The organism is Achromobacter mucicolens (assembly GCF_029866465.1).
GTDB classification, from domain to species: domain Bacteria; phylum Pseudomonadota; class Gammaproteobacteria; order Burkholderiales; family Burkholderiaceae_B; genus Achromobacter; species Achromobacter mucicolens.
In genome coordinates this window covers 3565171-3620712 of the sequence record NZ_CP123364.1, presented here as the reverse complement: position 1 = coordinate 3620712, position 55542 = coordinate 3565171, and the positions used below count along the sequence as shown (strand labels likewise).

General features: G+C 65.8%; 56 protein-coding genes and 1 pseudogene (2 of these 57 cut by a window edge). 45 read left to right on the top strand and 12 right to left on the bottom strand.

Annotated features, from left to right (window positions below):
• Positions 1 to 215, bottom strand: partial view of a type II toxin-antitoxin system RelE/ParE family toxin gene (locus QEP15_RS16575; RefSeq protein ID WP_152384931.1) — the 5' portion only. It extends 112 nt beyond the left edge of the window; only the first 215 of its 327 coding nucleotides appear in the window; the start codon lies at positions 213 to 215; its stop codon lies off the left edge, out of view.
• Positions 212 to 493 carry a type II toxin-antitoxin system Phd/YefM family antitoxin gene (locus QEP15_RS16570; RefSeq protein ID WP_063956328.1) on the bottom strand — a complete coding sequence of 94 codons (282 nt, stop codon included), beginning with the start codon at positions 491 to 493 and terminating at the stop codon, positions 212 to 214. Before QEP15_RS16570 ends, QEP15_RS16575 begins: the two co-directional genes overlap by 4 nt.
• 228 nt (positions 494 to 721) lie before the next feature.
• On the opposite strand from QEP15_RS16570, the gene QEP15_RS16565 reads away from it, so the two are divergent.
• The 5 genes from QEP15_RS16565 (at position 722) to QEP15_RS16545 (ending at position 6298) form a co-directional block, all read left to right on the top strand.
• Positions 722 to 1474, top strand: a complete 753-nt coding sequence (locus tag QEP15_RS16565; RefSeq protein ID WP_062839112.1) for a GntR family transcriptional regulator — start codon at positions 722 to 724, stop codon at positions 1472 to 1474.
• Complete coding sequence (locus QEP15_RS16560) at positions 1425 to 2741, top strand: malonyl-CoA decarboxylase domain-containing protein (protein ID WP_175155877.1); 1317 nt, start codon at positions 1425 to 1427, stop codon at positions 2739 to 2741. The genes QEP15_RS16565 and QEP15_RS16560 overlap by 50 nt, the downstream gene beginning before the upstream one ends.
• 54 nt (positions 2742 to 2795) lie before the next feature.
• Positions 2796 to 3605: an enoyl-CoA hydratase/isomerase family protein gene (locus tag QEP15_RS16555; RefSeq protein WP_226846328.1), complete on the top strand. Its 810-nt coding sequence runs from the start codon at positions 2796 to 2798 to the stop codon at positions 3603 to 3605.
• 4 nt (positions 3606 to 3609) lie between these two features.
• Positions 3610 to 5151 carry a malonate--CoA ligase gene (locus QEP15_RS16550; RefSeq protein WP_280147741.1) on the top strand — a complete coding sequence of 514 codons (1542 nt, stop codon included), beginning with the start codon at positions 3610 to 3612 and terminating at the stop codon, positions 5149 to 5151.
• A gap of 175 nt (positions 5152 to 5326) precedes the next feature.
• Complete coding sequence (locus tag QEP15_RS16545; protein ID WP_279990625.1) at positions 5327 to 6298, top strand: Bug family tripartite tricarboxylate transporter substrate binding protein; 972 nt, start codon at positions 5327 to 5329, stop codon at positions 6296 to 6298.
• Between the two features lie 4 nt (positions 6299 to 6302).
• On the opposite strand, the gene QEP15_RS16540 is transcribed toward QEP15_RS16545, so the two are convergent.
• Positions 6303 to 7259 carry an aldo/keto reductase gene (locus QEP15_RS16540; RefSeq protein WP_152384928.1) on the bottom strand — a complete coding sequence of 319 codons (957 nt, stop codon included), beginning with the start codon at positions 7257 to 7259 and terminating at the stop codon, positions 6303 to 6305.
• A gap of 280 nt (positions 7260 to 7539) precedes the next feature.
• On the opposite strand from QEP15_RS16540, the gene QEP15_RS16535 reads away from it, so the two are divergent.
• From QEP15_RS16535 to QEP15_RS16520, 4 genes are all read left to right on the top strand, one after another.
• On the top strand, positions 7540 to 8511 hold the full coding sequence (locus QEP15_RS16535; RefSeq protein ID WP_280147740.1) for an ABC transporter substrate-binding protein: 972 nt from the start codon (positions 7540 to 7542) through the stop codon (positions 8509 to 8511).
• A gap of 323 nt (positions 8512 to 8834) precedes the next feature.
• Positions 8835 to 9725, top strand: a complete 891-nt coding sequence (locus tag QEP15_RS16530; protein WP_056323849.1) for an ABC transporter permease — start codon at positions 8835 to 8837, stop codon at positions 9723 to 9725.
• Position 9726: 1 nt separating this feature from the next.
• On the top strand, positions 9727 to 10521 hold the full coding sequence (locus tag QEP15_RS16525) for an ABC transporter ATP-binding protein (protein ID WP_056323852.1): 795 nt from the start codon (positions 9727 to 9729) through the stop codon (positions 10519 to 10521).
• A 146-nt stretch (positions 10522 to 10667) separates the two neighbouring features.
• The gene (locus QEP15_RS16520; RefSeq protein WP_152384927.1) at positions 10668 to 10997 is read left to right on the top strand and encodes a ribonuclease E inhibitor RraB; all 330 of its coding nucleotides are present in this window, start codon (positions 10668 to 10670) and stop codon (positions 10995 to 10997) included.
• 3 nt (positions 10998 to 11000) lie between these two features.
• Here the strand turns inward: QEP15_RS16520 and QEP15_RS16515 are convergent, their stop codons facing one another.
• Genes QEP15_RS16515 through QEP15_RS16505 form a run of 3 tightly spaced genes read right to left on the bottom strand, consistent with a single transcriptional unit; the run spans position 11001 to position 15411 of the window.
• Positions 11001 to 12248 (bottom strand): NAD(P)/FAD-dependent oxidoreductase, encoded by a 1248-nt coding sequence (locus QEP15_RS16515; protein ID WP_152385546.1) that lies wholly within the window; start codon positions 12246 to 12248, stop codon positions 11001 to 11003.
• An 8-nt stretch (positions 12249 to 12256) separates the two neighbouring features.
• Complete coding sequence (locus tag QEP15_RS16510; protein ID WP_217618963.1) at positions 12257 to 13900, bottom strand: NAD(P)-binding protein; 1644 nt, start codon at positions 13898 to 13900, stop codon at positions 12257 to 12259.
• Positions 13900 to 15411, bottom strand: coding sequence for a polyamine aminopropyltransferase (locus tag QEP15_RS16505; RefSeq protein WP_056323860.1), 1512 nt, complete (start codon positions 15409 to 15411; stop codon positions 13900 to 13902). Before QEP15_RS16505 ends, QEP15_RS16510 begins: the two co-directional genes overlap by 1 nt.
• Positions 15412 to 15500: 89 nt before the next feature.
• Between QEP15_RS16505 and QEP15_RS16500 the strand changes: the two genes are divergently transcribed.
• The 8 genes from QEP15_RS16500 (at position 15501) to QEP15_RS16465 (ending at position 21250) form a co-directional block, all read left to right on the top strand.
• Positions 15501 to 15887, top strand: coding sequence for a DUF350 domain-containing protein (locus tag QEP15_RS16500; protein WP_152385545.1), 387 nt, complete (start codon positions 15501 to 15503; stop codon positions 15885 to 15887).
• Between the two features lie 39 nt (positions 15888 to 15926).
• Positions 15927 to 16970, top strand: a complete 1044-nt coding sequence (locus QEP15_RS16495; RefSeq protein ID WP_056323867.1) for an SPFH domain-containing protein — start codon at positions 15927 to 15929, stop codon at positions 16968 to 16970.
• Positions 16971 to 16976: 6 nt separating this feature from the next.
• Complete coding sequence (locus QEP15_RS16490; RefSeq protein ID WP_152384924.1) at positions 16977 to 18452, top strand: DUF4178 domain-containing protein; 1476 nt, start codon at positions 16977 to 16979, stop codon at positions 18450 to 18452.
• On the top strand, positions 18453 to 18617 hold the full coding sequence (locus QEP15_RS16485; RefSeq protein WP_172802197.1) for a hypothetical protein: 165 nt from the start codon (positions 18453 to 18455) through the stop codon (positions 18615 to 18617).
• Positions 18614 to 18964 carry an adenosylmethionine decarboxylase gene (speD, locus tag QEP15_RS16480; protein WP_152384923.1) on the top strand — a complete coding sequence of 117 codons (351 nt, stop codon included), beginning with the start codon at positions 18614 to 18616 and terminating at the stop codon, positions 18962 to 18964. The genes QEP15_RS16485 and speD overlap by 4 nt, the downstream gene beginning before the upstream one ends.
• Before the next feature lie 130 nt (positions 18965 to 19094).
• Positions 19095 to 19853 (top strand): molybdate ABC transporter substrate-binding protein, encoded by a 759-nt coding sequence (modA, locus tag QEP15_RS16475; RefSeq protein ID WP_152384922.1) that lies wholly within the window; start codon positions 19095 to 19097, stop codon positions 19851 to 19853.
• Positions 19854 to 19880: 27 nt separating this feature from the next.
• Positions 19881 to 20567, top strand: coding sequence for a molybdate ABC transporter permease subunit (gene modB / locus QEP15_RS16470; protein WP_056323878.1), 687 nt, complete (start codon positions 19881 to 19883; stop codon positions 20565 to 20567).
• Positions 20564 to 21250: a sulfate/molybdate ABC transporter ATP-binding protein gene (locus QEP15_RS16465; protein WP_279990622.1), complete on the top strand. Its 687-nt coding sequence runs from the start codon at positions 20564 to 20566 to the stop codon at positions 21248 to 21250. Before modB ends, QEP15_RS16465 begins: the two co-directional genes overlap by 4 nt.
• Positions 21251 to 21289: 39 nt before the next feature.
• Here QEP15_RS16465 and QEP15_RS16460 read toward each other — a convergent pair whose 3' ends face one another.
• Positions 21290 to 22084 carry a TOBE domain-containing protein gene (locus QEP15_RS16460; protein ID WP_152384921.1) on the bottom strand — a complete coding sequence of 265 codons (795 nt, stop codon included), beginning with the start codon at positions 22082 to 22084 and terminating at the stop codon, positions 21290 to 21292.
• A gap of 175 nt (positions 22085 to 22259) precedes the next feature.
• Between QEP15_RS16460 and QEP15_RS16455 the strand changes: the two genes are divergently transcribed.
• From QEP15_RS16455 to QEP15_RS16395, 13 genes are all read left to right on the top strand, one after another.
• On the top strand, positions 22260 to 22856 hold the full coding sequence (locus tag QEP15_RS16455) for a DUF4136 domain-containing protein (RefSeq protein WP_180098340.1): 597 nt from the start codon (positions 22260 to 22262) through the stop codon (positions 22854 to 22856).
• Positions 22857 to 22866: 10 nt separating this feature from the next.
• Positions 22867 to 24063: a DUF3734 domain-containing protein gene (locus QEP15_RS16450; RefSeq protein ID WP_175155871.1), complete on the top strand. Its 1197-nt coding sequence runs from the start codon at positions 22867 to 22869 to the stop codon at positions 24061 to 24063.
• A gap of 173 nt (positions 24064 to 24236) precedes the next feature.
• Positions 24237 to 24695: a winged helix-turn-helix domain-containing protein gene (locus tag QEP15_RS16445; RefSeq protein WP_376751082.1), complete on the top strand. Its 459-nt coding sequence runs from the start codon at positions 24237 to 24239 to the stop codon at positions 24693 to 24695.
• A 204-nt stretch (positions 24696 to 24899) separates the two neighbouring features.
• Positions 24900 to 26198, top strand: a complete 1299-nt coding sequence (locus QEP15_RS16440) for an efflux RND transporter periplasmic adaptor subunit (RefSeq protein ID WP_152384918.1) — start codon at positions 24900 to 24902, stop codon at positions 26196 to 26198.
• A gap of 65 nt (positions 26199 to 26263) precedes the next feature.
• Entirely contained in the window at positions 26264 to 29494 is a 3231-nt protein-coding gene (locus tag QEP15_RS16435; protein WP_152384917.1) for a multidrug efflux RND transporter permease subunit, read from the top strand.
• On the top strand, positions 29491 to 30984 hold the full coding sequence (locus QEP15_RS16430; RefSeq protein ID WP_152384916.1) for an efflux transporter outer membrane subunit: 1494 nt from the start codon (positions 29491 to 29493) through the stop codon (positions 30982 to 30984). The genes QEP15_RS16435 and QEP15_RS16430 overlap by 4 nt, the downstream gene beginning before the upstream one ends.
• Entirely contained in the window at positions 30981 to 31721 is a 741-nt protein-coding gene (pdxJ, locus tag QEP15_RS16425; RefSeq protein WP_062839094.1) for a pyridoxine 5'-phosphate synthase, read from the top strand. The genes QEP15_RS16430 and pdxJ overlap by 4 nt, the downstream gene beginning before the upstream one ends.
• A 38-nt stretch (positions 31722 to 31759) precedes the next feature.
• Positions 31760 to 32194: a holo-ACP synthase gene (acpS, locus tag QEP15_RS16420; protein ID WP_152385544.1), complete on the top strand. Its 435-nt coding sequence runs from the start codon at positions 31760 to 31762 to the stop codon at positions 32192 to 32194.
• 49 nt (positions 32195 to 32243) lie between these two features.
• Positions 32244 to 33302, top strand: a complete 1059-nt coding sequence (gene nagZ / locus QEP15_RS16415) for a beta-N-acetylhexosaminidase (RefSeq protein WP_152384914.1) — start codon at positions 32244 to 32246, stop codon at positions 33300 to 33302.
• Positions 33265 to 35091, top strand: coding sequence for an excinuclease ABC subunit UvrC (gene uvrC, locus QEP15_RS16410; RefSeq protein ID WP_226846315.1), 1827 nt, complete (start codon positions 33265 to 33267; stop codon positions 35089 to 35091). Before nagZ ends, uvrC begins: the two co-directional genes overlap by 38 nt.
• A gap of 206 nt (positions 35092 to 35297) precedes the next feature.
• The gene (gene pgsA, locus QEP15_RS16405) at positions 35298 to 35870 is read left to right on the top strand and encodes a CDP-diacylglycerol--glycerol-3-phosphate 3-phosphatidyltransferase (protein WP_056323904.1); all 573 of its coding nucleotides are present in this window, start codon (positions 35298 to 35300) and stop codon (positions 35868 to 35870) included.
• A 159-nt stretch (positions 35871 to 36029) separates the two neighbouring features.
• The gene (locus tag QEP15_RS16400; RefSeq protein WP_152384912.1) at positions 36030 to 37337 is read left to right on the top strand and encodes an MFS transporter; all 1308 of its coding nucleotides are present in this window, start codon (positions 36030 to 36032) and stop codon (positions 37335 to 37337) included.
• A gap of 206 nt (positions 37338 to 37543) precedes the next feature.
• Positions 37544 to 38545, top strand: coding sequence for a cytochrome-c peroxidase (locus QEP15_RS16395; RefSeq protein ID WP_152384911.1), 1002 nt, complete (start codon positions 37544 to 37546; stop codon positions 38543 to 38545).
• A 73-nt stretch (positions 38546 to 38618) separates the two neighbouring features.
• Here the strand turns inward: QEP15_RS16395 and queF are convergent, their stop codons facing one another.
• Positions 38619 to 39443 (bottom strand): NADPH-dependent 7-cyano-7-deazaguanine reductase QueF, encoded by an 825-nt coding sequence (gene queF, locus QEP15_RS16390; protein ID WP_217618962.1) that lies wholly within the window; start codon positions 39441 to 39443, stop codon positions 38619 to 38621.
• Positions 39444 to 39760: 317 nt separating this feature from the next.
• Between queF and aceA the strand changes: the two genes are divergently transcribed.
• Together aceA and QEP15_RS16380 are read left to right on the top strand one after the other, a co-directional pair.
• On the top strand, positions 39761 to 41080 hold the full coding sequence (gene aceA / locus QEP15_RS16385) for an isocitrate lyase (protein WP_056323915.1): 1320 nt from the start codon (positions 39761 to 39763) through the stop codon (positions 41078 to 41080).
• A 205-nt stretch (positions 41081 to 41285) separates the two neighbouring features.
• Complete coding sequence (locus QEP15_RS16380) at positions 41286 to 41432, top strand: DUF1398 domain-containing protein (protein WP_280147739.1); 147 nt, start codon at positions 41286 to 41288, stop codon at positions 41430 to 41432.
• Between the two features lie 21 nt (positions 41433 to 41453).
• On the opposite strand, the gene QEP15_RS16375 is transcribed toward QEP15_RS16380, so the two are convergent.
• Positions 41454 to 42518: an NAD(P)-dependent alcohol dehydrogenase gene (locus tag QEP15_RS16375; protein WP_152384908.1), complete on the bottom strand. Its 1065-nt coding sequence runs from the start codon at positions 42516 to 42518 to the stop codon at positions 41454 to 41456.
• 106 nt (positions 42519 to 42624) lie between these two features.
• On the opposite strand from QEP15_RS16375, the gene QEP15_RS16370 reads away from it, so the two are divergent.
• Positions 42625 to 43509, top strand: a complete 885-nt coding sequence (locus tag QEP15_RS16370) for a LysR family transcriptional regulator (protein ID WP_280147738.1) — start codon at positions 42625 to 42627, stop codon at positions 43507 to 43509.
• Positions 43510 to 43537: 28 nt separating this feature from the next.
• On the opposite strand, the pseudogene bioD reads toward QEP15_RS16370, so the two are convergent.
• Positions 43538 to 44455 (bottom strand): annotated as a pseudogene (gene bioD, locus QEP15_RS16365) (dethiobiotin synthase); the annotation flags it as partial.
• 219 nt (positions 44456 to 44674) lie between these two features.
• Here bioD and QEP15_RS16360 point away from each other — a divergent pair.
• From QEP15_RS16360 to QEP15_RS16310, 11 genes are all read left to right on the top strand, one after another.
• Complete coding sequence (locus QEP15_RS16360) at positions 44675 to 45652, top strand: P-type ATPase actuator domain-containing protein (protein ID WP_152384906.1); 978 nt, start codon at positions 44675 to 44677, stop codon at positions 45650 to 45652.
• Positions 45649 to 45810, top strand: a complete 162-nt coding sequence (gene ccoS / locus QEP15_RS16355; protein ID WP_062839088.1) for a cbb3-type cytochrome oxidase assembly protein CcoS — start codon at positions 45649 to 45651, stop codon at positions 45808 to 45810. The genes QEP15_RS16360 and ccoS overlap by 4 nt, the downstream gene beginning before the upstream one ends.
• Positions 45811 to 45994: 184 nt before the next feature.
• Positions 45995 to 47482 carry a cytochrome-c oxidase, cbb3-type subunit I gene (gene ccoN, locus QEP15_RS16350; RefSeq protein WP_152384905.1) on the top strand — a complete coding sequence of 496 codons (1488 nt, stop codon included), beginning with the start codon at positions 45995 to 45997 and terminating at the stop codon, positions 47480 to 47482.
• Between the two features lie 10 nt (positions 47483 to 47492).
• Complete coding sequence (ccoO, locus tag QEP15_RS16345) at positions 47493 to 48221, top strand: cytochrome-c oxidase, cbb3-type subunit II (RefSeq protein WP_056323935.1); 729 nt, start codon at positions 47493 to 47495, stop codon at positions 48219 to 48221.
• A 2-nt stretch (positions 48222 to 48223) separates the two neighbouring features.
• On the top strand, positions 48224 to 48400 hold the full coding sequence (locus QEP15_RS16340; protein ID WP_056323938.1) for a cbb3-type cytochrome oxidase subunit 3: 177 nt from the start codon (positions 48224 to 48226) through the stop codon (positions 48398 to 48400).
• Positions 48397 to 49362 (top strand): cytochrome-c oxidase, cbb3-type subunit III, encoded by a 966-nt coding sequence (gene ccoP, locus QEP15_RS16335; protein WP_062839086.1) that lies wholly within the window; start codon positions 48397 to 48399, stop codon positions 49360 to 49362. The genes QEP15_RS16340 and ccoP overlap by 4 nt, the downstream gene beginning before the upstream one ends.
• 74 nt (positions 49363 to 49436) lie before the next feature.
• Entirely contained in the window at positions 49437 to 50927 is a 1491-nt protein-coding gene (gene ccoG, locus QEP15_RS16330; RefSeq protein WP_128828608.1) for a cytochrome c oxidase accessory protein CcoG, read from the top strand.
• 36 nt (positions 50928 to 50963) lie between these two features.
• A complete protein-coding gene (locus QEP15_RS16325) occupies positions 50964 to 51236 on the top strand; it encodes a FixH family protein (RefSeq protein WP_062839085.1) in 273 nt (90 codons plus the stop codon).
• Positions 51237 to 51252: 16 nt separating this feature from the next.
• On the top strand, positions 51253 to 51489 hold the full coding sequence (locus QEP15_RS16320; protein ID WP_056323947.1) for a hypothetical protein: 237 nt from the start codon (positions 51253 to 51255) through the stop codon (positions 51487 to 51489).
• A 103-nt stretch (positions 51490 to 51592) separates the two neighbouring features.
• Positions 51593 to 52516 carry an ABC transporter ATP-binding protein gene (locus QEP15_RS16315; RefSeq protein ID WP_056324626.1) on the top strand — a complete coding sequence of 308 codons (924 nt, stop codon included), beginning with the start codon at positions 51593 to 51595 and terminating at the stop codon, positions 52514 to 52516.
• Positions 52513 to 53274 carry an ABC transporter permease gene (locus QEP15_RS16310; protein WP_056323950.1) on the top strand — a complete coding sequence of 254 codons (762 nt, stop codon included), beginning with the start codon at positions 52513 to 52515 and terminating at the stop codon, positions 53272 to 53274. Before QEP15_RS16315 ends, QEP15_RS16310 begins: the two co-directional genes overlap by 4 nt.
• Before the next feature lie 119 nt (positions 53275 to 53393).
• Here the strand turns inward: QEP15_RS16310 and QEP15_RS16305 are convergent, their stop codons facing one another.
• Together QEP15_RS16305 and QEP15_RS16300 are read right to left on the bottom strand one after the other, a co-directional pair.
• On the bottom strand, positions 53394 to 53795 hold the full coding sequence (locus QEP15_RS16305; RefSeq protein WP_152384903.1) for a DUF4168 domain-containing protein: 402 nt from the start codon (positions 53793 to 53795) through the stop codon (positions 53394 to 53396).
• A gap of 210 nt (positions 53796 to 54005) precedes the next feature.
• The gene (locus QEP15_RS16300) at positions 54006 to 54821 is read right to left on the bottom strand and encodes a sulfite exporter TauE/SafE family protein (protein ID WP_175155864.1); all 816 of its coding nucleotides are present in this window, start codon (positions 54819 to 54821) and stop codon (positions 54006 to 54008) included.
• Between the two features lie 149 nt (positions 54822 to 54970).
• On the opposite strand from QEP15_RS16300, the gene QEP15_RS16295 reads away from it, so the two are divergent.
• On the top strand, positions 54971 to 55542 hold the 5' portion of the coding sequence (locus QEP15_RS16295; protein WP_280147736.1) for an AraC family transcriptional regulator. 226 nt of this gene lie beyond the right edge of the window; only the first 572 of its 798 coding nucleotides appear in the window; it begins with the start codon at positions 54971 to 54973; its stop codon lies off the right edge, out of view.

Below are 55542 nucleotides of genomic sequence, written 5' to 3'. Positions count from 1 at the left end.
CGGTTCTTGACCGCGATAATTTGCAGGAAATGTGTTGCGGGCAGCTCCGGGAGGGAGTGTCCGGCGTGCGGGAATTGTTCGAGATTCAGAATGGCATTTTTGATCCGGGCGTATGAGTCGAGCCAGACCTGCTGAGAAAAGTTTTTTCTGATATAGCGGCGGATCTCGTAAAGATCTTCTGCGGCCGTCTTCAGAAAAACCACCGTTCGGTTCATTCCGAATCATCCCGATCCATCGCTTCAATCTGCGCAAATACGTCCGTGGCCGGAATGACGCGTCCTTCTTCGATGTCTTTTCGGCCGCCCGCCAGCAGTTGCAGGAGGGCCATGGCTTGCTCCTGCTCCTCGAAGCTGCGTACATCCATGACGACGAGTTTGGCCTCTCCGTTCTGCGTGATGAGCATGGGCTCACGAGTTTCGGTCAGCGTGGTCACGATCTCCGCAGTGTGACTTTTGAGGTACGAGATAGGCTTCACTTGAGTGGAGTATTTCATGAGTTGCACTCCGAAATCGTAGACGCGATCGGACTGATTGTAGGCTTAATTCAGTCCTATTTCGGTTCGGTTGCGGTGTTCCGTGGTGGCGTGGCAGCTTTTACCTTCCGAGTCGCGCTTTGTTAGGGAAGGTCCCGAGTCTCCCGGGGGTTTACCTTTCTCCGATCCCGGGTCTATCATCGGCTTATTCATAATTATGAATTACGGCGTTTCCCGCGCCGCCTGCCCATGAACCATCCCATCGTCCGGCAAGCCTTGTATCTGGAAGTCGCGGACCGCCTGCGCGGCATGATCCACGCGCGGTCACTGCGCAACGGAGAGTGGATCGACGAATTGCGGCTGGCCGGCGAAATGGGCATTTCGCGCACGCCGCTGCGCGAGGCGCTGAAAGTGCTGGCAACGGAAGGGCTGGTTCGGCTGGAGCCGCGCCGCGGCTGCTTCGTGAACGAGCTGTCGGCGCAAGATCTGGAAGACATCTTCCCGCTGATGGCGATGCTGGAAGGGCGCTGCGCCTTCGAGGCCGCGCGCAAGGCCACCGATGCCCAACTGGCCGAGCTGGAACCGCTGCACGCCGCGCTGGCCGGTCATGCCAAGGCCGGCCGCATCGACGCCTACTACAAGACCAATTACCTCATTCACGAAGCCGTCCAGGCACTGGCCGGCAACCAATGGCTGTCCGACATGGTCGGCAACCTGCGCAAGGTCCTGAGCCTGTCGCGCCATCGCAGCCTGTCCCGGCCCGGCCGCATCGACCAGTCCTGCGCCGAACACCTTGCCATTTTCGAGGCCCTGAAGGCCCACGATTCCGACGCCGCGCAGGCGCTGGCGCACACCCATTTGATGCGTCAGCTTGAAGCGCTGCGCGTTCTCAGCAACGAAGACGCCGCCGATGCGGCGCCGTCCGATCCCATCGTCATCGAGGAGCCCGCCCATGTCCGCACCCGCCAATCTCGCGCCCGCGCGCGGCGCACGCACGCCTGAGCCCGAGGCCGATGTCGTCGACGCCGCCGCCGCGGCCGAAAGCGCCAGCCTGATCACCCGGCTGGGCCGGCTGTGGGATCGCGGCCGCCTGCCCAGCGAGTCGGAAGTCCGCCGCCTGTTCGAGGCGCGTCTGACCGACGTCGCCGCCAACAAGCTGGCGCGCCGCTGGTGCGAGCAGTACTCGGCGGCCGACGGCAAGGACCGCCGCCTGATGCTGGCCGCGCTGGCGCAGATCCGCGCCACTTACGCGGGTGAGGGCGGCGAAGGCGTGCGGCTCTTCAAACGATTCAACGCCCAGCCGCAGGGCCTGCGCTTCCTGGTTGAATTGCGCGCCGACATGCTGCGCTGGCGCAAGCAGGTGGCGGGCATCCAGTCGCTGGACAAGGAACTGGAGGGCCTCTTGTCGGCCTGGTTCGACGTGGGTCTGCTGGAACTGCGCCCGCTGACCTGGGACTCTCCCGCATCGCTGCTGGAAAAGCTGATCCTTTACGAGGCCGTCCACGAGATCAAGTCCTGGGACGACCTGCGCCACCGCGTCGCGCCCGATCGCCGTTGTTACGCCTATTTCCATCCGCAGATGCCGGGCGTGCCGCTGATCTTCGTGGAAGTGGCCTTTGCCAGCCAGATGGCCGACAACGTGCAGGTGTTGCTGGACAGCACGCTGCCGCCGCAAGACCTGGACAAGGCGCGCTGGGCGATCTTCTATTCGATCTCGAACACGCAGCCCGGCCTGAAGGGCATCAGTTTCGGCAACTTCCTGCTCAAGCGGGTGGTCGAGCAGCTGCTGGAAGAGCTGCCCAAGCTGAAGGCCTTTGCCACGCTGTCGCCCATCCCGGGCTTCACCGACTGGCTGGGCAAGCAGGACGCACAGGCGGTCGAGGCCATCGTGCGCGAAGACAAGACCCGCGCCAAGGACCGCAACCGCGAGGGCGTGCCGGACGGTCAGCGGTGGGTCGCGCGGCTGGCCAAGGCCGCGCAGGGCAAGGCGCCCGACGTCGTCAAGCGCGCCGGATTCCGGCTGGCGGCCTGCTATCTGCAATCCATGAAGAACGGCCTGCCGGTGGACCCGGTGGCGCGGTTTCACCTGGGCAACGGCGCGCGCATCGAGCGGTTGAATTGGGCGGCGGATACGTCTCCCAAGGGCCTGAAGCAATCGTGCGCCATGATGGTCAATTATTTGTATGACCTGGACGAACTGGACACCAACCTTCAGCGCCTGAACGACGGCAAGCCGCAGATCAGCCGCGGCGTGGGGCGCGTGGCCTGACCGCCGGAAACACGGCGGCGGATTCCATCAACAACAACAACGAGGGCAGGGGACATGACTGAGAACGTGGCTGGCCATGGCCAAGGCCAAGACCGTGTGCGGCTTGAGCGCGAAGGGCATCTGGCCTGGGTGACGCTGTCGCATCCGGGACGCCTGAACGCGATCACGGTCGGCATGTGGCGCGAACTGCGCGAGGTCTTCACGCGCATCGCGCAGGACGATGCCGTGCGCTGCGTGATCCTGCGCGGCGAGGGCGGCAATTTCGCGGCCGGCGCCGACATCCGCGAGTTTCCCGCCGAGCGCGCCGATCTGGCCGGTGTGCAGCGCTATCACCGCGAGATCCTGGCCCCCGCCCTGCAGGCCGTTGCCCAATGCCCGCAACCCGTGATCGCCCAGATCGAGGGCGTGTGCGTGGGCGGCGGGCTGGAAATCGCCTGCCAATGCGACCTGCGCATCGCCGGCGCATCGGCCCGCTTCGGCGTGCCGATCAACCGCTTGGGCTTTCCGATGGCCCCGGACGAAATGCGCGGCCTGCTGGCATTGGCCGGCCGGGCGGCGACGCTGGCCATCCTGCTGGAAGGCCGTGTGTTCGGCGCCGACGAGGCGCGCGGCCTGGGCCTGTTGACCCGCATCGTCGACGATGGCGAGGTCGCGGCAGCGGCCCGTCGCAGCGCCGACCGCATCGCCCAGGGCGCGCCGCTGGCCGCCCGCATTAATAAGCGCTTGTCCGCCAGGCTCGCCACGGGCGCGGCCTTGACCGAGGACGAGTACCAGGATTATTTCTCCTATGCCGAAAGCCGGGACCACAGAGAAGGCGTGCGTGCCTTCCTGGCCGGCGAAGACCCTTCCTTTTCCGGAGACTAGACAGGTGAGCAACGCCAACCTATACGCTGTCCTGCAAGGCGGCTTTCCCAAAGACCGCAGCAAAGTCGCGCTGGAAACGCCCGACCTCCAATACACCTGGGACGACATCGAACGCGCGACCGCGTGCCTGGCGAACCTGCTGCAATCGCTGGACCTGCCCGACGGCGCGCGTGTGGCCGTGCAGGTCGAGAAGTCGCCCGAGGCGCTGCTGTTGTACCTGGCCACGCTGCGCGCGGGCCTGGTGTACCTGCCGCTGAACACCGCCTACCGCGAATCCGAGATCGAATACTTCCTGGGCAACGCCGAGCCGTCCGTCGTCGTGTGCGCCAGCAAGAACCTGGACTGGGTCAAGCGCGCCGCCGACAAGGCCGGCTGCCCGCACGTCTTCACGCTGGACGAGGACCGCACCGGCACGCTGCTGGACGCCGCCGGCAGCCTGCCGCAAACCTTCAAGACGGTTCAACGCAAGCCGGACGACCTGGCCGCGATCCTGTACACCTCGGGCACCACGGGCCGCAGCAAGGGCGCGATGCTCTCGCACGGCAACCTGGCGGCCAATGCGCGCACCCTGCATGAATACTGGGGCTGGCGCGAGGACGACGTGCTGCTGCACATGCTGCCGATCTTCCATGTGCACGGCTTGTTCGTGGCCTCGCATGGCGCGCTGCTGGCGGGCGCCCGGATGATCTGGCTGCCCAAGCTGGACGCCGACCAGGCGCTGCATTACCTGCCGCAGAGCACCGTGATGATGGGCGTGCCGACGTACTACGTGCGCCTGTTGGCCGATCCGCGGTTCAACCGCGACGTGTGCGCCAACATGCGCCTCTTTATCTCGGGCTCGGCGCCGCTGCTGGCCGAGACGTTCTCGGACTTCAAGGAACGCAGCGGCCACCCCATTCTTGAGCGCTACGGCATGAGCGAGACCGTCATGCTGACGTCCAATCCCTACGACCCCGCGCTGGGCGAGCGTCTGGCCGGCACCGTCGGGCGCGCCTTGCCCGGCGTGCAGGTCCGCGTGGTCGACGATGCCGGCAAGCCGCTTGCGGCGGGCGAGATCGGCAACGTGCAGGTGCGCGGCCCCAATGTGTTCTCGGGCTACTGGCGCATGCCCGAAAAGACCCGCGAGGAATTCACGGGAGACGGCTGGTTCAAGACGGGCGACGTGGGCCGTTGGGGCGGCGAGTCCGCCGGCCGCGCCGCGCCCGACGACTACCTGTCGATCGTCGGCCGCAGCAAGGACCTCATCATCTCGGGCGGCTACAACGTGTACCCCAAGGAGATCGAGACGCTGATCGACGACATGCCGGGCGTGTCGGAATCCGCCGTGATCGGCGTGCCGCATCCCGACTTCGGCGAGGCTGTGGTGGCGGTGGTGGTGCCCAAGGACGGCGCGTCGCTGGACGCCTCGGCGATGCAGGCGGAATTGAAATCGCGCATTGCCAACTTCAAGGTGCCCAAGCGCGTGCATATCATCGACCAGCTGCCTCGCAACACCATGGGCAAGGTGCAGAAGAACGTGCTGCGCGACACCTACAAGGCGCTATAACCCCACCTCGTGCCGGTCCCCCGCGGGACCGGCATTTTTTTACCGCATCCAAGGAGACGCATCCCCATCCAATGCCCCGAGAAGACCTGCCCTCAGCATTCAGAAGAAAAAGATATTCCAGCGACGAGACGCCAAAAAACAGGCGCCGTCCCCCGATGCAGCAAGAGGAGACAAAATGAACTATCGCACCACCGCCGCGGCCGTGTTTGCCGTGGCAGCCCTGGGTTTTGGCGGCGTTGCCGCCGCGCAATGGCCCGAACGCCCCATCACGCTGATCGTTCCGTTCCCCGCCGGTGGCGGCACGGACACGTTCGCCCGTCCGCTGGCCGCGCAGCTCACGACGCAGCTCGGCCAGACGGTGGTCATCGACAACAAGGGCGGCGCGGGTGGCACCGTGGGCGCCGGCGTTGCCGCCAAGGCCAAGCCCGACGGCTACACGTTCTTCATGGGCGGGGCGCACCATGCGTTGGCGCCGTCCCTGTACAAGAGCCTGAGCTACAACATCCAGAAGGACTTCGTGCCGGTCGCCCTGGTGGCGCAGCCGCCGCAGGTCGTCGTCATCAATGCCGGCAAGTTGCCGGTCAAGACCTTGCAGGAGTTCATCGACTACGCCAAGAAGCGTCCGGGCGAAATCAACTTCGGCACCGCGGGCAAGGGCAGCACGCACCACCTGGCCGGCGAGCTGTTCGCCATGCAGACCGGGGTCAAGCTGGTGGACGTGCCGTACCAGGGGGCGGGCCCGATGCTGTCGGCGCTGATCGGCGGGCAGGTGGATCTGGCCTTTGACGGACTGGGCTCGTCGGCCGGGCACATCCGCGCCGGGGCGATCAAGCCGCTGGCCGTGGCCGCCACGGAGCGTTCGCTGTCGCTGCCCGACGTGCCGACTGCCGCCGAGGCCGGCGTGCCGAACTACGTCGTGTCGACGTGGTACGCGATCTGGGCGCCCGCCGGCACGCCCAAGGAGGCCACGGAAAGGATGGCCGCCGAGATCACCAAGGCGCTGAACACGCCCAAGCTGAAGGAAACCTGGGCGGGCAATGGCACCGGCGTGCCCACGCTGACCGGCGCCGAGTTCGGCAAGTTCGTCGACAGCGAAGTCCAGCGCTGGGCCAAGGTCGTCAAGGACTCCGGCGTCACGCTGGACTAGCGCCTTACCGCCAATCGCTGGCCTGGCTGAGCCGGGCCAGCTGGTCGTGCGTCAGCGTCAGGCTGGCGGCCTTGACCAGTTCGTCCAGCTGGGCGAGCGAGGTGGCGCTGACAATGGGCGCGGTGATACCGGGCTGCGCGATCTGCCAGGCCAGCGCGGCCTGCGCGGGCGTGCAGCCGGCGTCCTCGGACACCTCGTCCAGCGCCTTCAGGATGCGGTAGCCGCGGTCGTTCAGGTAGGTCTCGACGATCTTCTTGCCGCGCGCGCTCTTGCCCGCATCGCCGGGGCTGCGGTATTTGCCGCTAAGAAAGCCGCTGGCCAGCGCGAAATAGTTGATCGTGCCCATCTGCTGCGTCTTCACCAGGCTTTGCAGCCCGGATTCGAAGGGTTCGCGCGTGTACAGGTTGTACTCGGGCTGGATGCTTTCATAGCGCGGCAGGCTGTGCCGCTCGCTGGCGATCAGCGCTTCGGACAGCCGCACCGCCGTGTAGTTGGACGCGCCGATCGAACGCACCTTGCCGGCCTCGATCTGCTTGGCGTATTCGCCCAGGGTGTCGGTCAGCGGCGTGTCCGGGTCATCCTGGTGGGATTGGTACAGGTCCACGTAGTCGGTCTGCAGGCGCGCCAGCGACGCCTCCAGCGAGCGCCGGATGTAGGCGGGCGACAGCCCCTTCTGGCCAGGCCCCATTTCCATCCCAACCTTGGTGGCGATCAGGACCTGATCGCGCTTGCCCGTTCGCTTGAGCCACTTGCCGATCAGGGTTTCGGACTCGCCGCCCTGGTTGCCCGGCACCCAGCGCGAATACATATCCGCCGTGTCGATGAAGTTCAGGCCGGCGTCCAGCAACGCGTCCAGCAGCGAAAAGGTGCCGGCCTCGTCGACGGTCCAGCCGAAGACGTTGCCGCCGAATGTGAGCGGGGGAACCTGCAGGCCGGATCGGCCCAATGCGCGTTTGATCATGGCTGGCCTCGGGATGCCGTCGCCGGGCGCGCGGAACGGGATGAACGGCGTTCGCCCGGCGGTGGTCAGTATATTCACGCCGCTGCCCCGTGGCGGGACATGCCGTTATGGATGCACCATTACAGGGATTCCCCCCAACTCCATTTGGTGGGCGGCACGTTAGACTATACGGCTTTATGGCTGGCCGAACGGGTGGCAAACCCGGGTGGCAAATCCCGCGGCGGCCATGAAGACACCGGCAACTTCAACAAGCAATACCACGGGTTCAAGGAGCAAACATATGCTGATCGGAAAACACCATTTTCTGACGGTTGGCGCGATGGCGCTGGCAATGGCTATCGCCGCGCCGGCCGCCGCGCAGCAAAAGTCTGTCGCGGTGACCGCCATCGTCGAGCATCCGGCGCTGGACGCCGTGCGTGACGGGGTGCAGGACGCCCTCAAGCAAGCCGGCTACGAGCCGGGCAAGAACCTGAAGTGGCAGTATCAAAGCGCGCAGGGCAACAACGGCACCGCCGCCCAGATCGCCCGCAAGTTCGTCGGCGACCGCCCGGACGCCATCGTCGCGATCGCCACGCCGTCGGCGCAGGCTGTCGTGGCCGCCACCAAGGACGTGCCGGTGATGTATTCCGCCGTGACCGATCCGGTCGCCGCGCAACTCGTGTCCAGCATGGACGCCTCGGGCACCAACGTGACCGGCGTGTCGGATCTGCTGGCCCTGGACAAGCAAGTCGAACTCATCAAGAAGATCCTGCCCAACGCCAAGCGCGTGGGCATCGTCTACAACCCGGGCGAGGCCAACTCGGTCGTGGTCGTCAAGAAGCTCCAGGAAATCCTGCCCAAGTCCGGCATGAGCCTGGTCGAAGCCGCCGCCCCGCGCTCGGTGGACGTGGCTTCGGCGGCTCGCAGCCTGATCGGCAAGGTCGACGTCATCTACACCAACACCGACAACAACGTCGTGTCGGCGTATGAATCGCTGGTCAAGGTGGGCAACGACGCCAAGATCCCGCTGATCGCGTCGGACACCGACAGCGTCAAGCGCGGCGGCATTGCCGCCCTGGGCATCAACTACCGCGATCTGGGCGTCCAGACCGGCAAGATCGTCGTGCGCATCCTGAAGGGCGAGAAGCCCGGCGCGATTCCGTCTGAAACCAGCTCCAAGCTTGAGCTCTACGTGAATCCGGGCGCGGCCGCCAAGCAGGGCGTGACCCTGTCCGACGCGCTGATCAAGTCGGCCGCGGTGGTCGTGAAATAATACGGCGCGATATCGGCCCCGCCATGCCTATCCGGCGTGCGCGGGGTTTTTCTTGCGTTTTTCGTGGTGTCTGGCTTACCCGATGTTCCATAGGGCGGCAGCGTTCACAAGACGTTCGCGGCCCGGCGTTGTTGCTTCCTTGACAGGTCTCGCACGTCCGCTGGCTCCGCCGGCGGGGAAGACACGTGGGCGGGAAACGAGAGAAAATCCATGCCGGGAAACGTTTATTGCGAAAGCTCGGGTAAAACTGACCCGTGAACGCAAGAAATCGCGCGTTTCACTTCTTTAATATGCTCGTTTCTTATCTTGATTGGATCTGACCCATGTCATTGTTCTCGTTGTTAGGCGCACTGGAGATCGGGCTGATCTTCAGCCTGGTGGCCTTGGGCGTGTTCATCTCCTTTCGCCTGCTGCGCTTCCCCGACCTGACCGTGGACGGCAGCTTTCCGCTGGGCGGCGCAGTCTGTGCGACGCTGATCGCATCGGGCACCGATCCGTTTTCCGCCACCATCATCGCCACCATCGCGGGCGCGGCGGCCGGGCTGGTCACGGGCTGGCTGAACGTCAAGCTCAAGATCATGGATCTCTTGGCCAGCATCCTGATGATGATCGCCCTGTATTCGATCAACCTGCGCATCATGGGCAAGCCCAACGTGCCGCTGATCACCGAACCCACCGTCTTCACGATCCTGCAGCCGGCGTGGATTTCCGACTACGTCGCGCGCCCGCTGATCCTGATCGTGATCGTCATCCTGTGCAAGCTGGCGCTGGACTGGTTCTTCGCCACGCAGACCGGCCTGGCGGTGCGCGCCACCGGCTCGAACGGCCGCATGGCCCGCGCGCAAGGCGTGAACACCGGCCGCATGATCCTGGGCGGCATGGCGCTGTCCAACGCGCTGGTCGCGCTGGCCGGCGCGCTGTTTGCGCAGACGCAGGGCGGATCGGACATCTCGATGGGCATCGGCACCATCGTGATCGGCCTGGCCGCCGTCATCGTCGGCGAAAGCATCCTGCCGTCGCGCAAGCTGGTGCTGGCCACGCTGGCCGTCATCATCGGCGCCATCGTCTACCGCTTCTTCATCGCCCTGGCGCTCAATAGCGATTTCATCGGCCTGAAGGCGCAGGACCTGAACCTCGTTACCGCGGTGCTCGTCACGATCGCCCTGGTCATCCCCATGCTCAAGCGCCGCCTGGTCGGCAAGAAGGGGCGCTGATATGTTGTCCGCAAAAGACCTGAAAATCACCTTCAACGCGGGGACGCCCATCGAGACCCGCGCGCTGCGCGGCCTGACGCTGGAAATCCCGTCGGGCCAGTTCGTGACCGTGATCGGTTCCAACGGCGCGGGCAAGTCCACGTTCCTGAACGCCGTGTCGGGCGACCTGCCAGTCGATTCCGGCCGCATCGACATCAATGGCGTGGACGTGACGCGCCAGCCCGTGTGGGCGCGCGCCGGCAGCGTGGCCCGCGTGTTCCAGGACCCCATGGCGGGCACCTGCGAAGACCTGACCATCGAGGAAAACATGGCGCTGGCGCAGATGCGCGGCGCATCGCGTGGCTACAGCCGCGCCGTGAAGGCCTCGATGAAAGCCGGCTTTCGCGAGCGTCTGGCCACACTGGGGCTGGGCCTGGAAAACCGCCTGACCGACCGCATCGGCCTGTTGTCCGGCGGCCAGCGTCAGGCGGTCAGCCTGTTGATGGCGGCGCTGCAACCGTCGCGCATCCTGCTGCTGGACGAGCACACCGCCGCGCTCGACCCGCGCACCGCGGACTTCGTGCTGCAACTGACGGCGCGCATCGTGGCCGAAAACAAGCTCACCACCATGATGGTCACGCACAGCATGCGCCAGGCGCTGGATGTCGGCGACCGCACGGTCATGCTGCACCAGGGCCAGGTGGTGCTGGACGTGTCCGGCGACGAACGCCGCGGCATGGACGTGCCGGACCTGCTTGCCATGTTCGAGCGGGTGCGGGGCGAGAAGCTGTCGGATGACGCCCTGTTGCTGGGCTGATGGCGAAGAAAGCGCGGTCTGCAAGGACCGCGTTTTTGTTCGCCCCGAATTTCTGCCCGGGATTTTTCCCGGACTGTTGCCCAGCACAGGGCCAGACCTCTGCTACCATCGCCGCCTCTTGAAAAACGATAAGCAGAGCAGCAGCGATGGAAGTCAGCCAGGCGTCGATTGACGGCATGTACAGCAAGATGGCGCAGAACGGTTGGGATACGTTCGGCCGCTTGAAATGGAGCTATTGCTTCATGGCCTCGCAGGAACACGCGCTGGAACTGATCTTCCGCAAGATCGCCGACAGCAAGTACCTGTTGGAAAGCCTCGAACAGGCCGATGACGAAGACGGCGGCTGGACGATGTGCGTGAGCAAGATCGAGATCCTGCCCGCGGACAAGCTTTTCCGGCGCTGCGACGCCTTCAATGACCTGGCCGACGAGTACGGCGCGCTGTTTGACGGCTGGGACGTGGCACAGGTGGCGTAAACGCTAGATGAAGCGGCCGGGCCGGAAGGCCGGATGGCGCGCCGCGGCGCTGCCATCCACCATCTGATCGGCCAGAATCTTCGCGGTGCCCGGCGCGGTGCTGAATCCGATGTGCTGGTGTCCCAGCGCCAGCCACAGGCCCGGATGACGCGGCGCCTCGCCGATCATCGGGCGGCTGTCGGGCAGGGTGGGGCGGCGGCCCAGCCAGGCGGCCGCATCCAGCCGGTCGCCTAACGGAAAGGCCTCGCGCGCGCGCTGTTCGGCCAGCGCAAGCTGATCCGGCCGCGCGGGCGCGTCGCAGGCGTCCAGCTCCACGCCCGTGGACAGGCGCAGCCCGCGCGCCATCGGCGACAGCACGTAGCCGCCGCCCGTGTCGTACACGGGTCGCGTCACGCGCGCGCCGTCGCGGCCGCTGTAGTGCATGTGATAGCCGCGTTCAAACGCCATCGGCAGGTCGATGCCGGTGGTCTTCAAGAGCGCCTTGGACCACGGACCCAGCGCCACCACGAGCCGGCCGGCCGACAGGGATTCGGACGCCGTCGCCCCGTTCACGATCCACGACGCGCCATCGCGGCGGATGCCGCGGGCGTCCAGCCGCCGGAATTGGCCGCCTTCGCGCCGGTAGAGATCTGCGTAGGCGGCCACGACCTCGTGCGGATCGTCGACCGAATACGATCCCTGGATCCACAACGCGCGGTGAAAGATCGGCGACAGCGCGGGCTCGGCTTCGGCCAGTGCCGCGGGGTCCAGTTCCTGCGTGGGCACGTCATACTGCGCGAACGTGCGGCGCGCCAGCGCGCCGGCCTGCCACGCCTGCGCCGAGCGGTACAGGAAGATCCATCCGGTGTCGCGCAGCCGATGGCGCGCGCCGCTTTGGTCCAGCAGCTTCAGGTGCTCGGGCGCGGATAGCCGGATCAGGCCGTCCAGCGCCCGCGCGGTTTCCTGGAAGACGGCCGGCCGCGCGCTCATCAGAAAGCGCGCCGCCCAGCCCAGGTTCGCCGCCAGATACGGCCAGCGGTAGCGGAACTGGACCGTGTCGTTCTTCAAGAGGCGCGGCAGTTGCTTCCACAGCCCCGGATGATTGAAGGGCATCAAGGAGCTGCGGGCCAGCACGCCGGCGTTGCCCAGCGACGTTTCCATGCCCGGTTCCTGGCGGTCGACGAGCAGGACCGTCATGCCGCGCCGGCGCAGTTCCAGCGCGCAGCAGACGCCGACGATGCCCGCGCCCAGCACGATGACGTGATTGCCCATGTCGATTTTCATCCTTGTTCGTGGTGGCCCAGGATACGCCCTGCCGCCTTGACGCCCCACCATGAGGCCTCTTCGAAGACCGAATACCCTGACAGGTCGGCGTGCGCGAACAGCACCGGTCCGTCCACCGCACGCAGGGCAGCCAGGCCCGGATTGGACAGGTAGCCGCAGACCGGCGAGGCCATCGCGTGGCCGCGCACCGTGATCTCAAGCTGGCGGGCGTTGCGCCAGAATTCCTTGCCGTACGCCGCAACCAGATCCGCCGCCGCGATGTCGCGCAGGTCCTGCGGGCTGGCGCGCGTCAGCCAGTCGCGCGCCGCTTGCGGCGTCTGGCCGCTTAGCGCGTGATACGCCGTGAACACGCTGCGCGGCGTGCGCGCCACGCGCAGCAGCTGGTGCGTGGACACGACGTAACCCAGCGCTTGGCCTTCGTAGACGACGTTGTCCCACGACAGGGGCTCGCCGGGGGCTTCGAGCGGGTAGCCGTCCATGACGAAGTTCGACACCATCCAGGCCGCATGCGGCGCGGTGTGCACGGCCGGGTCGTAGCCATACGCCCGCAGGTCGGGCAGCAGGCGCTGCGCGACGAAAAGCGGCATGGCGCACACCGTGCGGCGCGTCTGCACGGCATAGGCGCTGGCGGCGCCGTCCGGCGAGTCCTTCACGCACAGGACGCGCGGGCCGGCGGGCAGTTCGTCGATGCGCATCGCCGTGCCTTGCAGCAGCCAGCCGGTGTGGCCGAGCTGCTTGGTGATGGCGTCGCGCATGCGGTCGGCCAGCACGGCCAGCCCGCCCGGCCACGTCAGCACGGCGCCTTCGCCGGCGTTGGCGGCATGGCCGTCGCGGCTGGCAAAGTAGTGCAGGCCTGCCCACGCCGACACTTCGTCGTGCCGCGCGCCGTAGTCGTCGCGGCAGCAGTAGTTCAGATACCAGTGCAGCGCGGGCGAGGTATAGCCCTCTTGCGTCAGCCACGCCTTGAACGTCAGGCCATCCAGCGCGCGCCAGGCCGGATCGCGCGAGGACAGTTCCAGCGGGATGCAGAACACCTTGCGGCCGTCGTTGCCAACCTGCGTGCGCAGTTGATCGATCAGCGCCAGAAAGCGCCGGTGCTGCGCGGCGTCGGCGTCCGGCACGCCCGTCATGGGCAACAGGCCTTCTTCCCAGCGCCCGTTGCGCAGCAGTCTTTCCTGCGGCGAATGCACGAGAACCGCTTCGTCGTAGTAGGGGCGGGCGTCGCCCGCGCCGTGTTCGAGGATGCCAAAGTCGGCCAGCATCTCGCGCACGTGGGTCGAAGCCAGCGACGGCAGGGGCAGGTAATGCGCGCCAGTTGGGTAGTCCAGGCTGTCGCGCTGGCTTGCCGCGGCATTGCCCGCGAATTCGGGGCCCTGCACCACGACGAAATCGGTGAAGCCCTCGCGCGCCAGCTTCCAGGCGCAGGACAGGCCGGCGACGCCAGCGCCCAGGATGGCGACCTGGTGCTGCCGGGTGCCCGACGGATGCGGCAGGGCCGCCTTGTCGCGCAACGCGTGGCCGGCCTGCATGCCCGGGTAGAGCACGTCCGGCGTCGTCTCAACGACGCGCGATCGCCAGTACCCGACCGAACCTGCGGCGGCGGCCGTGGCAGCGCCCAGAAGGAAGCTGCGCCGGCGCATCAGCGGATGACCTTGCGCCAGTCCTCGTCGAAATAGCGCACGAGCGATTGTTCGTTCAGGCGGTTCGGCGGCATGGCCAGCGCCGGCATGTCGGCGGGAAAATGAAAGAGCTCGCGCACGGTGACGGGGTCCAGGTAGCGCGTGGCCACCGTGATCTTCTCGGGCGGCGCGTAGTCGCGCCGCTTGCTGGCCAGGATGAAGCCCCAGTCGCCGAACGACGGCACGTAGGTGTGATACGGCCAGGTGTTCAGGCCGGCTTCCTTGAGCGTCGCGTCCACGCTCCAGAACGAGCGCGGGGCAAAGTAGGGCGAGGTGGACTGCACGACCATGTAGCCGTTTTCGGCCAGGTGCCGCGCCATCAGGTGGTAGACCGGCACGGAATACAGCCGGCCCAGGCCGAAGTTGGACGGGTCGGGAAAGTCCACCACGATGAAGTCGTACACCTGCGCGTGGGATTCCAGCCAGCGGCCGGCGTCGTCATTGATGACGGTGACGCGCGGGTCCTTGAGCGAACCTTCGTTCAGCTTGACCAGCGGCTCGGAACGCGAAAACAGGTTCGTCATGGCCGGGTCCAGGTCCACCAGCGTGACGTGCTCGACGTGTTTGTACTTGAGGATCTCGCGCACGGCCAGGCCGTCGCCGCCGCCCAGCACCAGCACGTTTCGCGCCCACGGCAGCGCCTGCAGCCCCGGATGCACCAGCGATTCGTGATAGCGGTGTTCGTCGCGCGACGAGAACTGCAGGTTGCCGTTGATGTACAGGCGCAGGTCGTCGTGCCAGCGCGTCACTGCCAGGCGCTGGTACTGCGTGGTCTCCGCATGGATCACGTCGTCGCCGTACAGGCCTTTTTCGGCCCAGGCGGTCATGCTGCCGGAGTAGACGAACCCCAGCCCCAGGATGCCGATCACCACGCCCGCGCGCACGGCCTTTTCGCCGGGCCGGCTGACTTCGGCACGGAACAGCCACGTGGTCCAGAGCGCCACGCTGGCGTTCAGGATGCCAAAGAGAAAGCTGGTGCGCAGCAACCCCAGCTTGGGCGCGAGCAGCAACGGAAACACCAGCGACACCGCCAGCGCGCCCAGATAGTCAAAGGTCAAGACGCGGCTGACAATTTCACGGAATTCCGCCTTGCGCTGGTTGAACACGCGCATCACGAGCGGGATTTCCATGCCCACCATCAACCCGATGATGAAGACGCCCACATACAGGGCCGCGCGAAAGGGCGCGGACAGCCACGCGAACACCAGGAACAGCACCGCGGCCGAGACGCCGCCCAGCAGCGCCACCAGCAGCTCGACGTCGATGAAGCGATTCAGAACGTCTTCGTCTCTTACATATTTTGACAACCACGAACCGATGCCCATGGCGAAGAGATAGCAGCCGATCACCGACGAGAACTGGAGGATCGAATCCCCAAGCAAATAGCTGGCGAGCGCGCTGCTGATGAGCTCGTAGCCCAAGCCGCAGGACGCGACGATCAGTACCGAAAGAATGAGAACGCGGTCGCGCATAGGGTGTCCGAGCCAAAAAATGCGTTCGCAGTATATCGAACGCGACGTATATACTGCGCGCAATTGGGAGGCTGGCAATGGGAGAAGCAATGCATCCGGCGGTGACCTATCTGATCTACATCGTTTCAGCGCTCATCATGCTGGGCGTTTTCACGGCGGTCTACACCGCCGTCACGCACTACAAGGAATTCGACCTCATCCGCGAGGGCAACATTGCCGCCGCCCTGTCCTATGGCGGCGCGCTGGTCGGTTTCAGCCTCACCCTGTGTTCCAGCATCGCGGTCCACGCCAGCTTCTTCATGTTCGTGGTGTGGGGCGTGGCGGCGATGATCGTGCAGATCGTCGTGTACGCCGTCGTGTCCAAGGCCATAAAGGGCATGACCGACGCCATCGCGGAAAACAACATCGCCATGGGCGGCCTGATCGGCGCGATCTCGCTGGCGGCCGGCATCGTCAACGCCGCCTGCCTGACCTGAGCGCGGCGCGCAATCCCCGATCTGACAGGAGGACTTTCCATGAGTCTCGGTTCATTCATTCGCAAGCAGTTCATCGACATCCTGCAATGGAACGAGGATCGCGACGGCGTGCTCGCCTGGCGCCATCCGATGCAGGATTTCGAAATCCAGTACGGCGCCAGCCTGACCGTGCGGGAATCGCAGATGGCGGTGTTCGTCAACGAAGGCAAGGTGGCCGACGTGTTCGGCCCCGGCATGTACAAGCTGACGACGCAGACGCTGCCGATCCTGACCTACCTGAAGAACTGGGACAAGCTGTTCGAGTCGCCCTTCAAGTCGGACGTCATCTTCTTCAGCACGCGCCTGCAACTGGGCCGGCGCTGGGGCACGGCCCAGCCGGTCACGCTGCGCGACAGCGAGTTCGGCATGGTGCGCCTGCGCGCGTTCGGCGTGTATTCGTACCAGATCTCCGATCCCGGCAAGTTCTATCGCGAAATCAGCGGCACGCGCGACGTGTACACGGTGGACGACCTGGAGGCGCAGCTGCGCAACATGGTCGTGGCCGCCATGACGACCGCCCTGGGCAGTTCGAAGGTGCCGTTCCTGGATATCGCCGGCAACCAGGGGCTGATGTCGCAGAGCATTGCCGAGCAGCTGGCGCCCGTGTTCGACCGCTATGGCGTCAAGCTGGACAACTTCACGGTCGAGAACGTGTCGCTGCCCGAAGAACTGCAAAAGGCGCTGGACACCCGGATCTCGATGGGCATGGCTGGCGACCTGGGCAAATTCACGCAGTACCAGACCGCGACGTCGATCCCGCTGGCGGCCCAGAACGAGGGCGGCATCGCGGGCATCGGCGCGGGCCTGGCCGCGGGCGCGGCGCTTGGCCAGACGATGGCGCAGGGCCTGGGCGCGGCGCAAGGCCAGCCGCAGCAACCCCCGCAGCAACCCGCCACGCAGCAGGCGCAGCAGCCGGCCCAACCCGCGCAGGCCGATCCGGTCCAGCGCCTGCAGCAATTGAAAGACCTGCTGGACAAGGGCCTCATCACGGCGGCGGATTACGATTCGGCCAAGGCCGAAGTGCTGAAGAAACTCACCAGTTAAGGCGCCATGCAGCAGGTTCTGTGTCCGCAGTGCGGCGCCCCAGTCAAGTTCACGTCCGCAGCCTCCGTCATGGCGGTCTGCGGCGCCTGCCGCAGCACCTTGCTCAAGGATGCCGAGTCGGTCAAGCGCATCGGCGAGGCGGCGGAGGTCCTGGAGGACTATTCTCCGCTGTGCCTGGGCGCGGCGGGCGCGCACGACGGCAAGCGCTTTGACGTCATCGGCCGCATCCAGATGCGCTTTGACGAGGGCTTCTGGAACGAGTGGTACCTGTGGTTCGAGGACGGCACGGACGGCTGGCTGTCGGACGCATCCGGCCAGTACGCCGTCACGCGGCGGCGCAAGGCCAAGACCGCACAGGAAATGCCGGCGTTCGACAGCATTTCTCCCGGCGACGAATTCAAGCTGGACGGCCAGCGCTTCGTGGCGGCGGACGTGCGCGTGAGCCAGGCCGGCGGCGCCCAGGGCGAGTTGCCTTTCGTGCCGGGTGACGGCTGGCAGGCCAAGGTGGCCGACTACCGGAGCCTGGACGCCTTTCTCACGCTCGACTATTCCGACGGCCCGCAGCCCGAGCTCTACATCGGCAAGGCATTCGACCTGTCCGCCATGCAGGCGGGGTCGCTGCGCACCGCAGAGCAGGTCGAGGAAACGGCGGGGCGCTTTCGCGGCCAGATCAAGGCGTTGGACTGCCCCAACTGCGGCGCGCCGATCTCGTTTGTGGCTGCCATGGCCACGAATGTGGTTTGCCCGTCATGCGCGGCGGCCGTCGATTGTTCCGGTCCCACCGCCGAGGTCATCGAAAAGGCGCGGCGCGTCGAGAAGATCCGCGCCACGCTCCCGCTGGGATCGGTCGCCAAGATGGAAGGCGTGGACTACACGCTGATCGGCCTTATGAAATGCGCCGATCCCGACCCCGAAGAACCGTCCAGCTGGACCGAGTACCTGCTGTTCAACGCCGCCAAGGGGTTTGTGTGGCTGGTGGAGTCGGACGAAGGCTGGGAACGCGTGCAGGTCTGCGACACCTGGCCCAGCCATAACAACGCCTCCAGCGTGCGCTGGCGCAACCGCGAATACAAAAAGCTGTACGACTACACCTCGCGCGTGGAAATGGCGCTGGGCGCCTTCAACTGGCGCGTGAAGGTGGGCGACAGCACGCAGATCACCGATTACAAGGTCGGCACGCTGAAGCTGACCCGAGAACTGGGCGACAAGGAATTGGGCTGGTCGGCGTCGGCGCCGGTGTCGCCGGCGCAGCTGGCGCAGTGGTTCGACCGGCCGGAACTCAACCGCCAGAAGGCCATGCGCATGTCGTCCGGCAAGGCCGCCGGGGGCTACCGCAAGTGGGCCAAGGGCGCGCTGATCGCGATGCTGTTCCTGAACTTCGGCAACATCTTTGACGGCCGCTTCATTCCGGTGCTGATCGGGATGGTGTTTCTCTGGCTTCCGGCCCTCCTGGCCGACACGCTGATGGGCGAGGACGAATAGATGAAAGGCAAGTTGTTGTATGCCATCTACGCGGTGGTGGTCGTGCTGGCCACCACCAGCGCCAGTGCGCCGGGCACGCGCCTGGCCGGCGGCAGCAGTAGCAGCAGCTGGGGCAGCAGCTATTCGGGCGGATCGGGTTGGTCATCGGGCGGATCCCACAAGTGACCGTCCACGCAACACCCGGCCGCCACGTGCTGGCCGACTTTCGCGGCGTGGCGCCCGGTCTGCTGACCGACGCGCAGGCGCTGGAACGCCAGATGACCGCCGCAGCCCACGCGGCCGGCGCGCAAGTGCTGAGCGCGCATTTCCATCATTTCGGGGCAGGGGCGGGGGTCACCGGCGTCATCCTGCTCAGCGAATCCCACATCAGCATCCATTCCTGGCCCGAGCATCGCTTCGCGGCCCTGGACATTTTCATGTGCGGGGCCGCCCGGCCCGAAGACGCGCTCGATTTCCTGCGCGCCGCCCTGGCGCCCGAATCCGTCGACGTCACGACGGTTGCCCGCGGCTAGAAGGCAGCCCGTCAGGCTGGCCTGGATTATTCCTTGATATTTCATAAATGCGGCCTGGGCCAAAATTGACGAGCGTTATATACCTGGATATATTTCGATGCCGAATCGTTGGTTTCCACAGGAGAAGGACATGCTTCACAAACGCCCGCTCATCGCGCTGACCCTGGCGCTCGCCGCCGCGTGGGGCGCCAATGCCAGCGCGGGGGAACTGGTGGTGTCGGCCGCCGCCAGCCTGACCAACGCATTCAAGGACGTCGCGCAAGGCTTTGAAAAGGAACACCCCGGCACCAAGGTGATCCTGAATTTCGGCGCCTCCGATGTGCTGCTTCAGCAGATCGTGAAGGGCGCGCCCGCCGACGTGTTTGCGTCGGCCGACCAAAAGGCCATGGACAAGGCGGTCGAGGAAAAGGCCGTCAAGCCCGCGTCGCGGGTCGATTTCGCGGCCAATGAGATCGTGCTGATCGTCCCGACCGACAGCAAGGCCGGCATCAAGACGCTCAAGGACCTGGAGCGTCCCGAGATCAAGCGCATTGCCTACGGCAATCCGTCCTCGGTGCCGGTGGGCCGCTACACGCAGGCTGCACTCCAGGCCCAGGGCCTGTGGGATGCCGTGCAGGCCAAGAGCGTGCTGGCGCAGAACGTGCGCCAGAGCCTGGACTACGTGGCGCGCGGCGAGGTCGATGCGGGCTTTGTGTTCGCCACCGACGCGGCCGTCATGCCGGGCAAGGTCAACGTGGCCGTGCGCGTGCCGTCGCAGACGCCCGTGACCTATCCGATTGCGCTGACCACGCGCGAGGCCGCCGCCAACGAAGCCGAAAGCTTCGTCAAGTATGTGCTGTCGCCGGCCGGGCAGGCGATACTGTCGCGCTATGGATTCCAAAAGCCCTGAGTGTCCGTTCAATCGTAGTGAATACCGATGAGTGATCCGGTCTGGGTCCCGCTGCTGCTTTCGTTGAAAGTGGCAGGCTGGGCGACGCTATTGGCGACCGTGGCCGGCACGGCCGCGGCGTATTGCCTATCCCGCTGGCGCTGGCCAGGCCGCGACCTGCTGGACGCCATCCTGACCTTGCCGCTGGTGCTGCCGCCGACCGTGCTGGGCTACTACCTGCTGGTGCTGCTGGGCCGGCGCGGCATCATCGGCGAAACGCTGGCGGGCTGGGGCATCGAACTCGTCTTCACCTGGCAGGGCGCCGTGGTCGCGGCGTCCGTGGTGGCTTTTCCGCTGGTGTTCAAGTCGGCCCGCGCCGCCTTCGAAAGCGTGGATGGCCAGCTTGAAAACGCGGCGCGCGTGCTGGGCGTGGGCGAGGCGGGCGTGTTCTTTCGCGTCACCTTGCCGCTGGCCGCGCGCGGGATCGCCGCGGGCGTGCTGCTGGCCTTTGCGCGGGCGCTGGGCGAGTTCGGCGCCACGCTGATGATCGCGGGCAACCTGCCGGGCCGCACGCAGACGTTGTCGGTCGCCATCTACGAAGCCGTGCAGGCCGGCGACGACGCCACCGCCAACATGCTGGTGCTGGTCACGTCCGTGACCTGCATCGTCGTGCTGCTGGCCGCCGGCAAGCTGGTGCCTATTGGCGCCGGCCAGCGCAACGGAGGCGGGCGATGAGCATCGACCTTTCCGTGCGCAAGCACATGGTGTCGGGCGATCGGAAGTTCGAACTCGACGTGCAATTCAAGTCGGCCGCCAAGCGCATCGCGCTGTTTGGCCCGTCCGGCGCGGGGAAAAGCCTGACCCTGCGCGCGGTGGCCGGACTGCTGCGCCCGGATGCCGGCCGCATCGAGGTCAACGGACGGGTGCTGTTCGACAGCCAGGCAAGCATCTGCCTGCCCGCGCGGACCCGCCGCGTGGCCTACCTGTTCCAGGACTATGCGCTGTTTCCCCACCTGACCGTGGCGCAGAACATCGCCTTCGGCCTGCGCCGCGGGTGGTTCAATCCGCCCCGGCGCGAGGTGACGCGTGAGGCCCGGCGCTGGGTCGACGCGTTCGAGCTGGGCGCCATCGTCGGCAGCTACCCCCACGAAATTTCAGGCGGGCAAAAGCAGCGCGTCGCCCTGGCGCGGGCCCTGATGCTGCAGCCCGACATCCTGCTGCTGGACGAACCGTTTTCCGCGCTGGACTCGCAGCTGCGCGGCAAGATGCGGCAAGAGCTGGATACGCTGCAACGCCAGCTGGATGTGCCGATGCTGCTGATCACGCACGATCCCGCGGACGTCGAGGCGCTAGCCGACGAGGTCTTTGAAGTGCGCGAGGGCAGGGTGGGGCGCCACGACGAGGACGTCGGGCTCTAGTGCGCCGGGGTGGCGGCCGCCTACGCCGGCGGCTGCGCGTCAGTCGAGCACGCCGAGGATCACGCTGGACGCCTTGAAAATCGCCACGGCTTCGGCGCCAACGTCCAGTTTCAGGTCGGCCGCGCTTTCGTTCGTGACGATGGCGGCCAGCGTCGTGCCGCCGTCCATCGCGATCAGGATCTCGCTGTTGACGGCGCCCGGCCGCAGGTCGGTGATGCGCCCCTGCAACTGGTTGCGCGCCGACAGGCGCAGGCCCGGGCCCGGCGCGCCCACGATGACCGACGACGCCTTGACCAGCGCGATGGCTTCCTTGCCGGGAGCCAGGCCCAGTTCTTTCGTGCTTTCACGCGTGATCGTGGCTGTAACGGTATGACCGCCGGCAATACGCAGGAGCACTTCGTCGTTGACGGCGCCCGCGCGGATCTCGATGACGGTCCCCAGGAATTTATTGCGTGCGCTGGTCTTGAGCATGAATCGCCTCATCAGGTCGATGTCGCCGCTGGCATCCAGCCCCGCGCGCGTCAGGTTGTCCATGAACTTGCGGTGTTCGACTTCAAGCGCCCGGAAGGTCGCGATCAGGCCGCGCGCCCGATCGGTAAGCTGCGTGCCGCCGCCGCCCTTGCCGCCCGCCGCGCGCAGCACCAGCGGTTCACCGGCCAGGTTGTTCATGGCGTCGATGGCGTCCCAGGCCCCCTTGTAGCTCATGCCCACGGCGCGTGCCGCCGCCGTGATCGATCCGGTGGCGTCGATCTGCGCCAGGAGGTCGATGCGGTTCTTGCCGCCCCAGGTCTGGGCGCCGGAGCGAAACCAAATGGAGCCGTCGAGTTCAAGCATGCGCGTGTCGGTAGGAGTGGCCGGGAGCGACGGGAAGTGTAACGGACCGGGCGCGGGGCGCAATGCGGCCGCGACGATTCCGGGCGAAGGTCTGGTGGTTGCGAATGAGATTCTGTTGAAACTTTGGTGGCTTCGCGGCACTATGTTGTCGCCTTGAACTCACGGAGAGATCGACATGAAAGCGTTGAAAATGCTGACGGCGGGTTCCATGACGGCATTGCTGGCGGCCTGCGCCTCCGGTCCAACGGTCAAGAGCGACTATGACCACCAGGCCAATTTCGCGCAGTATCAGACCTTCGGCTACATGTCTCCGCTGGGTACGGACAAGGCCGGCTACAACACGCTGCTGACTGAACGCCTGAAGAGCGCGGCGCGCGGCCAGATGGAAATGCGCGGGTATACCTACAGCGCCACCAATCCCGACCTGTTGTTGAACTTTGGCGCCAAGCTCCAGCAGCAGACCGAAGTCACGCCCGGCTTCGCGCCCATGGGTCCGTATTACGGCTACCGCACCGGTTTTTACGGCGGCTGGCCCGGCTATGGGTGGGGCGACGACGTCTATCAATACACCGAGGGCACGCTCAGCGTTGACCTGGTCGATGCGCGGCGGCGGCAACTGGTCTGGGAGGGCGTCGCCGTCGGCGAAGTCCAGGATCCGGGCAGCGCCGGTTCGCAGCAGAACGTGGACAAGGTGGTGGCGGAGATCTTCGCCAAGTATCCGTTCCGGGCCGGCGTCGGCACGCCGCAGGTGCCGGACAAGACCAAGCGCTAGAGGACGCCGCATGACTGCAAGCCGCGAGGCCCTGGCCGAAGACACCGGCGACACGCCGCCCTACGACACCGTCGCGCTCGTGCTGCAGGGGGGCGGGGCGTTGGGTTCGTACCAGGCAGGGGTGTACCAGGGCCTGCACGAAGCCGGCATCCGGCCCAACTGGATTTCCGGCATTTCCATCGGTTCGATCAACGCGGCCATCATCGCCGGGTCCCCGGAAGACGAGCGCGTCGAGCGCCTGCGCGGCTTCTGGGAAAGCATCTGCAGGCCTACGGGCTTTGCCGCGCTGCCGTGGGGCGACACCTTGGACGGCATGTTCGAAGGGGTGCCGTTCGGGTTTGGCTCGCCCGCCATGAACGGACAGGTCTCCGCGCTGCAAGCCCTGTTGACCGGCCAGCCGGGCTTTTTCAAGCCGCGCTTTCCGCCGCCTTACCTGGTGCGCGGGCGCGGCGCCGCCTCCACCAGCTTCTACGACACGACGCCTCTGGCCGCCACCCTGCGCCAGTTCGTGGACTTCGACCTGCTCAACAGCGGCGCGGTGCGGGCCAGCTTCGGCGCCGTCAACGTGCGTTCGGGCAATTTTGCGTATTTCGACAGCCTGCACGACACCCTGCGGCCCGAGCACATCATGGCGTCGGGCGCCTTGCCGCCCGGCTTTCCGTCGGTGGAGATCGATGGCGAGCATTACTGGGACGGCGGCATCGTCTCCAACACGCCGCTTGCGCAGGTGCTGACCACGGACAACCTGCGCGACACGCTGGCGTTCCAGGTCGACCTGTGGCCCGCGCGCGGCCCGCTGCCGACGTCGCTGGAAGAGGTGGCCGAGCGGCAAAAGGACATCCAGTATTCCAGCCGCACCCGGTTGGTCACCGACCAGCTGCGGCGCGTCCTGAAACTGCGGCACGGCTTGCAGCGCCTCTTGGAACGCCTGCCGGAAAGCGAGCGCAGCGCGCCCGACCTGGCGGACATCCGCAAGCTTTCGCACACGCCGGCCACCAACATCGTCAACCTCATCTACGAAGCCAAGCACCGCGAGCGCTACTCCAAGGATTACGAGTTCGGCACCGAAGCCATGCGTGAGCACTGGGAGTCGGGCCTGGCGGACATCCGCCATACGCTGGAAAAACCCGGCATCCTGGCCCGGCCCACGCAGGACAGCTGCTTTGTCACGCACGATATCCATCGCAACGGGACCCATCATTCGTAGCACGGCGGCGGCTTACCGTGGTTGGCGGGGTGTGCAGGTCGGATTGGTCTGATAGATGCGCGGCGACGGGCTGAAATCCGCGCCGCGCAGGTAGGCTTCAAGGACATTCCGCAACCTTGTTCCGGGACGGGCCGCCCCTTGCATGCCGGCGGCCATCCTGGTGGAGATCCGCCTTGAATGCTCCTGTGCCCGCTCCCTTCCTTGCCAAGCCCGGCACGCGCAAGCCCGCGCGTACGTCCGCCAGCAACGCCGCATGCAGCCCTCCATGCAGCCCCGCGCGGACGCAACCGCCCGCCGGCTGGGCGCCGGGCCTGCCCCAAGACCCCGTGGACGGGTGGTGGAGCCTGCTCTACTGGGGCTGGACGCTGCAATTGCCCAACGGCGCGCGCTTGGACCTCACCGAAGTCGAGCGCGCCTGCTTCGCGTGCCTGGTCAGGAATCCGCAGCGTGAATTGGTCCGCGAGGAAGTGAAACACCTGCGTGGCGGCATGAACATGCGGTCGCTGAATGTCGCGATCTGCCGGCTGCGCACCAAGGTCCGCCAAGCGGGTGCGCGGCTGCCCCTGCACACCGTGCATGGCGTCGGCTATGCGTTCCTGGGCAATCTCCGAGAGCTCGCCAGCAGCAAATAACTGTTGCGCGATTGCGCCTGAAAGTTCCCCCGCACCCCCCAAAAGTACGTGATTTCCCCAATATCTGAGTTACATTACTGGGCTATTCACGTGTCGTTGGTGACGCTTGGTCATGATTTGATCGCTGCTCTTCGGCACGTTCGAATTGCTGCGGTTCCTGACGCGATTTCACGATGCGATTCATTACGCTACGCGGGGGTTTCAATGCGGTTTTCGCCTAAACGAATTTCGGGTCTGGCTGTTTCCGGCGGCGTCCTCGCGCTGATATTGGCCGGTTGCGGGGAAAAGCCCCAAATGAATCCCGGCATGCCCCAGGTCAGCGTGGTCACGGTGCAGCCGCAGCGCGCGCCCATCGTCTCGGAATTGCCGGGCCGCGTGGATGCCGTGCGCGACGCGCAGATCCGCGCCCGGGTCACCGGCATCGTGCAGCGCATCACCTTCGAGCAGGGCGGCGACGTCAAGGAAAACCAGCTGCTGTTCAAGATCGATCCGGCGCCCTACAAGGCCGCCTACGATCAGGCGACGGCGCAGTTGAAGCAGGCGCAGGCCAACCTGTTCAGCGCCAAGCTCCTGGCCGACCGCTACGCGCCGCTGGTCAAGGCCAACGCCGTCAGCAAGCAGGAATACGACAACGCCGTGGCGTCCTTCCGTCAGGCAGACGCCACCGTGGCCGCCGCGAAGGCCGCGCAGGACAACGCCGCCATCAACCTGAGCTACACGGACGTCACCTCGCCGATCACCGGCCGTATCGGCAAGCCGCTGGTCACCGAGGGCGCGCTGGTCGAATCCACGTCCGCCACGCAAATGGCCACGGTGCAGCAGCTCGATCCCATCTACGTCGACTTCACGCAGTCCACCGCCGACCTTGCCGCCCTGCGCCGCGCCTTTGCCAGCGGCCGTCTGCAGCAAGTGGGCAAGGACGCCGCCCGCGCCACCGTCGTGCTCGAAGACGGCTCCGAATACGAACATCCCGGCAAGCTGCTGTTCACCGGCATCACGGTGGATCCCAGCACCGGCCAGGTGAACCTGCGCGCCGAGGTCCCCAATCCCGATGGCATCCTGCTGCCCGGCATGTACGTGCGGGTCCGCCTGGAGCAGGGCTTTGACGATGTTGCCCTGCTGGTTCCCCAGCAGGCGCTGCAGCGCACGGCCGACGGCAAGCAGAGCCTGATGCTGGTGCGCGACAACAAGATCGCGCAGGCGCCGGTCACCACTGGCGGCGCGTACGAAAACAACTGGCTGGTCACCAGCGGCCTGAAGGCAGGCGACGTGGTCGTGGTCGAAGGCTTCCAGAAGATCCGCCCCGGTGCGCCGGTGCAGGTCAGCCAATGGAACCGGGGCGGCACGCCCGCGCAGGGCGGCGCGCCCGCCGCGCAGCCCGGCGCCAAGCCCGCCGAACCTGGCGCGCAGCCCGGCGCCAAACCGGCCGAACCCGCCCAGCAGCCCGGCGCCAAGCCGGCCGAGCCGGCCCCGCAGGACAAGGCCGCCGGCCAGAAATCGTAAGCGGCACGCGGCGCAGCAAGCGCCGCGTTCCTCTTTGGTGAGCATCGCTTTCAGAGTCAGCCCACATGCCGCAATTTTTTATCGATCGACCAATCTTCGCCTGGGTAGTTGCCCTTTTCATTCTGCTGGCAGGGGTGTTGGCCATCCCGAACATGCCGGTTGCGCAGTACCCCGATGTGGCCCCGCCGGCCATTACGATCACCGCGACCTACCCCGGCGCGTCGGCCCCCGAAGTGGCCGAGTCGGTCACCAGCATCATCGAAGACCAGCTCAACGGCGCCAAGGGCCTGATCTACTACGAGTCCGTCAGCGACTCCTACGGCACCTCGACCATCACCGCGACCTTCGCGCCGGGCACCAATCCTGACCTGGCGCAGGTGGACGTGCAGAACCGCGTGTCCAACGTGATCGCCCAGCTGCCCAGCGCGGTGCAGCAGCAGGGCCTGCAGTACGAGCAGACGAGTACCGGCTTTCTGATGATCGTGACGCTGTCGTCCACCGATGGCTCGCTGGACCAGACGGCGCTGGCCGACTACATCACCCGCAACGTGAAGAACCCGGTTTCGCGGGTGCCGGGCGTGGGCCAGTTCCAGTTGTTCGCCGCGCCTCGGGCGATGCGCGTCTGGCTGGACCCGGCCAAGCTGGTCGGCTTCAATCTCAGCATGGCCGAGGTCAACAACGCCATCGCCAGCCAGAACGTGCTGATCTCCGGCGGCAGCATCGGCGCGCCGCCCAACCCGGAATCGCAGCGCATCACCGCCACGGTCACGGCCAACGGCCAGTTGAGCACGGTCGACGGCTTTGGCCGTATCGTCCTGCGTGCCAACACCGACGGCTCCAAGGTGCTGCTGCGCGACGTCGCCCGCATCGAGGTCGGCGCCGATAACTACCAGTTCGGCGCGCGCCTGAACGGCAAGCCCACGGCGGCCTTCGCCATTGTGCTCTCGCCCAACGCCAACGCGCTGGCCACGGCGCAGGGCGTGCGCAACCAGATGCAGGAACTGTCCAAGTACTTCCCGGGCAACATCCAGTATTCGGTGCCGTACGACACCGCGCCCTACGTCAAGGTCTCCATCGAGCAGGTGCTCCATACCCTGGCCGAAGCCATGGTGCTGGTGTTCCTGGTCATGTACCTGTTCCTGCAGAACGTGCGCTACACGCTGATCCCGGCGCTCGTGGTCCCGGTGGCCATGCTGGGGGCGTTCGCCGTGATGCTGGCGCTGGGCTTCTCGATCAACGTGCTGACCATGTTCGCGATGGTGCTTGCCATCGGGATTCTCGTGGACGACGCCATCGTGGTCGTCGAAAACGTCGAGCGGATCATGGCGACCGAGGGCCTGCCGCCCAAAGAGGCCACCAAAAAAGCCATGCCGCAGATCAGCGGCGCCATCATCGGGATCACGCTGGTGCTGGTGACCGTGTTCCTGCCGCTGGCCTTCATGAGCGGGTCGGTGGGCGTGATCTACCGCCAGTTCTCGGTGGCCATGGCCGTGTCCATCTTCTTTTCGGCGCTCTTGGCGCTGACCTTCACGCCGGCGCTGTGCGCCACGATCCTCAAGCCGGTGGCCAAGGGCCACCACGAGGACAAGAAGGGCTTTTTCGGCTGGTTCAACCGCAAGTTCGACGCCACCACGCACGGCTACCAGAACTGGGTGTCGCGCATCCTGCACAAGGGCGGCCGGATGATGCTGGCGTTCCTGGTGCTGGTCCTGCTGCTGGGCTGGCTCTACCTGCGCCTGCCGTCGTCGTTCCTGCCCGAGGAAGACCAGGGCTACGTGGTCAGCAACATCGAGCTGCCCACCGGCGCCAGCGCCAACCGTACCGTCGAGGTCATCGAGCAGGTCGAAAAATACTTCCAGGGCATTCCCGCCGTCGAGAACATCATTGCCGTGCAGGGCTACAGCTTCAACGGCAACGGTCTGAACGCGGCCATCGCCTTCACGACGCTCAAGGACTTCAAGGACCGCAAGGAACGCCAGGATTCGGCCGGCGCGATCGCCTTCACGGCGTTCGAAAAGCAGCTCATGGGCATCCATGACGCGCAGGTCTTCACGCTGGTTCCGCCGGCCATCTCGTCGCTGGGCAACGCCACCGGTTTCGACTTGCGCCTGCAGGATCGCGGCGCCGCCGGCACCGAGGCCCTGGCGGCTGCCACCGCGCAACTGATGGGCGAGGCCATGAAGAGCCCCGTGCTGTCGCAAGTCCGTATCACGGGCCTGTCGGCGGGCACGCAGCTCAGCCTGAACATCGACCGCGACAAGGCGGCCGCGCTGGGCGTGGACTTCAACGAAGCCGCATCGCTCATCTCGACCGCGGTCGGCTCGGCGTACCTGAGCAAGTTCCCCAACCTGGGCCGGATGCAGAACATCTGGGTCCAGGCCGATGCGCCGTACCGCATGCAATTGTCCGACGTGCTCAAGCTGAACGCCCGCAACGCGCAGGGCGGCATGGTGCCGCTGTCCACGTTCGTCACGGGCGAATGGGTGCAGGGACCGGTGCAGGTCGTGCGCTACAACAGCTACGAGTCGATGCGTATCGGCGGCAGCTCGGCGCCGGGCTACTCCACCGGCGAGGCCATGGAAGAAATGCAGCGGCTGGTCGCTCAGCTGCCGCAAGGCTTCGGCTACGAGTGGACGGGGTTGTCGTACCAGGAATTGCAGGCCGGCAACCAGGCCCCCATCCTGATGGGCCTGTCGCTCCTCGTCGTGTTCCTGGTGCTGGCCGCGCTGTATGAAAGCTGGGCCATCCCCATCTCCGTCATGCTGGTGGTGCCCCTGGGCATGCTGGGCGCGGTGGCGCTGGTCAGTGCGCTGGGCATGTCCAACGACGTGTACTTCCAGGTCGGCATGGTCACCGTGATCGGGCTGGCGGCCAAGAACGCCATTCTTATCGTGGAATTCGCCAAGGACCAGTACGCGCGCGGCATGGGCCTGTACGAGGCCGCAGTGGAGGCCGCGCGATTGCGCTTCCGGCCCATTCTGATGACGTCGCTGGCGTTCATCCTGGGCGTGATTCCGCTGGCGTTGGCCACCGGCGCGGGCGCGGCCAGCCAGCGCGCGGTGGGCCTGGGCGTGCTGGGCGGCATGCTGGCCGCCACGCCGTTCGCCGTGATCTTCGTTCCGACATTCTTCGTGGTGGTGCTGGGCCTGTTCAAGACCCGCCCGCGTCTGCTCGGCGCCGAACTGCGCGCCTTCGAGCAGGAGCAGGCCGAAAAGAAGGCGGCGGCCGAAAAGGGCGCTGCCCCGGCAACGCCGCAGACCGCACAACCCACTGGTGGCCAGGAGGGCAAGGAATGAAAGCCCTGATGTTCAGACAGACCGCCTTGTCCGCCTTTGTGGCGGTGGCGTTGGCCGGCTGCTCGCTGGCGCCCGATTACAAGCGTCCCGACGCGCCGGTCAGCCCGGCGTGGCCGGATCAGCCCAAGGTGCAATACGGCGCGTACTCGCGCGCCACCACGCTGGGCTCGCAGCCCGCCGCCGACGTCGTGCCGCAGGCCGGCACACCTGCGGCGGACCTGGGCTGGCGCGAATTCTTCCGCGATCCGCGCCTGCAGGCCCTCATCGAGCTTGCGCTGGTCAACAACCGCGACCTGCGCGTCGCGGTCCAGCGCGTCGAAGAGGCCCGGGCGCAATACGGCATCCAGCGCGGCGCGCAGTGGCCCAGCATCGGCGCCGGCATCCAGGGCCAGCGCCAGCACCTGCCGGCCAACATGCGGCCCGGCGGTCCGGATTCCAGCTCGATCAGCAGTTCCTATCAGGCCGGCATCGGCCTGACCACGTTCGAAATCGACCTGTTCGGCCGCCTGCGCAACTTGTCCGAAGCCGCGTACCAGCAGTACCTGTCGACCGAGCAGGCGCAAAAGACCGTTCACATCACCTTGGTGGGTTCGGTCGCGCAGTCGTATTTCAACCTGCGCGCCGCTGAAGTCCAGTTGGACCTGACGCAGCGCACGCTGGCCTCGCGCCAGGAATCGTATGACCTGGTCAAGCGCCGCTTCGACGGCGGCGTGGCCTCCGAACTGGACCTGAACCAGTCCAAGTCGCTGCTGGACACGGCCTCTGCCGACCTGGCGCAACTGGCCCGCGCCCGCGCGCAGGCCATGAACGCGCTGGTCCTGGTGGTGGGCACGCCGCTGCCCGACACGCTGCCCCCGCCGGCCACGTTCGGCCGCGACCAGGTGCTGGCCGCGGTGCCGTCGGGCCTGCCGTCCGATCTGCTGGAGCGCCGGCCCGACATCGCCGCCGCCGAAAACCAGCTGCTGTCCGCCAACGCCAACATCGGCGCGGCGCGTGCGGCGTTCTTCCCGACCATCTCGCTGACTGGCCTCTTGGGCGTGGCCAGCCCGTCGTTGGGGGATCTGTTCAAGGGCGGGCAGGGGTATTGGAGCTTCTCGCCGTCGATCACGACCCCGCTGTTTGCGGGCGGCAGTATCCGCGAAGGACTGAACCTGGCCAAGGCGCGCGACAATATCGCCGTGGCGCAGTACGAGCAGACCATCCAGCAGGCGTTCCGCGAAGTCTCGGACGCGCTGGCGGGCGAGGCCACCTACGGGGCGCAGCTCGATGCCCAGCGCGCGCTGCAGGATTCGTCGGCGCGGACGCTGGAGTTGTCGAATTTGCGTTATACCAACGGTATCGACAGCTACCTGCAGGTGCAGACCGCGCAGGTGGACTTTTTCAACGCCCAGCTCGCATTGGTGCAAACCGGCCTGGCCGCGCTGATCAACCGCGTGGAGCTGTACAAGGCGCTGGGCGGCGGCTGGGAAGAAACAACGAAAGTGCAATGATAGAACTTGGTGTAAATATCGATCACGTCGCCACGTTGCGGCAGCAGCGCCACACGGCGTACCCCGACCCGATCGCCGCGGCGCTGCGCGCCGAGGACGCCGGCGCCGACCTGATCACGCTGCATCTGCGCGAAGACCGGCGGCACATCCAGGATGCCGATGTCTACGCGATCCGCCCGCAGTTGCGCACCCGCATGAACCTGGAATGCGCGGTCACGCCGGAAATGCTTGAGATCGCCTGCGCGGTCAAGCCCAGCGACGTGTGCCTGGTGCCCGAAAAGCGCACCGAGCTCACGACGGAAGGCGGGCTGGAAGTGGCCGGCGCGATGGGCCCGGTGTCCGACGCGGTGGCGCTTCTGACCGAAGCCGGCATTCGCGTTTCGCTCTTCATCGATCCGGACCCGGTTCAGATCGCCGCCGCCGCCAAGGCCGGCGCGCCCGTGATCGAACTGCACACCGGCGCCTATGCCGAGGCCGAGGGCGAGGCCGCCCACGCCGAACTGCAGCGCATCCGCCTGGCCGTGACCGAAGGGCTGCGCCACGGGCTGCGCGTGAACGCCGGACATGGCCTGCATTACGGCAACGTCAAGCCGGTGGCCGCGCTGGACGGCATTTCCGAACTCAACATCGGCCACGCCATCGTGGCGCAGGCGATCTTCGACGGCTGGGAAAAAGCCGTGCGCGACATGAAGGCGCTGATGGTGCAGGCGCGGTTGCACGCGCTGCGCGGGCTTTGAACGCGGGCCGATGACGCGTTTTGACCGCTAGCCAGGCGATGCCGATGTCCGACTCTTCTTCCGCCACGCCCGCCGGCGCCATTGCCGGCATCGGCATGGACCTCCTGCGCATCGACCGGATCGAGCGCGCGCTGGCGCGCCACGGCGACCGGTTCGCCGAAAAGATCCTGGGACCCGAAGAACTCGTCAAATTCCATGCCCGCCGCGCGCGCGACCCGGTCCGCGGGCTGCGATTCCTTGCCACGCGCTTTGCGGCCAAGGAAGCCTTTTCCAAGGCGATCGGCCTGGGCATGCGCATGCCGATGACGTGGCGGCGCGTGCAGACGCTGAATGCGCCGGGCGGCCGCCCGGTGCTGGTGATCGCGCCCGAATTGCAGGCCTGGTATGCCGAACGGTTCGGCGCGGCCCACGTTTCCATTACCGATGAATCCGACATGGCCGCCGCGTACGTGGTGGTCGAGCGCAAGCCCTGAGCCCGGGATGTTTCCCGCCGGCTTGCCGCACATCTACAAGGACACCTCCATGGCCAAAAAGAAATCCAAGGCGGTCCTGCCCCCCGGCCCCGTGATGGTCGATGTGGCGGGATACACGCTTACGAAGGCGGAAAAGAAGCGCCTGCGCCACCCGCTGGTGGGCGGCGTCATCCTCTTTGCCCGCAACTTCGAGAACCGCGCCCAGCTCACCGCGCTGACGCGTCAGATCCACAGGGCGCGCAAGGAGCCGCTGCTGATCCTGGTGGACCACGAAGGCGGCCGTGTGCAGCGGTTCCGCGAAGACGGTTTCACGCCGTTGCCTCCGATGCGCGCGCTGGGCCAGTTGTGGGATCAGGATCCGCTGCAGGCGATGCGCCTGGCCACCGAGGCCGGGTACGTCCTGGCGGCCGAACTGCGCGCCTGCGGCGTGGACATGAGCTTCACGCCGGTGCTGGACCTGGATTACGGCGTCAGCAAGGTCATCGGCAACCGCGCCTTCCACGCCGATCCCCGCGTCGTGACCATGCTGTCGCGCGCGCTGGTGCAAGGCCTGGCGTTGGCTGGCATGTCGGCCTGCGGCAAGCATTTCCCCGGCCACGGTTACGTCGAGGCCGACTCGCACCACGAGATCCCCGTCGATCCGCGCACGCTGGACGAGATCATGAAGGACGACGCCGCGCCCTACGCGTGGCTGGGCGATGCGGTCCTGCCGTCCGTCATGCCCGCGCACGTGATCTATCCCAAGGTGGACAAGCACCCGGCCGGATTTTCCAAGCGCTGGGTGCAGGACATCCTGCGCAAGCGCCTGGGCTACGATGGCGTGGTGTTCTCGGATGACCTGACCATGGAAGGCGCCGCGGTCGCGGGCGACATCCTGGACCGGGCCAACGCCGCGCTGCGCGCCGGTTGCGACATGGTGCTGGTGTGCAACCGCCCGGACCTGGCCGACGACCTGCTGTCGCGCCTTGAGTTCGACCATGCGCCCGAGTCCGTTGCGCGCATCCGGCGCCTGATGCCGCGTTTCGATGCGCCCGATTGGGATACCTTGCAGGCCGAAAGCCGTTACCAGAATGCCCGACGACTTCAATCTCAAATCGTTCCTGTCTGACCTGCCGCATCTGCCGGGTGTCTACCGGCACCTGGATGCGGCCGGCGAGGTCATGTATGTCGGCAAGGCGCGCGACCTGAAGAAGCGCGTCTCGTCGTATTTCCAGAAGACGCTGTCCAGCCCGCGCATCGCGCAGATGGTGGCCAAGGTGGCGCGGCTGGAGGTCACGGTGACGCGCTCCGAGGCCGAAGCGCTGATCCTGGAAAACAACCTCATCAAGAGCCTGAAGCCGCGCTACAACATCCTGTTTCGCGACGACAAGTCCTATCCGTACCTGCACATCACGGGGCATGACTGGCCCCGCATCGCGTACTACCGCGGCGCCACCAACAAGCGCGGCCAGTTCTTCGGCCCGTTTCCCAATGCCTGGGCCGTGCGCGAAACCATCCAGATCCTGCAAAAGGTCTTTCGCCTGCGCACGTGCGAAGACAGCGTGTTCGCCAACCGCTCGCGCCCCTGTCTGCTGCATCAGATCGGGCGCTGCTCGGCGCCTTGCGTGGGCGCCATCGAAGCGGCCGAATACGACCGCGACGTGCATCGCGCCGTCCGCTTTCTGAACGGCGAGGCCAAGGACGTCATGGGCGAGATCGAGGCCCGCATGCAGCAGGCTTCCATGGAGTTGCGCTTCGAAGAAGCCGCGGCGCTGCGCGACCAGATGGGATCGCTGGCGCGCGTGCTGCACCAGCAGACCATGGAAAACGTCAGCGGCGAAGACACCGACATCATTGCGGTGGCCATTGCCGGCGGCAAGGTCTGCGTGAATCTGGCGATGGTGCGCGGCGGCCGCCATCTGGGCGACAAGCCGTTCTTTCCTTCGCACGCCGAAGGCGAGGCCGCGCCGCAGGTGCTGGAAGCCTTCGTGGCCCAGCATTACACCGAGAACGCGATGCCGCCGATCCTGGTGTGTTCGCACACCTTGCCCGATCCCGAACTGATCGCGCTGCTGGTCGAGCAGTCGGGCGGCCGGCCGACGCGGGTGCTGTCGCGGCCGCAGGGCACGCGCCGGTCGTGGCTGGAGCAAGCGGCAAAGAACGCCGAAATGGCGCTTGCCCGCGCGCTGACCGAATCCGGCGCCCGGGCGGCCCGCACGCTGGCGCTGGCTGAAGCGCTGGACCTGGACACCGACGAAGCCGCGCTTGACGCGCTGCGCATCGAGTGTTTCGACATCAGCCACACCGCTGGCGAAGCCACCCAGGCTTCCTGTGTGGTGTTCGAGCACCACGACATGCAGCCTTCGCTGTACCGCCGCTACAACATCGCCGGCATCACGCCCGGCGACGACTACGCGGCCATGCGCCAGGTCCTGACCCGGCGTTTTGCCAAGGTGGCCGACGGCGACGCGCAGATGCCCGGCCTTGTCCTCATCGACGGCGGCAAGGGCCAGGTCGAGGTCGCGCGCAAGGTCTTCGCGGAACTGGGGCTGGACATCCAGACGCTGGTGGGCGTGGCCAAGGGGGAAGGGCGCAAGGTCGGCCTGGAAACCCTGGTCTTCGCCGACGGCCGTCCGCCGGTCGCCCTGGGCGGCGAATCCGCCGCGCTGATGCTGATCGCCCAGGTGCGCGACGAGGCCCACCGCTTCGCCATCACCGGCATGCGCGCCCGCCGCGCCAAGACACGCAACGTCTCGCGCCTGGAAGAAATCGAAGGCGTGGGCGCCCGCCGCCGCCAGCGCCTCCTGGCCCGCTTCGGCGGCTTCTCCGGCGTTGCCCGCGCCAGCATCGAGGACCTGGCCTCGGTAGACGGCATCTCGCAAGACTTGGCAATCCGCATCTACGAGGCGCTGCGCTGACACCCTGGAATCGCCCAGATGTCACGAACTTGTGTCACCCTCGCCGCCGACCACCGATATGCCAAACCCCAAATTTCAACCACTCCACCCGACGAGCAATCCGGGCCGCGCGGATCCGGCTCCGCCGGTCCGCAGAGGCGCCCCCTTGAGGGGGAAGCGCCAAAGGCGCTTCGGGGGTGGGCTCTAGCTGTTAGGATACGGACACTATGCCAATTAACGTTCCCATTATTCTGACGTGGCTGCGTATCGCCATGATTCCGCTGGTGGTCGGGCTGTTCTATCTGCCCGAAAGCTGGATGTCTGTTCCCACGCGCGATACGCTGGCGGCATGGGCCTTCATCATCGCCGCGCTGACCGACTGGTTCGACGGCTGGCTCGCCCGGCGCTGGAACCAGACATCGGCATTTGGCGCATTTCTGGACCCGGTGGCCGACAAGCTCATGGTCTGCGCCGCGCTCATCGTGCTGCTTGACCTGAGCCGGGTCGACGCCTTCATCTCGCTCATCATCATCGGCCGTGAAATCACGATTTCCGCGCTGCGCGAATGGATGGCCAAGATCGGCGCCAGCGCCAGCGTGGCCGTGCACCGGCTGGGCAAGTTCAAGACGGCGGCGCAGATGATCGCCATTCCGTGCCTGCTGTATAACCAGACAATCTACGGCGTCAGCACCAAGCTGCTGGGCGACGTGCTGATCATCGTGGCCGCGGTGCTGACGGTGTGGTCGATGCTGTACTACCTGCAACGCGCCTGGCCCGCGATCCGCGAAAAAGCCATGTAGTATCGATTTTCCGGGCCGGCTGAATAAGCCGGCCCGGCGCAGTTGCAGACCCTGCAGTCGCAAAAAAATTAGGCCCGGGCAAGTACCCGCGCGCCGCCGGAGACAACCCGCGAACCGCCACGGGCGGAACGCATCCTGCCGCCTTCGCGGCCTTGTGCAATGAACACCGCTACCGCCGCCACCCCCTTGCTCTCGGACGCCGACGTACGCCGGCGCGACTGGAAAATCATCCTGCTCATCGGCGTCGCGCACGCGTCGTCCCACTTCTTCCAGCTTGTGCTGCCGTCGCTGTACGGCGCGCTGGGCCTTCAGTTCGGGCTGGACTTCGCGCGGCTGGGCCTGCTGGTCTCGACGTTCTATGTGGTTTCCGGCATCGGCCAGGCATCCTCGGGTTTCGTGGTGGACCGCATCGGCGCGCGCCCCGTGCTCTGGTTCGGGCTGGGCTGCTTCGTGCTGTCGGGCGTGCTGATCGGATCGGCCACCGGCTACGTCATGCTGATGGCCGCCGCCGTCATCGGCGGCATCGGCAATTCAGTGTTTCATCCGGCCGATTACTCCCTCATCAACCACCGCGTCACCGCGCCGCGGCTCGGCCATGCGTTCTCGACGCACGGCCTGACTGGCAACCTGGGGTGGGCGCTCACGCCCGTGTTCATCACCACCATCACGCTGTTGGCCAACTGGCGCGTGGCAGCCTATAGCGCCGCCGGCCTCGTGGCGCTGGTGCTGCTGCTGACGGTGCTGGGACGCGACCTGCTGGGTGGCCCGTCGCCCGTCGAGGCCGGCGGCGACGCCAAGGATGCCGCCAACGCGCCCAAGCCCGCCGCCAAACCGCAAGAGGGCGTTCTGGCCACGCTGTCCGCGCTCTTGTCCAAGCCCGCGCTGTGGGGCGCTTTCCTCTTCTTTGCCTGCACTTCCATCGCGCTTTCGTCGGTGCAGAACTACACCATTCCCTTGCTGGGCCAGCTTTACGACCTGTCCAAGGTCACGGCCAGTTCCGCGCTGTCCGGATACATGGTCGCCTCGGCGGTGGGCATGGCGGCCGGCGGCTTCCTGGTGTCGGCCAACCCGCGCACCGAGCGCACCGTCATGGTGGCGCTGATCCTGGCTGGCCTGACGCTGGTCGTGCTGGCGCTGGGGCTAGTGCCCGCCGTGCTGGCCGCGCCCGTCGTGGGCCTGGCCGGTTTCTGCTCGGGCGTGGCCGCACCGTCGCGCGACATGCTGATCCGCCGCGTGACGCCCAAGGGCTCGACCGGCTCGGTCTACGGCCTGGTGTATTCGGGCATGGACGTGGGCTCGGCGCTGGGGCCGCTCGCTTTCGGTCTGCTCCTGGATGCCGGCCTGCGGCAAGGCCCGTGGGTGGGTGCGGGCGTGGCGTTCGCCGTGGCCGCTTTCCTGGCGCAGTGGATCGCGGTGCAGGCGCGCCGCGCCGAACCGCCCGCGGCGGCGGCAGCAGCGCGGCCGTAATGCGGTGAGACCGCGGGCGCCGTAACCGCAGGGCGCCCCAACCCCTTTGATCGCCCCGCACGGCGCCAGCGCTGCCTTGCGCGCCATCAAGCACGGCATCGCCGCGTGCGCCCCGGCCGGCGCCGCTTGATGCCTCGCAAGGCCAGAGCATGGCTTCCCCGATGTAATAACCATGTGGTTGATCTGGTTATTCACAGGAGAAGCAAATGAGAAAGACAAATACGCTGCTGGCCGTGGGACTCGTACTGGGACTGTGGGCAAATCAGGCGTGGAGCGCGTCGCAGGAACCCATCCAGCCGATCGCGCCCGCCGTCATCAAGGAACCCGCCAAGGTCGAACTGGGCAAGAAGCTCTTCTTCGATCCGCGTCTGTCCCGCTCCGGCGCGATCTCCTGTAATTCCTGCCACAACCTCGCGATGGGCGGGTCCGACAACCTGAAGGCCTCCATCGGCCACAAATGGCAGCAGGGCGGCATCAATTCGCCGACCGTGCTCAATTCCAGCCTGAACATCGCCCAGTTCTGGGATGGCCGCGCCAAGGACCTGCGCGAACAGGCGGGCGGCCCGATCGAGAACCCCATGGAAATGGCGTCCACCCACGAGCTGGCGGTGCAGGTGCTCAATTCCATTCCGGGCTACCGCGCCGAATTCAAGCAGGTCTTCGGCAAGGACACGATCACCATCGGCGAGGTGACCAGCGCGCTGGCCGCGTTTGAAGAAACCCTGGTCACGCCGAATTCGCGTTTCGACCAGTGGCTCAAGGGCGACAAGAAAGCGCTGACCGTCCGGGAACTGGCCGGGTACGAGCTTTTCAAGAACAGCGGCTGCGTCGCTTGCCACAACGGCGTGGCGGTGGGCGGCAACTCGTTCCAGAAGATGGGGCTGGTCACCCCCTATATCACCGAGAACAAGGCCGAAGGCCGCGCCGCGGTCACGGGCAAGGACGCGGACCGCTTCAACTTCAAGGTGCCGACGCTGCGCAACGTCGCGCTGACCTACCCGTACTTCCATGACGGCGAAGCGGCCACGCTGACGCAGGCCGTCGACGTGATGGGCCGCCTGCAACTGGGCCGCACGTTCACGCCCGATGAAAACGGCCAGATCGTGGCATTCCTGAAGACACTCACGGGCGACCAGCCAGTCATCCAGTACCCGGTGCTGCCGCCGTCCGAAGACGACACGCCGCGGCCTGAGCCGTTCGTGAAGTGAACATAGACCGGTATCGCTGGACAGTAAACGTAGAACGGCCGCCCTCGGGCGGCCGTTTCTCGTGGCAGGCGGGCTACTGGCGGACGGTTCGTCTATCGGCCGGCGGCGCCGCCTCGAAGTTGCTGCGCCAGGGATTGATGTCCAGTCCGCCGCGGCGCGTGTAGCGCGCATACACCGTCAAGTGCTCCGGGCCGCACGCCTGCATGATGTCGCTGAAGATGCGCTCGACACAGTGCTCGTGGAATTCGGCGTGCTGGCGGAACGACACCACATAGCGCAGCAGCGACTCGCGATCGATCGGCTTGCCGCGGTAGCGGATCTGCACCGTGGCCCAATCGGGTTGGCCGGTCACGGGGCAGTTCGACTTCAAGAGGCGCGACGCCAGCGTTTCCTCGACCACGTCGCCCGGCCGGGTGCGCAGCAGCTCGGGGGCGGGCTCATAGGTGTCGATCTCGATATCCAGCTTGTCGATGTAGATGCCGTCCAGCTCGCCCATCTGCAGCTCGGAAAAGCGCTGCGGCAAGAAGAAGTCCAGGCCCACCGGCGCGCCCGCGGCGGCGCTCAGGTCGCGTTCCAGCCGGCCGCGCAGGGCCGCTGAATTGACCAGTCGGGTCTGGTTGAACGAGTTCAGGTACAGCTTGAACGACTTGGATTCGATGATGTTGGGGCTGTCGGCCGGCACCGAGAACGTCGCCATCGCCACCCGCGGCTTGCCCTTGGCGTCCAGCCACGACAGCTCGTAGGCGTTCCACAGGTCCACCCCGGTAAAGGGCAGGTTGCCGTCATTCAGATTGAGCGCCGCGCGGTTGTGCGAGCGCGCAATGGGGAACAGCAGCGAGGGATCGTATTGCGAGGCGTAGGCCACGCTCTGCCCGAGAGGGCCGTGAGACAGGGTCATAGCAGGAATTCAAAAACGGGATGACGGCATTGTAGGCGTTGAGAGGGGCCCGATTTTCCACAACGTGAAATGTAACTCTCGGCATGTGAAAGCCCGTGTTGCGCAGCAGCGGGGCGGCATTTCATAAACGACAATCGCATTTCATTATACAAAATAGTCTTCATAACTCATTGATTTAAATGGCTAACATTTTTCGTCTTGTATAAGACCTGCCTTCACATTGCTCCGCAGCACAGGCATAGACTTTCTCCAACGATTCACGCAATGCACGACGCGAATCCTTTGAAGTTCTCTCACTACTGACCAGGAGCATCACCATGAGCAATCGCGAAACCGAAATCCGCAACCTGCAGAAAGATTGGGCCGAAAACAGCCGGTGGCAGGGCATCAAGCGCGACTACAGCGCCGAAGACGTCATCCGCCTGCGCGGCTCGATCAGCGTCGAACACACGCTTGCCCGCCGCGGCGCCACGCGCCTCTGGGAACTCCTGCACAGCGAGCCGTTCGTCAATTCGCTGGGTGCCCTGACCGGCAACCAGGCCATGCAGCAGGTCAAGGCCGGCCTGAAGGCTATCTATCTGTCGGGCTGGCAGGTCGCCGGCGACGCCAACCTGGCCGGCGAAATGTATCCCGACCAGTCGCTCTATCCCGCCAACTCCGTGCCGCAGGTGGTTCGCCGCATCAACAATTCGTTGACGCGCTGCGACCAGATCCAGTGGATGGAAGGCAAGAACCCCGGCGATGAAGGCTACATCGACTTCTTCGCGCCCATCGTGGCGGACGCCGAAGCCGGTTTCGGCGGCGTGCTCAACGCCTATGAACTGATGAAGGCCATGATCGAGGCGGGCGCGTCGGGCGTCCACTTCGAAGACCAGCTCGCTTCCGTGAAGAAGTGCGGCCACATGGGCGGCAAGGTGCTGGTGCCCACCCGCGAGGCCGTGTCCAAGCTGGTGTCGGCCCGCCTGGCCGCCGACACGATGGGCACGCCGACGTTGCTGCTGGCCCGTACCGATGCCGACGCCGCCGACCTGGTCACCAGCGACGTCGATGAAAACGATCGTCCGTTCATCACCGGCGAGCGCACGGTGGAAGGTTTCTTCCGCACCCGCGCCGGCATCGACCAAGCCATTTCCCGCGGTCTGGCCTACGCGCCGTACGCCGACCTGATCTGGTGCGAAACGTCCACGCCCAACCTGGAATACGCCCGCAAGTTCGCGGACGCCATCCATCGCCAATTCCCGGGCAAGCTGCTGGCCTACAACTGCTCGCCGTCGTTCAACTGGAAGAAGAACCTGGACGACGGCACCATCGCCAAGTTCCAGCGAGAGCTGGGCGCCATGGGCTACAAATTCCAGTTCATCACGCTGGCCGGCTTCCACGCGCTGAACTACGGCATGTTCGAGCTGGCCCACGGCTACGCCCGCCGCCAGATGAGCGCCTTCGTGGAACTGCAGCAGAAGGAATTTGCCGCCGCCGAAATGGGCTTTACCGCCGTGAAGCACCAGCGCGAAGTGGGCACCGGTTACTTCGACGCCGTGACCCAGACGATCGAGGGCGGCAAGTCGTCCACGACCGCGCTGACCGGCTCGACCGAAGAGGCGCAGTTCGAACACGGCAAGGCGCAGAAGGCTGCGTAAGCCGGCAGCGCCCGGCCAGTCCCGCGGGACGCCGGGCGCCGCATGCAGGTGTGTAGTCGCAGGTGCTGTTGTAGGGTGGATTCAAGGGTGCCTGCGGGCACCCTCTTTTTTTGTTTCGCGATGGCGCGATTCCCGCAGTACGCTGGACGGTGCGAAGGCCGAGGCGCCGGAACGGTCTTCTCCTTTTCACCGTCAGGAGCCATCCATGAACGCGTCCACGCAAACCATCATTCGTGAAACCGCGGAGGCATCCGCCCAAGGCCGCATCCACTTCGGCCAAGTCATCAGTCAACTGGCGGGCGCAGGGGTCGAATCCTATGTGGTCGACTACCGGTCCCGCCGCAACGCCTAGAAGGCCCTCGGGGAAGCAGGCTTACGCGGCAGCGCGCGTTTCCTTCAGCGACGCCATGTCGATCACGAAGCGATACTTCACATCGTTCTTCACCAGCCGCTCGTAGGCCTCGTTCACGGCCTGGATCGGCACGATTTCCACGTCGCTGACGATGTTGTGCTCGGCGCAGAAATCCATCATTTCCTGCGTCTCCTGCATCCCGCCGATCGCCGAGCCGGCCAGCGACTTGCGGCCCATGATGAGGTTGGCGCCGGGGATCGGATCCAGCGGCGTCAGCGCGCCCACCAGCGCCATGGTGCCGTCAAGCGCCAGCAGGGCCATGTAGGGATTGACGTCGTGGCTGACGGGAACCGTGTTCAGCAGGAAGTCGAACGTGCCGGCGTGCGCCGCCATGGCGTCGGCATCGCGCGAGACCAGCACCTCGTCCGCGCCCAGGCGCTTGGCATCGCGGGCCTTGTCGGCCGAAGTCGTGATCATCACCACATGCGCGCCCATTGCATGCGCAAACTTCACGCCCATGTGGCCCAGGCCACCCAGCCCGATGACGCCGACCTTCTTGCCCGGCCCCACCTTCCAGTGGCGCAGCGGGGAATAGGTGGTGATGCCGGCGCACAGCAGCGGCGCGACGGCCTTGAGGTCGAGCTTGTCGGACACCTTCACGACGAAGTGCTCGGTCACCACGATGCGATCGGAGTAGCCGCCGAACGTCAGCTGGTCGCTGCCGCGCTCCCTGTCGTTGTAGGTGAGCGTGGCGTTCTCTTCGCAATATTGTTCGAGGTTCAGACGGCACGCCTTGCAATGGCGGCACGAGTCCACCATGCAGCCCACGCCGGCGTAGTCGCCGACCTTGAATCGCGTCACGTTCTTGCCCACTTGCGCGACGCGGCCAATGATTTCGTGGCCGGGCACCATCGGGTACATGGAATTGCCCCAGTCGCCGCGCGCCTGGTGCAGGTCGGAGTGGCAGATGCCGCTGTACAGGATGTCGATCAGCACGTCATCGTCGCCCGGTTCACGGCGGGTGAAGCTGAAGGGAACCAGCGGAGTGTCGGCGCTGTGCGCGGCGTAGCCTTGGGCTTGGATCATGACGGCCTCTTGGGATGTTTATTGAGCAGGCGTTCACAATAAGCCCGCCGTCAACCCACTTCAAGCTAGAATTTCGGCATGATTTATTGAATAAATTTGCATAATCATGTCGCTCGACAACTTATCCCATCTTGCCGCGTTCTCGGCGGTTGCCCGTCTGGGCAGCTTCCGCAAGGCGGGCGAAGAGCTCAGCCTGTCCACCTCGGCGGTCAGCTACGCCATCCGCAACCTGGAAGAGCGGCTTGAGGTGAACCTGTTCAACCGCACCACGCGCAGCGTGGCCCTGACCGAAGCCGGCCACCGCCTGGCCGAGCGCCTGCAGCCGGTGCTGCATGGCCTGGGCGACGCACTGGACGAAATGAACCACTTTCGCGGTTCCGCCGCCGGCACGCTGCGCATCAACACGTCGCGCGCGGCCTCGTACCTGGTGCTGATGCCCATGGCGGCCCGTTTTCTGGCTGCTTATCCGGACATCCGCCTGGAAATAGGGGAAGACGACAGTTTTGTGGACATCGTGAAATCCGGCTTCGACGCGGGCGTGCGTTTGCTTGAAGCCGTGCCCGAGGACATGGTCGCGGTTCCCATCGGCCCGCCGCTGCGCGCGGTGGTGGTGGCGTCGCCCGCCTATCTGCAGGGGCGCGAGGCGCCCCGGACGCCGGCCGACCTGCTGCGGCACGACTGCGTGCGCTACCGGTTTCCCAGCGGCCGCTATTTCAAATGGGAGTTCGAGAAAGACGGCGAAAAGGTGGAAATCGACGTGCCGGGCCGCATAGCCCTGAGCGACGTGCACGCCGAAGTGCGCGCGGCCTGCGATGGCATCGGCATCGGCTACGTTCCCGAAAGCTACGTGGCGGACCTGCTTGCATCGGGCAGGCTGGTGCGGCTGCTGGAGGATTGGTGTCCCGTGATTCCGGGTTTCATGCTGTATTACCCCCGGCAGCGCCGCGTCTCATCGGCGCTGCGGGCGTTCATCGACATGGCCCGGCAGTGATGCCGGGCGCGGCGGACTGGCGTCTGGGCTAGTCCGCTTCGGTTTCGGCGTCATACAGCGCCGCCAGGCATTCGGCCAGCGGCGCGATGCCCTGGGCCAATGCATCGACGGCCGCGGCGTCCACGCGCGGCAGCGGCGGGATCTCCGCCAGCACGCGCACGCCGCCAAAGCGCTCGATGGCTTCCTTGTTGCCCGCGGACGGCGGGCCGCTCATGACCACGCCCAGCACGGGGATGCCGCGCCGCTGCAACGCCTTCAGGCTCAGCAAGGTGTGGTTGATGGTGCCCAGTCCGCTGCGCGCCGCCAGCACCACCGGCATGTCCAGTCGCGCGATCAGGTCGATCATCATGTGCGTGTCGTCGATCGGCACATACAGGCCGCCCGCGCCTTCCACAATCAGCGGTGACCGCGTCGCGGGCGGCACGATGGTCGTGGCGTCGACGACCGTGTCTTCCAGCGTGGCGGCCGCCCACGGCGACAGCGGCGCCTGCAGCACGTAGGCAGGCAGGTGCAGGCGCTCGGGCGGCAACCGCGCCAGGTGGGCGACGGTGTCGGTGTCGCCGGGCTCTTCGGCCACGCCCGTCTGCACCGGCTTCCAGTAATCGGCATTCCAGGCACGGGCCAGGATGGCCGACACCAGGGTTTTGCCGATGCCGGTATCGGTGCCCGTCACAAAAACGCCATTAGGCCGCTGCATGGTCTTTCTCCACATACCGTACGCCAGGTGATACGTCACCGTGGCGCCTTGTTCGTCAAACTCGGCCAGCACCCGGCGCAGTTGCGCCGCGCCCAGCGGCGGGCGGCCGGGCGCATGGGTGGTCGCGCCGATGCCCTTCAGGCCGCGCAGAACATGCAGGCCGTCAGGATGATCTTGTATCAGGCGTTCGCCGCGCACGCCACCGGCCATATCGGCCATGGCCGGACGGATGGCGTGGGCGGGCGGATGGGGGGCGGACAGGGGGGGGGCGGACAGGGGGACGGACAGGGGTACGGACAGGGGGACGGACAGGGGGGGACGGACAGGGGGGGACGGACAGGGGGGGACGGACAGGGGGGGACGGACAGGGGGGGACGGACAGGGGGCGGCCGGTGCGGCGGCAAATCGCCACGACGGCCTTGATTCAGATCAAGGCGGCCGGGGGCGGGCCTGATTACCATCGCCATCATGCGTGCCAAATCCATTTTCGCCGTCCCGGCCAGCCTGCCCGACGCCGACCGCCAGCAACGCCGCCACGCGCTGGTGCGGCTGTCGCTCGCGTGGCTGGCGATGATGCAGGTCATGATGTTCGCGTGGCCCGGCTATCTGCGCCACGAATCCATGCCCGCCGACGCGCTCGAAACCCTGGATTGGGCCATCGTCCTCATGAACTGGGCCAGCTTCGCGCTGACCGTGCCCGTTGTCCTGTATTCGGCATGGCCCATCTGGCGCCATGCCGGCGCCAACCTGCGGCAGGGGCGCGCCGGCATGGACGTGCCCGTGGCGCTTGGCATCGTCGCCGCCTTCATCCCCAGCGTGCACGCCACCTACACCGGCCACGGCGAAGTCTATTTCGACTCGGTCACGATGTTCGTGGCGTTCCTGCTCACCGCGCGCTACCTCGAACTGTGCGCCCGCCAATCGTTCGGCGGCGCGGGTTCCGCCGGCCGCCGCCATGCCCGCGTCGAAGACCAGCGTCTGCTATTGGGGGCGCGCGCCGACCGCGTGGCGTCCCGGTTCGTCCTGGCGCAGGTGGCGCTGGCGCTGGCCGCCGCCGCCGGCTGGGCCTACATCGATCCCGCCCACAGCATTCCCGTCATGGTGGCGCTGCTGGTCATGAGCTGCCCCTGCGCCATGTCCATGGCCGTGCCCACCGCCATGGCGTCCGCGCACAGCGCCCTGGCGGCGCACCCCGACATGCCCGAGTCCGCGCTGGACGCGCTGCTTGCCGAGGCGCGGCGCAAGGCGCGGCAGAACCTTTACGGCTCGCTCGTCTGGCACCTGCTGATGACGCCGCTGGCCCTGGTCGGCTGGGTCACGCCCTGGCTGGCTGCCATCACCATGCTGCTGTCGTCGCTAGCGGTGGCCTACAACTCGTGGCGCCTGTGCCGCCGCGACTGGTCGGGCGCCACGGCGGCCGGCAGCGCGCTCGGGGCGGCATCATGACCATCCTCTACCTTCTGCTGCCGCTCTCGCTGCTCTTTGTCCTGGCCATCGGCGTATCGCTGTGGTGGGCCGTTTTCAATGGCCAGTACGACGACACCGACAACGCCGGCACGGCCATCCTGCGCGACGACGACAGCGGCGCCGCCGGCCGCCGCTGACGGTCGCGTGCCGCTCGCCGCGGCCGCCGGCCAGGTCTTTTCACGGCCAGATACCCCTAAGAGCGTTGCGGTTATGCAGCGATGTCCAAGGCGTCGCACCCCGGTTGATCCAAATCAACGCCGACTCCTGTGACTAGTCCCATCATCGAAGCCTGGAAGTTCTTGTTACTTTAGGGGATGGGTGATGAACGATTGCCCCGCAATCGCAAGCAAGTCCGATACCTTCAACTACAAGGTCGTGAGGCAGTTCGCAATCATGACCGTGGTCTGGGGCATTGTCGGCATGGCTGTCGGTGTGTTTCTTGCCGCGCAGCTAATTTGGCCTCAGTTGAATTTCGACACCGCATGGCTCAGCTACGGCCGCCTGCGCCCGCTGCACACCAACGCCGTGATCTTCGCCTTCGGCGGCAGCGCTCTTTTCGCGACGTCCTACTACGTCGTGCAGCGCACCTGTCAGGCGCGCCTGTTCGGCGACAAACTCGCCGCCTTCACGTTCTGGGGCTGGCAGGTCGTCATCGTCGCGGCCGCGATTACCTTGCCCATGGGTTTTACCAGCAGCAAGGAATACGCCGAACTCGAATGGCCCATCGACATCCTGATCACGCTGGTCTGGGTCGCCTACGCCATCGTGTTCTTCGGCACCATCATCAAGCGCCGGTCCAAGCACATCTACGTCGCCAACTGGTTCTTCGGCTCGTACATCCTCACCATCGCCATCCTGCACATCTTCAACAACATTGAAATGCCGGTGTCGATGTGGAAGTCCTACTCCGCCTACGCCGGCGTGCAGGACGCCATGGTGCAGTGGTGGTACGGCCACAACGCGGTGGGCTTCTTCCTGACCACCAGCTTCCTGGGCATGATGTATTACTTCGTGCCCAAGCAGGCCGGCCGTCCCATCTACTCGTATCGCCTGTCCATCGTCCACTTCTGGGCGCTGGCCTTCACGTACATGTGGGCGGGCCCGCACCACCTGCTGTACACGTCGCTGCCCGACTGGACCCAGTCGCTGGGCATGACCTTCTCGCTGATCCTGCTGGCGCCTTCCTGGGGCGGCATGATCAACGGCATCATGACCCTGCAGGGCGCCTGGTACAAGCTGCGCACCGATCCGATCCTGAAGTTCATGGTCACCGCGCTGTCGTTCTACGGCATGTCCACGTTCGAAGGCTCGATGATGTCGATCCGCACCGTGAACGCGCTGTCGCACTACACGGACTGGACCATCGGCCACGTGCACTCCGGCGCGCTGGGCTGGGTCGCCATGATTTCGTTCGGCTCGCTCTACTACCTGATCCCGCGCCTGTACGGCCGCGAAAAGATGTACAGCGTCAAGGCCATCGAACTGCACTTCTGGATCGCGACCATCGGCGTGGTGCTGTACATCGCCGCCATGTGGATCGCCGGCGTGCAGCAAGGCCTGATGTGGCGCGACACGGCGCCGGACGGCACCCTGGTCTACAGCTTCGTCGAAGAACTGAAGACGCGCGTTCCGTACTACCTGATCCGTTTGCTGGGTGGAACCCTGTTCTTGTGCGGTGTGTTCGTCATGGCCTGGAACGTATGGAAGACGGTGAGCGGCGCCACGGCGGTCAATCCCGCCATTCCGCAAGACGATCCCCATGCCGCCCGTCCGACGGTCCCCGCGACCGCCGTGCCGGCCACTGTTTGACGAGGACATCATGGCCAACAAGAATCACGGCTTCTTTTCTCACCAGACCCTCGAGAAGAACATCGGCTGGATGATCATCGCCAGCATCCTGGTGGTCTCCTTCGCGGGCCTGGTCCAGATCATCCCGCTGTTCTTCCAGCACAGCACCACCCAGCCCGTGGCGGGCGTCGAACCCTACAGCCCGCTGCGGCTGATGGGCCGCGACGTCTACATCCGCGAAGGCTGCGTCGGCTGCCACTCGCAGCAGGTCCGCGTGCTCGCCGCCGAGGTCCAGCGCTACGGGTCGTACTCCGTGGCGGCTGAATCGGTCTTCGACCACCCGTTCCTGTGGGGCTCCAAGCGTACCGGCCCCGACCTGGCCCGCGTGGGCGAGCGTTACTCCGACGACTGGCACCGCATCCACCTGCGCGATCCGCGCAAGGTGGTGCCGGAATCCAACATGCCCGCCTATCCGTGGCTTGAAAAGACGGTCATCACCGGCCAGAACGTCGACCAGCGCATGCGCGCCCTGCGCGCCCTGGGCGTGCCCTACACCGACGAGGAAATCGCCGCCGCGCCGAAGGCCATCGAAGGCAAGACCGAAGAAGACGCGCTGGTGGCCTACCTGCAAGGGTTGGGCGTAGGCGTTCGCAAGGCGCAGCTGGCCAAGCAGGCTGAAGAAGCCAAGAAGGCCGAAGAAGCCAAGAAGTCCCAGCAGTCCTCGGCGCAGCCGGCCGCTCAAGCGGCCTCGGGAGGCTGATCATGGTCGGCTATATCAGCGCAATCGTCACCGCCATCTCGATGGCGACCTTTTTCGGCATCGTCTGGTGGGCCTGCTCGCGCGGCCGCCAGAGCGCCAACCGCGAATCGGCCATGCTGCCGTTCGCACTGCCCGATGAATTCGGGCAGGCACAACAAGATGGAGCGAATCGGTCATGAGCGATTTCGTCAATGGCTTCTGGGGGTATTTCATCTCGATCGTCGCCGTGGGCGGGGTGGTGTGGTGCGTGTGGCTGCTGTACACGCAACGCCGCTGGCTCAGCGCCAAGCCGGCCAGTGGCCAGGTCGAGGACACCGGTCACGTCTGGGACGGCGACCTGACCGAGCTCAACAACCCGGTCCCCACCTGGTGGACGTGGATGTATCTGCTGGCCTGCGCCTTTGCGCTGGGTTACCTGTTCCTGATGCCGGGCCTGGGCGAGTACAAGGGCAAGCTGGGATACAGCAGCACCGAGGAAGTGGCGCAGCAGCAGGCCAAGATGGCCGAGGCCGTGCGTCCCATCTACGCACGCTTCGAAACCATGACCGTGCCGCAGATCGCACAGGATCCGGGCGCCCGCGAAATCGGCCAGCGCCTTTTCCTGAACACCTGCGCGCAGTGCCACGGTTCCGACGCCAAGGGCGCGCCCAGCTTCCCCAACCTGACCGACGGCGACTGGCTGCACGGCGGCTCGCCCGAAGCCATCATGCAAACCATCAAGCAAGGCCGCCACGGCATCATGCCGCCCTGGAAGGACTCGATCGATCCCAAGATGGCCGGCGACATCGCGCAGTACGTGCGTTCGCTGTCGGGCCTGACCGCCGATCCGGTCCGCGTGTTCCGCGGCAAGCGCGAGTTCGCCAACTTCTGCGTCGCCTGTCACGGTGTCGATGGCAAGGGCAACCAGCTCGTCGGCGCGCCGAACCTGACCGACGACGTCTGGCTCTACGGCAGCTCGGAAGCCAGCATCGTCAAGACCATTCTTGAAGGCCGCGACAACCGCATGCCGGCACACGAACACATCCTGAGCCCCGAGCAGATCAAGATCCTGACTGCCTGGGTCTGGGGTCTGTCGAACAAGCCCGATGCGCAGAAGCAGGCCGCCGCATCGCCCGCCGAATCCGGCGCGGCCAAGCAGTGAGCCGGCAGCACGTAAATGGACGGCCGCGCAGCGGCCTTCCATATCACTAAGCACTAACCAGCACGGAGCAGCAAATGGAAGATGGGTCAACCGCAAGCGTCAGCAGTTCGCCTGGCGGTGACCCGCCGCCTTGGCGGCCGCATACGCGGCCGCCGCGTCCTGGCCAGGAAACCCTGGAACAGACGCTGGCGGGGGTGCGAAGCAAGATCTACCCGCGGTCCGTCAGCGGCATATTTGCCCGCTGGCGCATCGCGTTCGTCTTCATCACGCAGATCATCTTCTACGGTTTGCCCTGGCTGCAATGGAACGGGCGACAGGCCGTGCTGTTCGACCTGGGCGCGCGCAAGTTCTATTTGTTCGGACTGGTGCTCTGGCCGCAGGACGTCGTCTATCTTGCCGTGCTGCTGGTCATCTCGGCATTGGCGCTGTTTCTTTTCACGGCGGTGGCCGGGCGCCTGTTCTGCGGCTACGCCTGTCCGCAAACCGTCTACACCGAAATCTTCATGTGGATCGAGCGCAAGGTCGAAGGCGACCGCATTGCGCGCATCCGCCTGGACGAATCGCCCTGGACCTGGCGCAAGTTCCGCCTGAAATTCACCAAGCACTTCCTGTGGATCGCGCTGGCGTGGTGGACGGGATCCACGTTCATCGGCTACTTCGCGCCCATCCGCGAACTCGGCCACGAACTGTTCGCGCTCCAGCTCGGGCCGTGGCAATGGTTCTGGATGCTGTTCTACGGCTTTGCCACCTGGGGCAATGCCGGCTTCATGCGCGAATCGGTGTGCAAGTACATGTGCCCTTACGCTCGCTTCCAGAGCGTGATGGTCGATCCGGACACGTTCGTCGTCACGTACGACAAGCGCCGGGGCGACCCGCGCGGCGGCCGCTCGCGCAAGGTCGACCACAAGGCGCAAGGGCTGGGCGACTGTGTCGACTGCAGTCTCTGCGTGCAGGTCTGTCCGACGGGCATCGACATCCGTGACGGCCTGCAATACATGTGCATCGGCTGCGGCGCGTGCATCGACGCCTGTGAGCAGGTGATGGACAAGATGCAGTACGAACCCGGTCTTATCCGCTACACGTCCGAGCGCGCCATGCTGGACGGCCTGTCCACCAAGAGCGCGCGGTCGCATCTGCTGCGGCCTCGCGTGCTGATCTACGGCACGTTGATCCTGATTCTGGCGGTGGCCTTCGTGGCCTCGCTGGTGGTCCGCAACCCGTTGCGCGTCGACGTCATCCGAGACCGCGGCGTGCTGGGCCGCGAGGTGGCGGGCGGCATGATCGAAAACGTTTACCGCTTGCAGATCATCAACACCTCGGACGCGCCAATGCGCCTGCGCCTGACGGCCGAAGGCATGCCCGACCTGGCGGTGATGGCGGGACAGCAGGGATCGGACGTGGTCGAGGTCGAGCCCGCCGCCAACAAGCTGGTGCCGATGGTCATCCGCGCCCCGGCGGGGGCCACGCCCGGCGCGCATGCCATCACGCTGCGCGCCAAGGGGCAGGACGGCGAGAACCGCCAGGTCGAAACTGATGAAGCCGCCAGTTTCTACGTGCCCGAGTAGGGCTGACACTCGCCCTGGGCACAACAAGGACATTTCATGAACGCTGCACACATCACCCTCGAATCCGCCGACCCGGCGCATCCCGTCAAGCCCTGGTACCGCGAGCCCTGGCCGTGGATCCTGATGGCGGGTCCGTTTGCCGCCATGATAGGCTGCTTCATCACGATCTACTTTGCGATGACCCAGTTTGCCAGCCAGCCCATCCAGGAGGGCGTGGTCAAGCGGGGGCTGGTCATCGAACAGACCGCGCCTGCCGCGGCCGGGACGCAGTCGCCGGCGGCTGCCAGCCCGGCAGCCGCCAAACCTTGATCGGGGGAGTGCACGCATGGGATTGCGATCGCTGATGTGGATCCTGTGGCCATCGTTTTTGGCCGCCGCAGCGGGAAGCGCGCTGATCTTCGCCCTGATCGACCCGCTGGACGTGACCATTTTTGGATACGTTCCCACGGGCCGCATGGGCTTTTACACCGTATCGTTTTTCGTCTTGTGGGTGATGGCCGGCTTTTCCAGCGCGTTGACGGCCTACCTGATGCCAAAGGTGGAAGAGGACGAAGACTTCTAAGGCCAGTGTTTCCAAAAATCAAACACACCGTTCCGCCACGCTGAACAAGCAGGGTCTGCGCGGCGGGTAAAATCCTCCGGCTATGGTCAAGTTGGGGGCTCGCGTGCAGCCAGTCATTTCAGTACAAGGCTTATCCAAGCAATATGCGTCCGGATTCCAGGCGCTCAAGAACGTCAACCTGGACATCCAGCGCGGCGAGATTTTTGCGTTGCTCGGGCCGAACGGCGCGGGCAAGACCACGCTGATCAGCATCATCTGCGGCATCGTGAATCCCACCCAGGGCAAGGTGCTGGCCGACGGTCACGATATCGTGACGGACTTTCGCGCCGCGCGGTCCAAGATCGGATTGGTGCCGCAGGAAATTTCCACTGACGCCTTTGAAAGCGTGTGGAACACCGTCACCTTCAGCCGCGGGCTGTTCGGCAAGCCGGCGGATCCCGCCTATATTGAAAAGGTCCTGCGCGAGCTGTCGCTGTGGGACAAGAAAGACAGCCGCATCATGGCGCTGTCCGGCGGCATGAAGCGGCGAGTCATGATCGCCAAGGCGCTGTCGCACGAACCGGCCATCCTGTTCCTGGACGAGCCCACCGCGGGCGTCGACGTCGAATTGCGGCGCGGCATGTGGGAAATGGTGCGTCGGCTGCGCGAAAGCGGCGTCACCATCATCCTCACCACGCACTACATCGAAGAAGCCCAGGAAATGGCGGACCGCATCGGCGTCATCCGCAAGGGCGAGATCATCCTGGTCGAGGAAAAGAACGCGCTCATGGCCAAGCTGGGCAAGCGCCAGCTTGCGCTGACGTTGAAGGCGCCGCTGCCGGGCATCCCCACGGCGCTGGACGCCTATCAGCTTGAGCTGTCCGCCGATGGCTACAAGCTGGTCTATACCTATGACAACGAACGGGGCGGCGACATCTCGCGTCTGCTGCAGGACCTGAGCCGCCTGCAGATCGAATTTGCGGACCTGAATACCTCGGAAAGCTCGCTCGAGGACATCTTTGTCAGCCTGGTGCACGGTCAATCATGAACTTCTACGCCATACGCGCCATCTACCTCTTCGAAATGGCCCGCGCCTGGCGCACGCTGATGCAAAGCGTGCTGTCGCCGGTGATTTCGACCTCGCTTTATTTTGTCGTGTTCGGCTCGGCCATCGGATCGCACATGGTCGAAATCGACGGTGTAAGCTACGGCGCGTTCATCGTGCCCGGCATGATCATGCTGTCGCTGCTGACGCAAAGCGTCGCCAACGCCTCGTTCGGCATCTACATGCCGCGATTCTCCGGCACGATCTACGAGATCCATTCGGCGCCTATCTCCTACGTGGAGATCCTGATGGGCTACGTGGGAGCGGCCGCCAGCAAATCCATCATCCTGGGCCTCATCATGCTGGCCACCGCGCGTCTGTTCGTGACGTTCGACGTGGCGCACCCGTTCTGGATGCTGTCCTTCCTGGTGTTGACCGCGGTGACGTTCAGCCTGTTCGGCTTCATCATCGGCATCTGGGCCGACGGCTTTGAAAAGCTGCAGATCATTCCGCTGATGATCATCACGCCCCTGACGTTCCTGGGCGGCACGTTCTATTCCATCAACATGCTGCCGCCGTTCTGGCAGACCGTCACGCTGTTCAATCCCGTGGTCTACCTGGTCAGCGGTTTCCGCTGGGCGTTTTTCGGGGTGTCGGACGTCAGTATCGAAATCAGCGTGGGCATGACACTGGTCTTCCTGGTGGCGTGCCTGATTGGCGTGCGTTGGATCTTCAAGACGGGTTATCGCCTGAAGACCTGACAGGTCCAGTGAACAAGGCGCCGCGGCCCCAGCAGGGAGCGCGGCGCCGAGTCATCGAATTAGCCGCGTCGTACGCGAGCGGAATCCGATGTGGTGTCCGTTTGGGATGCCGTTGCAGGTCAGCGCTGCGCCGGCGCCATCTTCATCAGACGGTCGCGAAGCTGGGGATCTTGCTGCACGGCTTGGCCAATACCGTTGAATTCCTCGACCGACAGCCCATCGGCGCGGACAAGTTTGACCATCTTGGCGTCCGCTTCCTGAACGACCTTCTGCTTGGCGTCATCGGTCTTGGCGGCATCGACCTTGGGACGGTATTCGTCAACGACGCCCGAAATCTTCTGCGAAGCCGAAGCGAACTTCTGCAATTGTTGATCCGTCGGTTTCTGGATGGCGGGAGCCATGCCGGGCTGGGCCTGCGTCTGCGCCGGGGCCTGCGCGCTTTGTTGAGCCAGGGCGGGTGCACCGGACAGCGCCGTCGTCAGCACGGCGGCGGATAGGAATGCAAAAGTGGAACGCTGCATGAAAACTCCTTGTTCCGGTTGATAGTCCGACCATGATGACGATCCGGGCGGCCAGGGGACAAGTTTCGCGATGTGTTTTCCTGTTTCGGCAGGCCACGAGACGACCGAGCCTGTGCGGGGGGCACCCCGGGGCTGCGTCCGAAACGTTTTGCGCGGTTTCGTAGTCGCTGCTGGCCGCGATGTTTCCTTAGGTTTGCCGAAAATCGAGGGTTAGAGCGCGATCATGCTCAACATGACGAGAATCAGCAGCAGCACGTAGACGCGGGCGTGCACACGGTCGGGGATGCGCGGGATCAGCGGGGCGGCAAGGTGAATCCCGGCCAGCGACCCCATCGCAAGCACCGCGAAGGCCAATATGTCCACATACCCCACAATCCACGGCGCCAGCGCGTGGGGCAGGTCGCGCGCGGCGGCCAGGTAGGCCAGCGTGCCCGCCAGCGCGACCGGCAGCGATAGCGGATTGGCCATGGCGGCGGCCTTGGCCATGGGCAGGCCCCGCCGGCGCAGCAGCGGCACGGTCATGACGCTGCCTCCCACCCCTAGAAACGCGGCAATCATTCCGATGACGACGCCGCCGCCCATCGCAGTGATGCGGTCCAGCCCGCGCGGCCCCGCACCGTCTCGCCCAGACATGAAGCCCTGGCGCAGCACGCAATCCAGGACAGTCGCCGCCAGATAGACGATGAATGCATGGCGCACGAAGTCGCCGCCGGCGTGCATGGCGGCAAGCGCGCCCAGCAGTGCGCCCGCCGCGATATAACCCGCCAGCGGCCAGACGTATTCACCGATAAGGTTGCCGGCGCGCCAATGCTTGCGCGTGGCCGAGACCGAGTTGACGATCATCACGCACGTGGAAGTGGCCACCGCGATGTGCATCGCCGACTGGCGCATCGCGTCGTCCGCGCCATGCAGCGACGTCAACACCCCATATAGGGCCGGCACCACCACGAAACCCCCGCCAAAGCCGAACAGCACCGTCGTGACGCCGCTCAGACCGCCAAACAGCGCCAACACCAGATAAATCATGTCGTTGCCCAATCAGGAAAAGCGCCACGATAGGACGCCGGCGATTGGCCCGCTTTCGAGGGTGGGACAATGACGTTTTCGTTTCGGCCAACGCCTTGCGCCGTGGACGCGTCGCATCCAGGCTGGCGCCTCGCTCCCGGCAGATCCCCATGCGCAGTACCCATATCGACCGCTACGACAACCTGGACCGCCCGGTGGTGGCCATCGGCAACGACTATCCGCCCGGCGGTCTGCTGCCGGCGCATGCGCATCGGCGCGCGCAGTTGCTGTACGGGGCGACGGGCGTCATGCACGTCGTGACGCGCGACGGCAACTGGGTGGTGCCGCCGCAACGCGCCGTCTGGATTCCGGCGGGTGTGACGCATCAGGTCCGCATGCTGGGCGTCAGCACGCGAAGCGCGTACATCGAGCCGGGCGCGGTACGCGCGGACCGCACGGTCTGCGAGGTGATTGAAGTGTCCGCGCTGATGCGCGAGTTGTTGCTGGAGGCGGTGGACATGCCCGCCGCCTATGATCCGCGCGGCCGGGATGGGGCACTGGCGGCCTTGTTGCTGCACGAGATCGAGCGCGCGGCGGTTCTGCCCCTGCATATTCCGTTGCCGCGCGACAGGCGCCTGGCGCCGCTATGCCGCGCCTTCATTGCCGCGCCGGATGCGCGGATGCCGCCGCAGGCATGGGCCGACCGGCTGCACGTAAGCCTGCGCACGTTCAGCCGGGTTTT

Bases quoted from the DNA above. Each gene is read 5' to 3' on its own strand.
- QEP15_RS16570 (WP_063956328.1), bottom strand. From the start codon at position 493: ATGAAATACTCCACTCAAGTGAAGCCTATCTCGTACCTCAAAAGTCAC.
- QEP15_RS16565 (WP_062839112.1), top strand. From the start codon at position 722: ATGAACCATCCCATCGTCCGGCAAGCCTTGTATCTGGAAGTCGCGGAC.
- QEP15_RS16560 (WP_175155877.1), top strand. From the start codon at position 1,425: ATGTCCGCACCCGCCAATCTCGCGCCCGCGCGCGGCGCACGCACGCCT.
- QEP15_RS16555 (WP_226846328.1), top strand. From the start codon at position 2,796: ATGACTGAGAACGTGGCTGGCCATGGCCAAGGCCAAGACCGTGTGCGG.
- QEP15_RS16545 (WP_279990625.1), top strand. From the start codon at position 5,327: ATGAACTATCGCACCACCGCCGCGGCCGTGTTTGCCGTGGCAGCCCTG.
- QEP15_RS16540 (WP_152384928.1), bottom strand. From the start codon at position 7,259: ATGATCAAACGCGCATTGGGCCGATCCGGCCTGCAGGTTCCCCCGCTC.
- QEP15_RS16535 (WP_280147740.1), top strand. From the start codon at position 7,540: ATGCTGATCGGAAAACACCATTTTCTGACGGTTGGCGCGATGGCGCTG.
- QEP15_RS16530 (WP_056323849.1), top strand. From the start codon at position 8,835: ATGTCATTGTTCTCGTTGTTAGGCGCACTGGAGATCGGGCTGATCTTC.
- QEP15_RS16525 (WP_056323852.1), top strand. From the start codon at position 9,727: ATGTTGTCCGCAAAAGACCTGAAAATCACCTTCAACGCGGGGACGCCC.
- QEP15_RS16520 (WP_152384927.1), top strand. From the start codon at position 10,668: ATGGAAGTCAGCCAGGCGTCGATTGACGGCATGTACAGCAAGATGGCG.
- QEP15_RS16515 (WP_152385546.1), bottom strand. From the start codon at position 12,248: ATGGGCAATCACGTCATCGTGCTGGGCGCGGGCATCGTCGGCGTCTGC.
- QEP15_RS16510 (WP_217618963.1), bottom strand. From the start codon at position 13,900: ATGCGCCGGCGCAGCTTCCTTCTGGGCGCTGCCACGGCCGCCGCCGCA.
- QEP15_RS16505 (WP_056323860.1), bottom strand. From the start codon at position 15,411: ATGCGCGACCGCGTTCTCATTCTTTCGGTACTGATCGTCGCGTCCTGC.
- QEP15_RS16500 (WP_152385545.1), top strand. From the start codon at position 15,501: ATGCATCCGGCGGTGACCTATCTGATCTACATCGTTTCAGCGCTCATC.
- QEP15_RS16495 (WP_056323867.1), top strand. From the start codon at position 15,927: ATGAGTCTCGGTTCATTCATTCGCAAGCAGTTCATCGACATCCTGCAA.
- QEP15_RS16490 (WP_152384924.1), top strand. From the start codon at position 16,977: ATGCAGCAGGTTCTGTGTCCGCAGTGCGGCGCCCCAGTCAAGTTCACG.
- QEP15_RS16485 (WP_172802197.1), top strand. From the start codon at position 18,453: ATGAAAGGCAAGTTGTTGTATGCCATCTACGCGGTGGTGGTCGTGCTG.
- modA (WP_152384922.1), top strand. From the start codon at position 19,095: ATGCTTCACAAACGCCCGCTCATCGCGCTGACCCTGGCGCTCGCCGCC.
- modB (WP_056323878.1), top strand. From the start codon at position 19,881: ATGAGTGATCCGGTCTGGGTCCCGCTGCTGCTTTCGTTGAAAGTGGCA.
- QEP15_RS16465 (WP_279990622.1), top strand. From the start codon at position 20,564: ATGAGCATCGACCTTTCCGTGCGCAAGCACATGGTGTCGGGCGATCGG.
- QEP15_RS16460 (WP_152384921.1), bottom strand. From the start codon at position 22,084: ATGCTTGAACTCGACGGCTCCATTTGGTTTCGCTCCGGCGCCCAGACC.
- QEP15_RS16455 (WP_180098340.1), top strand. From the start codon at position 22,260: ATGAAAGCGTTGAAAATGCTGACGGCGGGTTCCATGACGGCATTGCTG.
- QEP15_RS16450 (WP_175155871.1), top strand. From the start codon at position 22,867: ATGACTGCAAGCCGCGAGGCCCTGGCCGAAGACACCGGCGACACGCCG.
- QEP15_RS16440 (WP_152384918.1), top strand. From the start codon at position 24,900: ATGCGGTTTTCGCCTAAACGAATTTCGGGTCTGGCTGTTTCCGGCGGC.
- QEP15_RS16435 (WP_152384917.1), top strand. From the start codon at position 26,264: ATGCCGCAATTTTTTATCGATCGACCAATCTTCGCCTGGGTAGTTGCC.
- QEP15_RS16430 (WP_152384916.1), top strand. From the start codon at position 29,491: ATGAAAGCCCTGATGTTCAGACAGACCGCCTTGTCCGCCTTTGTGGCG.
- pdxJ (WP_062839094.1), top strand. From the start codon at position 30,981: ATGATAGAACTTGGTGTAAATATCGATCACGTCGCCACGTTGCGGCAG.
- acpS (WP_152385544.1), top strand. From the start codon at position 31,760: ATGCCGATGTCCGACTCTTCTTCCGCCACGCCCGCCGGCGCCATTGCC.
- nagZ (WP_152384914.1), top strand. From the start codon at position 32,244: ATGGCCAAAAAGAAATCCAAGGCGGTCCTGCCCCCCGGCCCCGTGATG.
- uvrC (WP_226846315.1), top strand. From the start codon at position 33,265: ATGCCCGACGACTTCAATCTCAAATCGTTCCTGTCTGACCTGCCGCAT.
- pgsA (WP_056323904.1), top strand. From the start codon at position 35,298: ATGCCAATTAACGTTCCCATTATTCTGACGTGGCTGCGTATCGCCATG.
- QEP15_RS16400 (WP_152384912.1), top strand. From the start codon at position 36,030: ATGAACACCGCTACCGCCGCCACCCCCTTGCTCTCGGACGCCGACGTA.
- QEP15_RS16395 (WP_152384911.1), top strand. From the start codon at position 37,544: ATGAGAAAGACAAATACGCTGCTGGCCGTGGGACTCGTACTGGGACTG.
- queF (WP_217618962.1), bottom strand. From the start codon at position 39,443: ATGACCCTGTCTCACGGCCCTCTCGGGCAGAGCGTGGCCTACGCCTCG.
- aceA (WP_056323915.1), top strand. From the start codon at position 39,761: ATGAGCAATCGCGAAACCGAAATCCGCAACCTGCAGAAAGATTGGGCC.
- QEP15_RS16380 (WP_280147739.1), top strand. From the start codon at position 41,286: ATGAACGCGTCCACGCAAACCATCATTCGTGAAACCGCGGAGGCATCC.
- QEP15_RS16375 (WP_152384908.1), bottom strand. From the start codon at position 42,518: ATGATCCAAGCCCAAGGCTACGCCGCGCACAGCGCCGACACTCCGCTG.
- QEP15_RS16370 (WP_280147738.1), top strand. From the start codon at position 42,625: ATGTCGCTCGACAACTTATCCCATCTTGCCGCGTTCTCGGCGGTTGCC.
- QEP15_RS16360 (WP_152384906.1), top strand. From the start codon at position 44,675: ATGCGTGCCAAATCCATTTTCGCCGTCCCGGCCAGCCTGCCCGACGCC.
- ccoS (WP_062839088.1), top strand. From the start codon at position 45,649: ATGACCATCCTCTACCTTCTGCTGCCGCTCTCGCTGCTCTTTGTCCTG.
- ccoN (WP_152384905.1), top strand. From the start codon at position 45,995: ATGAACGATTGCCCCGCAATCGCAAGCAAGTCCGATACCTTCAACTAC.
- ccoO (WP_056323935.1), top strand. From the start codon at position 47,493: ATGGCCAACAAGAATCACGGCTTCTTTTCTCACCAGACCCTCGAGAAG.
- QEP15_RS16340 (WP_056323938.1), top strand. From the start codon at position 48,224: ATGGTCGGCTATATCAGCGCAATCGTCACCGCCATCTCGATGGCGACC.
- ccoP (WP_062839086.1), top strand. From the start codon at position 48,397: ATGAGCGATTTCGTCAATGGCTTCTGGGGGTATTTCATCTCGATCGTC.
- ccoG (WP_128828608.1), top strand. From the start codon at position 49,437: ATGGAAGATGGGTCAACCGCAAGCGTCAGCAGTTCGCCTGGCGGTGAC.
- QEP15_RS16325 (WP_062839085.1), top strand. From the start codon at position 50,964: ATGAACGCTGCACACATCACCCTCGAATCCGCCGACCCGGCGCATCCC.
- QEP15_RS16320 (WP_056323947.1), top strand. From the start codon at position 51,253: ATGGGATTGCGATCGCTGATGTGGATCCTGTGGCCATCGTTTTTGGCC.
- QEP15_RS16310 (WP_056323950.1), top strand. From the start codon at position 52,513: ATGAACTTCTACGCCATACGCGCCATCTACCTCTTCGAAATGGCCCGC.
- QEP15_RS16305 (WP_152384903.1), bottom strand. From the start codon at position 53,795: ATGCAGCGTTCCACTTTTGCATTCCTATCCGCCGCCGTGCTGACGACG.
- QEP15_RS16300 (WP_175155864.1), bottom strand. From the start codon at position 54,821: ATGATTTATCTGGTGTTGGCGCTGTTTGGCGGTCTGAGCGGCGTCACG.